Here is a 41992-nt window from a genome sequence, read left to right as displayed (position 1 = left end):
CACCTTGGGGGCCTGTTCCGGCCCCCAAACCCCGCCCCGAGGCTCCAAGGTAGCTTGCCTGAACCCCGAAGAAACACAAGCCGGGAACCCGCGAAAAATCAGGCTTTTTTCTCTCACAAACTATTGACGGTCAATAGTTTGACGGGTAGAATATAGGCATTGCTTCAGTGATGAGGCGATGCCCCGGCAGGGGTGACGGTGAGCAGACCAGACCCCAGCCGCTTAGACCATCTTCAACCCTCCGCATAAGGAAAACGACCATGCAAACGCTGACCGCCACCTATTCCCCCGAAGACAACAAGCTGCGCCTTTACCCGTCCTCACGACTGGACAGCGCGACTTATGAGCGCGTGAAGGCGGCCGGCTTCAAGTGGGCACCCCGTCAAGAGCTTTTCGTGGCCCCCATGTGGACGCCGGCCCGCGAAGACCTCCTGATGGAACTGTGCGGCGAGATTGGCGACGAGGACACGGGCCTAGTTGAGCGCGCCGAGGAACGCGCCGACCGCTTCGAGGACTACAGCGACAAGCGCGCCCATGACGCCAGCGCAGCGCGCAACGCCGTGCAGGCCATCGGGCAGCGGTTCGAGTTCGGGCAACCCATCCTTGTGGGCCATCACAGCGAACGCAAGGCCCGCAAGGACGCCGAGCGCATGGAAAATGGGATGCGCCGCGCCGTGCAGATGTGGGAAACCTCCGAATACTGGAAGCAGCGCGCAGCCGGTGCCCTGCGTCATGCGAAATACAAGGAGCTGCCCGCCGTCCGTCATCGCCGCATCAAGGGGCTGGAGGCCGACAAGCGCAAACAGGAGCGCAGCAAGCAAGAGGCCGAAATGTGGCTGAAGCTGTGGCTTGAATGCGAGGCCGAGCAAGACGCCGAGCTGCAAAAGGCCGTGGCCCTGCGCATCGCTGGCATGTGCTGGCTGCACTTGCCGCGCAAGGAAGGCGACCGCGAAGACTGGAGCCACACCCCGACCGCTTACGACGCCTTGAACGGCTCGCATCCGAACCTCTACGCGCCGCGCACCCTGGCCGAAGTGATCGAGGCCGCCAAGAAGACCTACCCGGCCACGGTTGCCCACTGTGACCGCTGGATTGCCCACTATGAAAACCGGATTGCCTACGAGCGCGCCATGCTGGACGAGCAAGGCGGTTTGAAGGCCGAGGGTTTCGACATCCAGCCGGGCGGCCGTGTCCTGGTTGATGGTGAATGGCTGGTGGTGATGCGCGTCAATAAGAAGGGCGGCCAGATCAACAGCGTGACCACGAACGCCCGTTATGTGCGCGTGCGTGGCATTGAGGAAATCAAGGACTACCGCGCGCCGACCGAGGAAGACGCCGCCAAGGTCAAGAAGGCCGCCAAGCTGCCGCCGCTGGTGAATTTCCCCGGTGAAGGCTTCATCGAAATGACCGCCGAGGAATACAAGCGCAAGCCCACCGATTACAAGGGCACCCGCACCGCGCAAGCCACGGCCGAGCATGGCGCGTACCGCTACCGCACCGCCTTTTTGGCCAATAGCGGCTATCGGATCGTGCAGGTTTACATCACCGACGCCAAGCGCGTGGACAAGCCCGCGCCCGAGGCGGCCGAGCCGGTGAAATTCGAGCGCGAACCCGTGGCCCCGGCCCCGGTGACGGCCGAGCAGGCCCCGGCCAGCACCGAGAGCACCGACAACCGCGCCGCGATGGCCGAGGACTTCCAAGCCATGCGCGACCAGCTCAAAGCCGGCGTGCAGGTTGTGAGCGTCCCGCAACTTTTCCCGACCCCGGCCGATCTGGCCGCGCGCATGGTTGAGCTGGCCGACATCGAGCCGGGAATGCGCGTGCTGGAGCCGAGCGCCGGCACCGGCCGGATTCTGGAGCAGTTGCCCGAGGGCTGCGAAGTGGTGGCCGTGGAGATTAACGCGGCCTTGGGCGGCCGCCTCGATGCAGACCGCCGCGCCGTGGTGATCGGTGATTTCCTGCAATGCACGCCCGAAACCCTGTGGGGATCGTTCGACCGCATTCTGATGAATCCCCCCTTTGCCAACGCCGACGACATCAAGCACATCCGCCACGCGCTGCGCTTCCTGAAGCCGGGCGGCAAGCTGGTGGCGATCTGCGCCAACGGCCCCCGCCAGAATGACCAGCTCCGCCCGCTGGTGGAGCAGCACGGCGGCGAATGGGAGAACCTGCCCCCCGATACCTTCGCGGAATCCGGCACCGCCGTAAATACCGCCCTTTTCACCCTGACCGCCTAACCCACCAACGCACGCGCCCCGGCTTCGCCGGGGCCTCTCAAGGAGTACGAGCCATGCAACCGAAATTCATGCCTTGGGTTGACCTGCTGCCGGAAGTGGGCGACCCGATCCGCAACGAGCGCAACAAGCTGGCCGCCAAGCTGGCCAGCGCCGAGGAACTGGAAAAACAAGCGGCCGCGCTGCGCGCGGGAGTCCGTGAGGGCCGCGCCGCCCTGCTGGATCGAATCATGAAGCAATGGACACTGCACGACATCGAGCAGGCCGCGACCGCAGCCGCCGACCGTGGCCAGCCGTTCCCGCCTGGCTTCGTGAAAGACGGCGAGCTGCGCGAGGCGCTGCGCGCCCTCGATGGTGCCCCGTCCCCGCTGGAGGTGCTGCAAGCCTTCCACGCTGGCCGCGTGATCCGGCAGCACAACCTTTTCAGCACCGCGACCGAGGAAGAACAGCGCGCCACGCTGCACCGGGTTTTCGACTGGTGGAATTACGGCGCTGTCCCGCTGCTGACCCGCTTGGAAGGCTAGGGGAGGGCGGCCGATGTCTATACAGGAGCAGGCCGCCGCACTGGTGGCCGCCGTCGATCCGGCCGCTGTCGCGGCCCTGATCGCGGAATTCCCCGAGGCCGAGAAGGTGGGCATCCGCGCCAACTGGCAAAGCCTCGATCCCCATCTAGGGCACCGCGTCCCGAAGGCCCCGGCCGACCGGGCCGAGTACCTGGCCCTGAAAATCGAGCAGTACGAGGCCGAGCTACAGCGCGACATCGCCACATATACGCGCTACCGCGAGCAGGGCCTAGCGGCCCTGTCCGCTTACGACGTGTGCATTTCCAGCGGTAACAACCCGCTGGGCGCGCTGCGCACGGCGCTGCGCCTGAAGGACGCCCACATTTCCTATGACCTGTCCATTCTGGTCAAGCTGACGCTTGAGCTGGAGGACGTGAAAACCGAGCTGGCCGAGGCGGAACCCCCGCAACTGGCCCTTTTTTGAAACGCGCGGCCGCCCGGTGGCGGCCGCAACTGGAGCACCTACTATGCCCCGCGCCCATGTCCCGACTATTGACGAAGTTTTAGCCGATCCCGCCGCCTCCCACTGGATGAAAGACGCGCTGCGCTCCGCGCTGACCCGTGACCCGGTGGACGTGGCCAACGATGCCGCCTTCCTGTGCGCCCTGCTGGACAAGCGGGCCGATGCTGCTATGGAGGCGGGCAGGGCGGCCGTAGCCGCGACCGCTCCCCAGGTGGAGCGGTAGGCCGGCGACAAGCCCGGCTGCGCCGGGCTGGAAGGGCAGGGCTTCGCCCTGCTGGCTGGGCCGGCAAGCCTGCGCGCTGCGCGCGCCGTCCTGCCGGCGTCCTTCCTTGTGTCGCTGCTGCTGGCTGGGTCGATCTTCTCCTTCCCCGTGTTCCTCTCTCTCCCTGGCTTCCTCTAACCCCTGAAATCCTGCCGGGCGAATCGTCCCGCGTTGCGGGCCGACCGGGCTGCTCCAGGTTCGCGCATTCGCGCTCATCCCCTTCGGGGACTGCTGCGCAGCCTTGCACATCCCTTTCGCTTGCGCCCTCCGGGCGCTGGCCTGTCGGCCTGAAGTGAGCTTTCGCGCGCGAAAGCTAGACAACTGCACAAAGGCGTCCGTGGTGTGCAGAGGGTGGGGTTGCCTGTCACTTCCAAGGGTATCAGTTCGTTCTCGCCGTCAAGGGCTGCGCGCCCTGGCGGGCGCTTGCGGCCGCTGGCCGTTTCACCCTTGACCGCTGCGCTGCGAACCGATCCAGAGGAAGTAGGCAATCCCGCCCACTTCCTGGAGTCCATGACATGACTGCTTCGCACATCGACCTTTTCACCATTGACGACAACGGCCAGTTTCAACTGGCCAGCGCCGGCCAAGTCATCGAGGCCGCCTTGGCCATCCTTGACGAAAAGGTGATGCGCAACGGCCTGATTTCCGCGCCGGCTGACGCCAGCGCCTTCTTCTCGCTGCGCCTTGGGAGCTTGGAGCATGAAGTGTTCGCGGCCATCTTCCTGGACGCACAGAACCGCGTCATCGAGTACATCGAGCTGTTCCGGGGCACGCTGACGCAGACCAGCGTGTACCCGCGCGAGGTGGTGAAGACCTCGCTGCGCCTGAACGCCGCCGCCGTCATCTTCGCGCACAACCACCCCTCCGGGGTGCCCGAGCCGTCACGCGCCGATGAGAACCTGACCAAAGTGCTGAAGGATGCGCTCGCCCTGGTGGACGTGCGCGTGCTGGATCACGTCATCGTCGCCGGCGGGGCGTCCGTGTCCTTCGCTCAACGCGGCCTGCTGTAGCCGCTGCCAGCCGGGTGAAAAACCCGGCAAACGCCCCTCCGGGGCGTTTTGCCCGGTAGTTTTAACGACCGTTTTTCCTGCCGGAAAAAGCGGCATTAAAACGTTGTCATTTTCAGAAGACGACTGCACCAGTTCATTGGGCTAGCCGCCGTGTGTGCATAGGACTCCTGAACGTGACGTGTCAGGAGTCCTATGCACGAAATGCCGCGAGAGGCCGGGAGTGCTCAGAAGTCACATGCACGGCGCGACGAAGCTGGAACCGCCGAAAATTCCGACGATCAACCGGCAAGCTGCTTGATGCGCTCGGCCATGAGGCCGAACGCATCGTTCACGTATTCCAGCACCTTGGGTTCTGCGCCCTGCGCACGTAGGGAGTTTTTGAAGCTGTCCAGATCGGACAGCCATTGCCGATGCAGCCGGCCCAGCTCCTTGAGGTGTGGCTGGAAGGCTTGCAGGTTGCCGCCTGCACGAAGCGCCTGATAGCCGCGCTCAAGTGTGTTTGCCGTTGCCAGCAGTTGCGCCCCCATTTCTTTGTGCTGTTCGGAGAACTCGGCCATGCCGTCATAGGGCCGCGATGCCTTGTTGCGCTCGGCGTCGGATGCCTCTTCCATGATGCGGGCGTAGCGGTAGAAGCCTGGGAATTCGCGGGACAGTGCCATGAGCTGCTGGTCGGAAGTGTTGACCCAAATTCGATGCAGGTCGGGCACATACCCCATCATGCGATTGATGACGGCATGGGCATCGCTGACGCCTTCGGCGGCAAGCTGTTGCATCTGCTGATCCATCCTCGTCGCTAGTCGGCGAAATTCGCTCATGCTCATGCTTTGCTCACTCAAAGAGAGTGGCGACTTTCGCCAGCACTTCATCCATGAGCGGCGCTGGTAGTGTGTCTACCTTGCGGGCGTGACGTGCGGCCAGGTCGATTACTCGCGGCTGGTCACAACGCACGACGCCGGTAGTCTTGATACCAGTCACAGGTACGGCGAAACCAAGGCGGCGGGCAAACTCGCCGCCGTTGGTGATGGGTAGGATCACCGGCAACTTGGTGGCCTCGTTGAACTCGGCGGGCGACACGACCAGGACGGGACGGCTACCGCTTTGCTCGTGTCCGGCAGTCGGATCGAGCGACACGAGATAAATGTCGCCCCGCTTCATAGCAGTTCACCGCCCACGGCGGGTGCATCAACCCATTCGCGTTCATCGGCTGGTTGCGGCTGCGAATAGTCCGACACGGCCAGCAACTCCGCGAGCGTGTAGCGCGGGCGTGGATTGGGGTTGACCACCAGGCAGCCATGATCGACTGCGAGGCCGACCGTTGCGCCGGCTTGCAGGTGCAGTTGATCGAGGAAGGCCGGCGGCACGGCCAACATGATCGAGCCGCCGACCTTGCGCAGATTGGTTGTGTGCATGATGCACCTCCTACGAATAATGTTATATAAAAGTATAACTGTCTGTGCTTTCGGCTGCAAGCAGCTTGTCCGTCAAACGATCATTAGCCGGTCAAGCCGGACATTGTCCGGCAACATGCTTGTTTAATGGGTTGTCGGACATTAAGATAGGCGGACGGAAATGCGGACAAAAGGGGCGGCAATGGCACTGATCGGCTATGCGCGGGTATCGACGGAGAGTCAGCACGTCGATTTACAGAAAGACGCGCTGCGCAAGGCGGGCTGCGAGCGGGTATTTGAGGACATCATCAGCGGCGCGAAAAAAGAGCGGCAAGGTCTGGATGCAGCGCTGGCCTATTTGCGCGAAGGTGATGCCCTCGTCGTGTGGAAACTCGACCGCTTAGGCCGCTCGATGGTTCACTTGGTCAATACCGTGCAAGGCTTGGCCGCACGCGGTGTCGGCCTCAAGGTGCTAACGGGACAAGGCGCAGCTATCGACACCACCACGGCCCCCGGCAAGCTGGTCTTCGGGATTTTTGCGGCCCTCGCCGAGTTTGAGCGCGACCTGATCCGCGAGCGCACCAAAGCTGGGTTGACCGCTGCTGCCGCACGCGGTCGCAAGGGCGGGCGCAAGCCGGTCGTCACCGCAGACAAGCTACAGCGGGCGCGGGAGCACATCGCAAACGGGCTGAACGTCCGCGAGGCCGCCACGCGGCTTAAGGTGAGCAAGACGGCTCTATACGCTGCGCTGCAAAGCGGGAGCGAGCAACGATGAGCCGCAAGCCAAGCAGCGCCTTCGTCAAGACCAGAAAAGGCTTTTGCTACCTCACGGTCAAGGTCGGCAGAAGCAATTACAACATCATGCGCATTCGCAATTACACGCTTGAGCCGCAGGATAAGCGCGACATGCGCCGGTTGTATCCCGACTATCTCTTCGACTGGAAGAAGATCGGCCAGCAGCTTGCCGAAAAGAGGGAGGTATGCCGAGCCTACCGCTCCAAGCGTCAAGCGCCCCGGAGTGCCGAACGCACACCAGAGCCGTTCGTCATGGTGTCCTATGACCCAAGGACGCGCACGGTCTACGCTTCTGACGCTTGCGATTCAATGGCATTGCTTGACGCCGTTCTGCACATGGAACGCGCCCGCAAGAAGTAGTCCCGACAGGCAGTGCAGCCGACTCCTGATATTCCGTGCAGTCGCCTTCAGAAAATGACAAACGTACCTTTTAATTACCGTCGAATCCGGTAAAATTCGCCCTTTCTGGACAAATAACTACCGTGAGGCCCTTATGAGCGAGCATCGCCCGATCTACGGCGCGAATACAGCCGTTTTGAGCGACTTTCCCGAGCCGGTGAGGGCAACCCTTCACCTGATCGAAAAAAACCCGTCTAACGAGGCCGCGCTGATCCTGCTCCAGTGCGCCGCTTCCGCCGCGCACCCGGACTACCTTTTCAGTCTGGCCATGCTCAGTGCTCTCCCCATCGAGTACAAGGAGGCCGCACTGGAGCTGATCGAGCACAGCCTGACCAGCGGTTTCACCGTGGACGAGCAAAGCGCATTGCTGCGCTTTGTGGAGCCATTGATGGCCACCGCGCTGCGCGCTCCGCGCGCCCGCTGACGCGCCGGCCCATCATGGCGCTCGACATCTTCGCGCTGCTGACTTCGGACGGCGACCACGCCCAAGCCGACCACATGTTCACCGGCAAAGCCGGCGACATGGTGGCCGTGGCCGACGTGCTCGATGCCGTGCATTGCGAGAATCGCCGGCTGCGCGCCGTGCCGGCGCTGGCCAGTCGATTCCGCAATGGCGCTACCTATCCCATTCCCTGCGTGCGACTGACCAAAGCCGAGTGCCGCGTCCTGGTGGACGCGATCACCGACTTTGGCCAATCCATGCCCAAGACCACCAAAGCCCGCAAACTCGCTGACCTGCTGGCCAGCTCCGTTTGCGTCTACTGATCGGAGCCCTTCATGGATGACAAAACCGCCGACCGAGTGATGTCCGCATCCCTCGACTATTTCAGCCGCAACACCTTCTTTGCGCTCCTGGTGCTTGTCGCCGGCTGGGGCCTTGGCTGGCTGCTGGGCTTCGCTCTCGCTCGCAGCATCCAGTCCAAGACCGGCGCGGCATTCTGCCGCCGCCTGTGCCCGATTGTGGGCGTCCTGGCCGCTTTCCCTCTCGCCTACAAACTCATGTTCTCCGCGTGAATCTGCCGTGCCTCGTTACTTCGCATACTTGCGAGTCTCGCGCGACTCGCAAGACGTGGCGAACCAGCGGCTTGGCCTGCTGGATTTCGCCAACTCGCGCGGCTACGCCCCGCTCGTTGTCGTTGAAGAAACGGCAAGTCGCTCTGTTCCCTGGCGGGAACGCGCGCTGGGCTCGCTCCTAACGGAGCAGGCCCAGCGTGGTGACTTGCTTTTAACTTCCGAATTCACCCGCTTGGGCGGGTCTCCCGGACAAGTCTTTTCGATTCTGGAGACTGCCGCCGAGCGCGGCGTCACCATCATCATCACGAAGAACGGCACCGTCATGGACGGTAGCCTGAATGCTCAAATTCAGGCCGCCGCTTTCGCTATGGCCTCCATGATCGAGGTGGAATTCACCCGTGCGCGCACCCGTGAAGGCTTGCAGCGTGCTCGCCTTGAGGGCCGAATCGGCGGCCGGCGCAAAGGCAGCACCGGCCGCCTCAAGCTCGACCCTCAACGCGACAAAGTAGGGGAGCTGCACGCCCTCGGTTTGACGACGCCGAAGCTCGCCAAATACTTTGGCGTCACCGAGAAAACCATGCGCAAGTTCCTTGCGCGGCACTTCCCCAAAAAAGCGCCGGATTGACACGGCTGGCCCTTCGGCCCAACCGTGCCAATCCGGTTTTCCCGCTCCGCTTCCTTGCCGGTCTTTCGTTCCAGCTTCGCCGGAACTCAGGCCGCAACCTCTCCGCTTGCACTGGCTCGATGGTGGCCAGCCTTCGGCCGACCACCATCCTTGCCGTATGCCTTTCTCGCGGCTCTTGATCTGGATCGCCGCGAAAGACGCAGGCCACGCAATGCGCGGCCTGGCTCGCAGTTGGTGATCGCCTATTCGCTATCGCTTCTAGGCTTTCCACTTCTCGCCCCGTAGGCTGCTACCGTTGCCATTCTGCTTCGTGTCGCCGGGCCGTCTCGGTTCCCGCTGCCGCCATTCGGCGGCCGTCCCGGCCCGTCCGCTCCGCTGCCGGTTTTGTACAACTTTCGCACGCGAAAGTCGGGGAGGCGCAATACGGCTTCCCTTGCTTCGCAGCGGTTCGCCTTGCGCCTTCTCCCGCTTTCCGTCCTGCTGTTTCGTTCCGCGCTTGTGCCGCGTCACGCAGGGCCGGAAAGTGCGAAAGGCGAGGGCGACTTCCTTCGTCCGTCGCCTTCGCCTTTCCTTGTCACGCAACCGCGCCCGTTCCGTGGCGTGTGTCGGTTGCCTTGAATTCTGAATGGCTGCACTACAGCGTGCCCCATTCCCTTTCGTGATCGTCAGTTGAAATGCGCTCCAGGATGCCGGCGCATCCTTCCGCGTTGTTTGCGTAGAACCCCACGTCGATGCCGTAGGGGTTCGTGAGCCAAATTTCCGCACCGTCCGCGTTAATCGCCCAGCCGTCAATTTCCGCGCGTCCGTGGGTCTTCAGGTGCTGGTATAGCTCCTGGCTCCCGATGCTTTGCTCCATCGTCTTCACCGTCCGTTGTTGGGCGAATCGTCCCGCTTTGCGGGCCGACCGGGCTGCTCCAGGTTCGCGCATTCGCGCTCATCCCCGCGTTGCGGGGACTGCTGCGCAGCCTTGCACATCCCTTTCGCTTGCGCCCTCCGGGCGCTAGACCGTGCCACTATCAACCGCCGCGTTTCCCACAAGCTCCACAGGCCCTCGCGCTGATCCGCTTTCCCACAAGAGGTTTCTTGTGGAAAAGCGGGCGCGACCGTTGCCTCTTGCGATATTGAGGTATCGCGGGCAACGGCTACGGGGCCTGTGGATTTGTGGAAAACGCTCGTCCGCTGCTTGCAGCCTTCTGCCCCTGGGTGAGTCAAAAACCAACCCCACCCGTTTCGTCTCCCCGTGAGGGGAGCCGACCAAAGGCGCGCCTCTGGACTCCGGGCCGTCTCTCCTGCAACCGCCGCGTTTCCCACAAGCCCCACAGGCCCTCGCGCTTTTCCAGTTTTCCACAAGAAGTCTCTTGTGGAAAACCGGGCGCGACCCTCTCCCTTTGGGATATTTGGGTATCCCCGGTCGAGGGCACCGGGGCCTGTGGATTTGTGGAAAACGCTCACTGGCTGGCCTCGGCCGTCGCTGCTACTTCAGGCGCAGTCTGAACAGGCGTCACCGGCTCTGCCGGTTTCGCTGCATCGACTACCAGAAGGGCCTTGATCTTTGGCATCGCTTCGCGCCAAAGATCAGATGGAACCGCATCAAGCCGTTCCGTCTTGATGAGTTCCATCACTGCCTTCTGGTTGCGCTCGCGTTCCTTGCGCTGCTGCTCTCGCTGTCGTTCCTCCAGCTTCCGCAGCTTCTCGCGTTGTGCTGCGATTTCTTCATCCAGCGTCTTGGCCTTGCGGCCTGACTTCGGATTCGTCGTTTCACTACTCATGGCTCTTACCTCGCGTTGTGGGTTCTAGTGGAAAACCTGCCTGATCTGGCGGGACGTGCTGCGTCCCTGATCGGCTGCATTTTACCAAATGCGCGGTTTTCTTCCACTAGGGCCTGGGGGAGAGAACGGCACCGTTCTTCCAGCTCGCAGGGCAAGCCCCGCGCCCCGGAAGAACGGTCACACACCACGCAACATGGTTGCCGGTGCTAAAAGCCGCGCTGTGGCGCGCCTTTTAGCGTGGCGACACCGAAAAGACAACGCGGCGACACCGAAAATGCTATAATGGCCTAAACCCTTATGGAGTAAAGGAAAATGCCGAGAGCGAAAGGAACAGGGAAAGGCCCAACCGAGCGGTTCAACATCCGACTCGATGAGGACACGGCGGGGTTCTATCGAACCAAGGCAAACGAGCACGGAATCAGCATTTCCGAGTTTTTGCGCCAAACGCTGGTGCAGGGCGTGATCGCAGAAAACGTGCAAGACATCGAGCAGCGGCTGCGCCGCCTTCTCGATGAAATCCGCGCTGGCGGGCAGGGTGGCGGAAAGGTCGAGATTCCCGATGAACTGTGGCTTTCGGTCTTCACTGCGGAGTACATGCTGGCGGCGATTGTTGAGGCGCGTGACGTGCAGCAGTTGTACGAAGCGCAGAACAAGGCGAAGGCAAAGCTCAAGCGAGTGAAAGGAGGCTGAAATGGCAAAGAGAGAGGAAAAGGGAAGCGCCGGTAGCTTCTCCCGTGGGGCCGAGTTGTGGATGCACCAAGCCAGGCTGTTCGTGGTGGCCATCTGGACGGTTGTGCTGATTTCCATCTTGGCCGGTCTGGCAGTCACGACGGCGTACTTCTGGAATGCGACTACCGCAGACGAAAAGTACGCGCTGGAGCGGAACGTCTTGGCGCACACGCGGGATGCGCTCTACATGACGGCCGGAAAGATGGAGCTGAACGTCAACGGCGAGCTGCGCAAGATGGAAGTTTCCGAGGTTGCCTTGCTGACCGACGACATGGCCGAAGATGCTTGGCGAAAGCTGCGCAACGGCGGCATGTTCGGCTTGCTGACTTCCATCGGTGTGGTGTTTCTGATCTCTTTGTACTGGTGGGGCTATGGCCGTGAACGGATGCAGGACAACCAACTGCGCGGGGCCAAGCTGGTGGAAGGAAAGGAGCTTGCGCGACTGATCCGACACCGCGACGAGGCAAGCCCTTATGAGATTGCGGGCGTGCCCATGCGCGTGAAGTCAGAGACGCTGCATACGCTGTTTGCCGGCGCGCAGGGTACGGGTAAGTCACAGCAGTTTTTCGCACTCATGAAACAGGTGCGGGCGCGTGGCAAGCGGATGATCGTGTATGACCCGACCGGCGAGTTCACCCAGGCGTTCTACCGTGAAGGCAAAGACATCCTGATGAACCCGCTGGACTCCAGAAGCCCGAACTGGAACATCTGGAACGAAATCGCCAAGGACTACCACTTCGACAACATGGCGAACGGCCTGATCCCCGATCCGGCCGAGTCCGATCCATTTTGGGCGCTTGCGGGCCGGATGGTGCTAAAGGACGTGATTGCAGTATTGGGGCGCGAGGGCCGCCGCACGAACCGCGACCTCTACAACGCTATCGCCAAGAGCAACCTGGACGCCATGCACGCATTGTTGCAGGGGACAGCGGGCGCAACCTATGTTGATCCCACGACCGAGCGCACGGGGATGTCACTCAAGATGACTGTTCAGAACCAGCTTGAAGCCTTCCGGTTTTTGCCAGATGAGGGCGAATCGTTCTCCATCCGAAAATGGGTACATGAAGAAGGCGATTCATGGATGTTCATCACAGCACGGGAAGCGATGCGCGAGGCATTGAAGCCCGTTCTGTCGTTGTGGATCGACACGGCAATCAAGGCCGTGCTTGACTTGGAGCCGATCCACCGCGAGCGGCTTTGGTTTTGCATTGACGAGCTGCCGACACTCCAAAAACTCGACATCCTGAAGCTGGCTCTGACGAACACACGGAAGTACGGTTTGTGCATGGTGCTGGGCGTGCAGGACTTCAGCCAGCTCTACGAAATCTACGGGCACGATCTGGCCAAGACGATCATTTCCGGGTGCCAAACGAAGCTGCTGCTGCGTGTGACGGATGGAGCTGCGGCGAAGCTGTTGGCCGAATTGATGGGACAGGCCGAGGTGGATGAAAAGGATGAAACATTGAGCTACGGCCTCAGCTCGCAGCGTGACGGCGTGAGCGTGATGGCGCGCCGACAGATGCGCGACCTTGTGCTGACATCGGAGATTTTGACGTTGCCCGATATGACCGGCTATCTGCTGGTTCCGGGCGACTATCCCATTGCCCGCGTCAAGTATGGTTACGTGCCGACAGAGAAACAGGCCAACGGCTTCATCGAGCGCGACGGCTTTGCGATCAGCTTCAAGCCGACCACGGCGGCCGCAGCGCCGGCACCCGCTCCGTCCGCCGCTGAAGTTCAGCAGCCGGCCGCGCCGGAGCAAGGCGACATGTTGGATGACGACGATATGGACGCGCCGGCTACGGTGGAGGTTATGCGCAACGAAAATGGCGATGTGATCGACAAGGCAACCGGCGAAATCATCAAGCCAGCCGAGAAGGTTTCGCGCGCGAAAGATGATGCAGATGCGAAATCAGCCGGCCAGGGCAAGAAGCCCAACCCGCTGGCGGATGCGCTATAGGAGGATACCGAATGAAAACTCAGAGACGGGCATTTCTACATTCCGTCGCGGCCGCCTGCTTGGCGGCTTTTTGCGTTTCCGTGCAGGCCGAGCCGGACTTGCTGCAACCTGATGAAGCCTTCCGGGTGTCGGCTCGCCGGGTGGATGCGCGAGTGGTGGAGCTGGAGTACATCATCGCACCGGGCTATCACCTGTACCGCGACCGTTTCAGCTTCAAAACGGACAACCCAGCCGTGACGGTGGCCGGCGTTGAGCTGCCGCCACCGCTTGAAAAGTTCGACAAGGCGATGGGCCAGAACATGCGCTACTACACCGAGCGGGTGGCGGTGCGCGTGCGCTTGGCTGGGGGCAATCAGGCCGTCAAACTGGTGGCTACGGCACAGGGCTGCGCGGCGATTGTGGGGGTGTGCTATGCACCGATCACCAAGGCTTTCAGCGTGCCGGCAATGGGAGGAAGACAGGGATGATTAGCATGAACAACGTGGGCAGCGCCGGGCAGGCACTGCACTACTTTTCCGCTGACAACTACTACACCCAGGACGAGGGCTTGGAGCATTCCGAGTGGTTCGGCAAGGGGGCCGAACACCTTGGGCTTTCCGGCAAGATTGATCGTCAAGCCTTCTTCGAGGTGTTGAACGGAAAGGTGGATGGCCAAGAGCTGGGCAAGTGGGTCAAGAACGAGGAAACCGGCGAGAAGGAACGCGAGCACCGGCCGGGCACCGACATGACGTTTTCCGCGCCCAAGAGTGTTTCTCTCATGGCCGAGGTGTACGGCAAGCGGGACGTGCGGGAGGCGCATGAGGCGGCCGTCAAGAAGGCACTCAGCCACATCGAAACCGAGCTGGCCAGGACGCGGCAAACCGTGGACGGGAAGACCGAAGCGGTACAGACCGGCAACGTGACTGTGGCCATGTTCCGGCATAACACAAGCCGCGACCTCGACCCGCAGACGCATACGCACGCCGTCATCATGAACGCCACCAAGCGGGAGGATGGGCAGTGGCGCTCCCTGACGAATGAAGAAATCTACAACGCCCAGCGCGTTATCGGGGCCATCTACACGTCCGAGCTGGCCGACCGGCTCCAGGCGCTGGGCTACGACATTCGCCGCACCGACGAGAAAGGCAACTTCGAGATTGCCGGTATCACCCGCGAGCAGATCGAGCACTTCAGCCAGCGCCGGGCAGAAATAGAGGCGGCGCTGAAAGCCAAGGGCGTGGACATCGACGATGCCAGCGCGCAGCAGAAGGAAGACGCCACGCTGAAGACCAGAGCGCGCAAGGTGGACGTGGATCATGAAGCCTTGATCGGGAGCTGGAAGGAACGAGCCAAAGACATCGGGATCGACTTCGACGCCATCCAGGCCAAGGCCGACGCGCAACGGGCGCAAGGTGGTGTGGTGCGCGCTGACAAGCTCACCGGGCGCGAGGCGATGTCCTTTGCGGCCGCACACCTGATCGAGCGCGAGGCCGTGGTATCCAAGAACGACCTCATGGCGGCGGCCATCGAGCACGGGGCAGGGCGCGTATCGGCATCGGAGGTGAAGCGGGCCTTCGACAAGCTGGAGAAGGATGGTGACCTTGCCGTGGGCGACCGCGTGACGATCCAGTACGACAAGGCGCGCAGCCAAGTCTATGAGCAGGGCAAGGAGCCGGCGCGGGATCGTGGCGGCAAGGACATGCAGATGGAGCGCGAGCGCGTGCCGACGCCGCGCTGACTTTCGCGCGCGAAAGACCAAAGGAGAAGAACATGAATCGAGAAACGCTTGAGCTGCTGGTTTTTGTGGGGATGTGCTTTGCCGCGTCCTACCTGTTGATGCGCGAGTTTCGTGCCTACCTGGATGCCGTCTTCAGCCGTTCCCCCGGAGAGCTGTGGGCCGATGTCTGGAAGCGCGCTCATGCCGAGCACGACCTGAACCGTAAGGCCCAGCTCGAAATGTTCGGCTCCAAGTGGGCGACCGTAGGGGGCCGCTTGCTTGTGGTGGGGCTTGTCATAGCTGGGGTGTGGTTTCTGGCTTTTGTCCCGGCTGCTGCCGTGCTGCTGGCCGTCTATCTGGCTTGGGGGTTGTACGCCACCCGCAGCCTTGGGCTGACGGCCAACGACGTGTATGCGCGCCTGCTGAAGCGCGACCGCATCACCTACCGCCTGCTGCACGCGGCCCTGTGGCCGCTCCATGCAAACCAAGCCAAGAACCAATCCGGTAATCAGTGAGGAATCCAGACCATGACCAATCAACTTTTCAGCCGTGCCGGCGTCCGCTACGAGGTGGCGCTGGATGTCCTGGGGGCCATCATCGCCCACCACTCCGAAGCCATTGCCGCCGAGCGCGAAAAAGCTACCCCTGACGAGGCCGTGATTGCGGCCGCTCAGAAAGCGAAGGACGAGCTGCGCACGATCCGCGAAGACCTCGATCCGAATGCTGACGAGGCCATCGAGCGCGTCATCACTCAGTACGGCCAGCAGGCCCGCGACCTTTACCAATAAGGCAGGAGGGCAGACAAATGGCTGGGGAGGTTTCCAAGTACGCAATGGAGAGCGCCTACAAAGACGTAGAGCGCGATGCACTGGCAAGAACGACGGCGCAGGAGAATCCGAAGGCGATCCTGTTGGGTGGCCAACCGGGATCGGGTAAATCGGCGCTGGCGGCCGAGGCGATCCGCGAGCTGCGCGCCAACGGTGGCGCTGTGGTGATCGACGCCGACCGGATGCGCGAGGAAAACCCGCGCTACAAGCAGCTTTCGCGCGAAGACCCCCAGCACGCCGCCGACCGAACGCAGAAAGAGGCCGGCGAATGGGCTACCCGCCTCACGCTGGCCGCCGTGGAGAACCGCCGCAATCTGGTGGTGGACGGCACGATGCGCAGCCCGGAGAACATCCGGGACTTGACCACTCGCCTGAAGGAACAGGGTTACGAGGTGGAGGCCAGAGTGTTGGCCGTCAACCCGGAAACCTCAGTGACCCGCGCACGGCTGCGCTTCGAGGAACAGGTGGCCGAGCGCGGCACCGGGCGGTTCGTCAACAAGGAACAGCACGACAACGCCTACAACGGCATGGTGGAGTCCGTGCGCGCCTTGGAGCGCGACAAGCTCACCGACTCGGTGCGCGTCTATGACGCCAACCAACGGCAAATCTACGAGAACAGCCAAGAGCGCGGAGAGTGGAAACGGCGAGCAGCAGCGGTTGATGTGTTGGAGCAGGAGCGCGGGCGCGCCTGGACGCACGCCGAGCGGCGCGATTACGTGTCCGCCCTGGACGACATCAATACGCTGGCCAAGCAGCGGGAAGGTGTGCGCGACAACGTGACCTACACCGTGGGCACCGTGGCCAAGAACGATGCGAAGGACTACAGCAACGTCAATGAAGCCGCCAGGGCCTTCCGGGATGCCAAGGCTGAAGACCAGCCCTATGTGATCCGCACCGAGCGCCTTCCCAATGGCCGGGAGTCGGCCTCGACGCCGGGGCAGACCACGTACACCGAGAAGGAGGGTGTGCGGGAGTATGGCAAGTACATCGGGGGCAACGACGAGGCCCTGAAGCGGGCCTACGCTGATGCCTTGCGGCCGGAACAGGAGCGCACCGCGCGGCCGGTGCTGGCCGACCGTGACGAGCTGGCGGCCAAGCTCGAAGCGGCTCGAAACGACTTGGCCCATTTCGAGCAGACCCCGGCCTATCAGCGCGCCCAGGCATTCGACCAGCTCACCAAGCGGGAGGCGCTGGAGCGCCACCCGGAGCTGGACGGGGCCTACAAGCAGCTTCACGACATCAAGCAGAGCTGGACACCTCAGACCAGTCAAGACCAGCGGGAAACCAGCTACTTCAATGCGCGTGCCGAGCTGTCCGAGCAGCTTCATCGGGGCCGCGTCCCGGAGGGAAGTGTCACCGTGGATGAATCGCGGCGCGTGATCGACATGGCCGCCAGTCATCGGGGCTTGGTGGTGCTGGATGCGCAAGAACTCAAGCAGGACGTGAAGGGCGAAGTGGTGGCCACCTCATCGCATCACGCCCTGGTGAAGATGTCCGACATGGTGGCTGTGCGCTACGAGAAGGAAGGGCTGGATCGGGATGTCCGGGTAGGCGAGAAAGTGACGATCCAGCACGGCAACGAAAAGAGTCAGGTGTACGAGCAGGGCAAAGAGCCTGCGCGGGAGAACGCGCGGGACGTGGGCCGGGACATGGGCCGGTAAGCAAGGGAGAAAAACATGGCGATCTACCAGATTGGCGGGCAATCCATTCATTCAGACGACCCAGCCTTGTCCGAGCTGCTGGCCAATATCTACAGCTCGCGGGAGCGGCCGCTGTGCCTGTGCCGTACCCCTGGCATTGAAATGTACGTGGCCAAGGTCGATGACAAGTACCTCATCAAACGGATGCCCAATTCTGGTAGCGGCCACGCCCCGGCCTGCGATTCCTACGAGCCGCCGCCCGAGCTGTCCGGGCTTGGCCAAGTCATTGGCTCCGCGATCCAGGAGAACCCCGACGAAGGCACCACGGCGCTGAAGTTCGACTTCGCGCTGTCCAAGGGGGCCAGCCGATCCGCGCCGGCACCGAGCGGAAAGGAGACGGATAGCGTCAAGACCGATGGCAACAAACTGACCCTGCGCGGCACCCTGCATTACCTGTGGGAAGAAGCGGGCTTCAACCGATGGGCACCGACGATGGCCGGCAAGCGCAGTTGGTACGTGATCCGCAAGTATCTGCTGCAAGCAGCCGAGGACAAGACTGCAAAAGGCGCGAGCTTGGCCGGAATGCTCTACATGCCCGAATCGTTCAACGCCGAGAAGAAGAACGAAATCACCCAGCGGCGACTCGCGCAGATGATGCGAATCGCCACGCCCGAGAAGGGCACCCGGCGCTTGATGCTGGTGGTGGGGGAGGTGAAGGAACTGGCTCAGTCGCGCTACGGGCACAAGATCGTCCTCAAGCACCTGCCCGATTGCCACTTCATGATGAACGACGACATCTACAAGAGGCTGCTCAAGAGATTCGAGGTGGAGCTGGGCCTGTGGGATGCCTTGGAGGGCACCCACCTGATGATGATCGGCACTTTCAGCATCGGCGCTACCGGCGTGGCCTCGCTGGAGGAAGTCGCGCTGATGTGCGTGACCGAGAACTGGATTCCGTTTGAAAGCACCTTCGAGAAGATGGCGCTCGATGCTCTGACGCAGCAGAACCGGCGCTTCATGAAAGGGATGCGGTACAACCTGCCTTCCACGCGGCCACTGGCCTGCGCGGTGGCTTCGGATACCGAGCCGGAGCCGACCGCCATGTACGTGGTTCCGCCTGGGGCCAGTGAAGACTATGCGGCCGCCGTCGATGAATTGATTGCGGAAAGCAAGCTCCCTTCATGGAAGTGGGTGGCTGGCGAGGCTCCTATGCCGGCGCTGCCGGCGCTGCCGGAGCACGGCCGATGATGAGCGCCCTACTCCGCTTCGTCGGCATTCGCCCGACCGTCGCCCCGACTTTCGCGCGCGAAAGTCTGCCGGCGACTCAACGCGCAACACGATGGGCGCTTCAGCGTGCTCCCCGTGGCCCCGTCCTGATGCTGGACATCGACGGGGTTCTACACCCTGGCCAGTCTGGCACGCTGATTTACCTGCCCCTGCTGGAAACATGGCTGCGAACGCATCCCGATGTTGATGTGGTGATTTCGTCCAACTGGCGCGAGACGCACACGCTGGATGAGCTGCGCAACTTCTTCTCCATCGAGCTGCGCGAGCGCGTTATCGGCTGCACGCCCGTTTTGCCTGATTGCACCAGGCTGGACGAGATCCTTTGCGTTGTCCGCGAGTACGGCGTCACCCAGTGGGCTGCCCTCGATGACCGCGTGCAGGAATTTCCAGATACACGCCGGCTGGTGGCCACCGAGTATCTGGACGGACTTACCGGGGAGTCGCTGCTTCAGCTCACCCGCGTGATGTGGGCCGCACCGTGAAGGTGTGGAACGCCCTGCTTTGCCTGTTTGGCATCCATTCGCCGCTGTCCACGCCCATCTATTCGAGCTGGGACGGAACCCAAGTACATGAACGGCGCTGCGCCCGTTGCGGCAAGGTGCTGGGTCATATTCTCAACTGACACACGGAGATTTCCATGAACCGACAAGACCTGATCGACGCCATTGCTGAAGACACCGAAGCATCCAAGGCGGCCACCACGCGCTTTCTCGATAGCCTCATCACCATCGTACAAAACGAGGTGGCCAAGGGCGGCGCGGTGAAGCTCACCGGCTTTGGCACTTTCGAGAAAGCAGCCGTCGCGGCGCGCACCGGGCGCAACCCGAAGACCGGCGCGCCGATCAAGATTCCCTCGACCCACAAGCCGAAGTTCACGCCTGGGGCCACGTTCAAGGACTTGGTGAAGGACTGAACCATGAGCAAACATCCCGACTTGAACGGAACCGCGCTTGCGCTGCTGCGTGCGCTCGACCGTGGCGAAGTGCGGGGCATTCGGGTGCTTTCGGAACGCGCGGCGGGCCGCCCATTGTGCGGTGCTGTCGATCTGGCCGTGATGCGCGAGTACCTGGGTGAAACCCGCCACCTTATCGACCGCGGCTATCTGTCGCGCAAGCCTGCCGGCACATCCATCCGACTGTCTCTGACGCGCAAGGGCCGGCGCGCACTCCATCCTGGCACGCCGTTCTGGCCAGCGCCTGTGACTTGGGCGCTAGGGGCGTCCATGCTTGCCGCTGGCGTAACCGGATGCGCGCCGATGCCTCCCGAGCAACCCCGTGTGCTCCTGATGGGCGCGCCCGTGCTCACCGGGCTGGCCCAAGTGCGCGATCCACAAACCGGCACCGACTACTTTGTGCCATGCAATCCGTGTGCGGCACCAACGCCCAAGACTCCGATGCTGGGCAGCACCGATGCTGCACCAGAGGCGACTGGCAAGGCGGCTGCACGGCCGCAGCCTTCGGTCTTGGCCAAGCTAGACGCCCATACTGTCGCCACACTCGCCATCCCGGCCGAAGCGGATGCCATCCCGGCCGGCTCCGCCCAGCTCACCGACGACGTGCGCCCCGTGACGGTAGTTGCAGTCGGCCCGGCCACGGCCGCGCCAGTCGCGGCTACTGCCTCCAGTTCGTTGCGCTCGCTCCCGTTTTCTAGCTCCGTGGCAAATCTGAACGATGAGGCCAAGCGTAGCTTGTCCGAGCTGCTGCCACTGGCCATGACGGCCGAGCGCGTCTTGATCCGTGGCCGCACTGATTCGACCGGCACCGTGGCCGGCAATCGCGCCTTGGCCATCGCAAGAGCTGCGACTGTGCGCGCCGCGTTTGCCCGTGGTGGCGTTGACCCCCGAAAGCTGAAAGTCTCCTACTGCGTGACCTGCTTTGTCGCCTCGAATGACACCGAGGCTGGGCGCAGCGCAAACCGGCGCGTAGAGGTTGAGCTGGTGATGCCAGTGCCGGCCGTGGTCTTCAGTAAGTGAAAGCTGGCCATGAGCGCAGATGACCGGGATTGGTATCGAGAGCGGGCCGCGAAAACCATGCAGGATCATTACTATGACCCGAAGGTGTTTCGCGGTTCGCGCGAGGTTCGCGCAGACCAACCCCGTATCACCTTTTTGCAGTTCGTCATCGCCAATGCGCTGCCCTACGCCTTTCTGATTGTCGCGGGCGCGATCTGGCAAATAGCGCATGGGGCGACTCCACACGACGCCCTCTTGATGACGACCCAATGGCTCAAAGGTTTCGTGTTGAGCCATCCGGTCTTGTGCCTCCTGATGGTGGCCGGTGCGGCCTTCTACATGGCAAGGCCGCGCCTCGCCGGCATCGCCTATGTCTGGATCGGGATCGGGTTCCTGTGCTTTGTTGCCTTCGATTACTTCGGCAAAAAGCCTGCCGCCACGGCCGCACAACGAGCGGGCGAGCCGCCGCGCGTGGCCACCATGAGCGTGCCAAAGAATCAGCGCGGGCACTATGAGACGCCGGGCAGCATCAACGGCCAGCCTGTCACCTTCATTGTGGATACCGGCGCGGGCGTGACATCCGTTCCTGGCTCGCTGGCCAAACCCTTGGGCATCACATCATGCGAACCTCGCCAGTTCAGCACGGCGGCCGGCGAGGTCTTCGGATGCGTCGCCACGGTAGCAGAAGTGGTTTTCGGTTCCTTCCGTGCCCATAACGTCCAGGTTGCCGTCATGCCCACCATGAACGGCCCTGCATTGCTGGGCATGAACATCCTGGGGATGGTGCAGATCGAGCAACGCGGATCGGCGCTGCTGTTCTCCACCACCCATTTCCGAGAAGACGATTGAACATCAAGAACAACAAGGAGGAAAACATGCGTCACCTTCCGCTTTACCTGCTTCTGACCGCTGCGGCCGGCTGCACCCTACCTGCGCTGGCCAGTTCTGAAGCGGTGCCCGACGATGCTCCGGCTGCTGTAGCGGCCGCCACGGCCGCCGAGGTCAAGGTGGCCATCACCGGGCGCATCGACCTGACTGCTGATCGAGGGCGCAAAGTCTTCATCGAATTCCTGGCCAGCCCAAAGCTGACGGCCGCCGCGCGGGCTTCGCTGGCCTCCAGCGGCTTCGAGCTGGTGGACACCCGCGAACAGGCTGACGTGGTGTACGAGCTGGATGGTGCCTTCCAGGCGCTGCGCCCCGCGACCCGGCGTACCGCCGAGGTTCGCGTGGGCGACTATGCCGAGAACCCCGCACCCTTGGCCACCAAAAGCGGCCGGGGCGGCTCCGTGATGCTGTCGCTGAACCCGCTGGCCATGCTGATCGGCACGATTGCATCCAATGTCGGGAATGCAACCGGCGCGCAGGACTCGGTGAACGCGGCCACGGCCGGCGACCCGGACGGCAAATGCCTGTCGCGCTGCGAGACGTGGCGCTACCGTCAGCGCAATGTCGTCAACCTGACGCGCAAGGAAGGCAGCACGGAACAGAAGTGCTCCGTGCTAGCCACGGCCGAGGATGCCGAGCTGGTGCCGGCGCGACTCATCCAGTCGTCCCTTGCGGGCTTGCAGGAGGCTGCCGGCTTGATTGTGGCCCTGGGCCTCTCCGCTGATCCTGCTTTGGCGAAATGAACGCGCCGGGCCTGTCACTGGCGGATCGCTTTTGGATCGCCCATCGCTGGGCCGCTTTTGCGCTGGGCACGGTGTTCCTTGGGGGCGTAATTGTCGCCAGCATCGCCGGGCGTATCCGGCCTCACTACGCTTGGGCCTATGCGCTCATGAGCAACTTGGCCTTTCTGGCCTACGGCCTCGACAAATCAGCGGCCGTCGCTGACCGTTGGCGCTGGTCTGAAAAGTCTTTGCACTGGATCGCGCTGCTATGCGGCTGGCCCGGTGCCTTGATTGGTCAACATGCCTTCCGCCACAAGTCGCGGAAGGCTTCCTTTCTGTTTTTCACCTGGCTGGCCAGTGCCGCGAACGCCGCTATTTTCGCGCACTTGACTGGCTTCTATCGCTGGAGTTGGCAATGAACGCTACTCGCGCCCTTGTGGCACTGATGGCCTGCCTTGCCATTGGAACATCGCACGCGCAGCAGCGCGAATACATCGTCTATGACGGCCAGAGCTACCCCGGCGACCAGCTAGACGTTGCGGCGGCCTCTCCCGTGATGGTCAAGCCGGCGCAGCGCCTGGGCAATGGGGACTACTCCATCCCGCGCGCTGCGGACGGCCACTACTACATCGCCGGGGCCGTCAACGGCTTTCCCGTGGTCTTCATGGTGGACACCGGAGCGCGCTTCACGACGCTGCCGGTCAAGCTCGCCCGCAATGCTGGCATCCGCGCTGGCCGCGCAACATCCTTTGACACGGCCGCAGGCCGTGAACGTGGTGGCATCACTGCGGCCAACACGGTGATCGTCGGCCCCTTCGCCGTTGAGGGTGCGGCTATCGCCGTCCTGGAGCGCCTTTCCGCTCCGCTGCTGGGGATGGACGTGCTCAACCGCTTCCAGATCGCCTATTCGGGCGGCTTCATGATCTTGCGAGGCGGCCGATGACGCAGGCAAAGGCGCGCGCGTGGGTTCGGCTTCCTTCTGGCCGTCGCCTCGACCTCATCAATCCCGATCCCGGCGCGTGGCTCGACAGTGACCTTGCCTTGCGTTTGGCGAGGACGTACCGCTGGGGTGGGGAATCATCATGGCCCCTGCCCCTCTCTGTGGCCCAGCATTCGCTCCTGGTGCTCGCTTTGCGCCGGCTGTGGAGCGACACCCCTTTGCCGGCCTCTGACGCGCTCCTGGAGCTTCTACACGACGCCGAGGAAGGTTTCCTTGGGTTCGATTGCATTTCTCCGTTGAAGGACGTGCTGGGCCTTTCCTTCCGTGCTGTTTCGTCTCGCCTGATGGCTGCGGTTTCGGAACGGTACGAGCTGCGCGCTTGGTCGCCGGCAGCGCACGCCGTCCACAAGCGGGCCGACTCGGTGGCGGCCGCTTCCGAGGCTGTGCATTGCATTGGCTGGGCAGCTCATGAAGTGCGTGATGTCCTGGGCATCGTGCATCCGGTGCTTGATGTCGATCCGCTGGCTGAAATCTACGGTTGTCGGCCGTGGGAGCCGTGGGCGGCTGACGTTGCGGCCGAGCGGTTCCTGGATGCGCTGGAGTCGTTGCGTGCTGCTGTGCATGGGCAGATCGAGGCGCAAGCGTGACCCCTGGGCGTCTCCCCTGCGGGGCCGGGCTTTCGTGCTGCGCATCGAGCCGCCTGCGGCGTCTCGCCCCTTCGGGCGTCAATCCCTGACGCCTCCGCGCCGTGCCGGCGCTGCGCGCTCCGCTTGCCCGGCCTGAAGGCCGCATCGAGGAACTTTCGCGCGCGAAAGTTCAGGCTGTGGATCTGATCCGTGGTGTGCCGGCGCTGGTGCGCTGAATCCGCTACGCGCGGGGCCGCACCCCACCACTACCTCGCGCCTTTATTCGTCGTCATGGTGCCCTCCGGCCGGGCTTCTCCGGTCAAGGGCCGGGCTGCGCCCTGAAATCCTCACCCGTTCGGTGCTCGCCCTTCGGGCTGCGCTCCGCGTGCGGCCTCCGGTTTCTCCCTTGACCGCGCCCGTCCTGCGTGCCCCTGGACGCCGAGGCGACGAGGTAGATGGTGGGATGCAAAAGCCGGCCCCGCGCTCCGCTGGCCATGTGGGTAATCGACGGGGAGCAGGGGAGCTTGTGCCCCTGCGGGGCAAGAGCAACTGCAACACCTTGGGGGCCTGTTCCGGCCCCCAAACCCCGCCCCGAGGCTCCAAGGTAGCTTGCCTGAACCCCGAAGAAACACAAGCCGGGAACCCGCGAAAAATCAGGCTTTTTTCTCTCACAAACTATTGATGGTCAATAGTTTGACGGGTAGAATGTAGGCATTGGTTGAGTAGGAGTTTCAGCATGGCAGATCAAGGCGCTTTCGACTTTGGCCCGGATGTTCCTCGGAGCGGCGTGGCTCTGAAGCGGGACTTCCACGGGTTCGCTCAGTTCCGCGAGGACGAGCACAGCCCTTGGGTGTTCTACGTGTGCGGCTTCGACTCTACCGTGACCGGCGAGGCTGGCCAATGCACCGTGTTGCGGGCCGATGGCGGCCGCGAGTGCGTGCCCATCGACGCCGAAGATCGCATCACCATCGCCGGCCGAAAGTACGGCCGGAAGCACTGGAACCATTGAGGGCCTGCCATGCGTTTCCATCGCTTCGGCAAGTACGAGTTCCGTGACACCGAGCGCAAGCGTGCCGCTTTCGCGCGCAAGCAGAAGGCCGAGCGCGAGGCCCTTCCTCTGTTCGCTGACCAAGTGGCGGCCGAGCAGATCGACGTGGACGAGGAAATGACGGCTCGCCGGCTGCAATGGGAGCGTCAGCAAGCCACTGACCGCAAGCGCCGAGCCGACAAGTGGCGCGAGGCACGGCGGCGCCTCAATGGCTACCAAGAGCCGGTGCGCGGGGCCTTGCTGGCGTACTGGCAGGGATGCAAGTGGCCTGCCGATCCGAGCTACTTCCTCTCCATGCTGCACATGTACGACACCGGCCGCCTCTCTCTCAACATCCCGAAGGCTTGAACTATGTCCCACATCTTGATCGACCACCTGACACAAGCCGCATCGTTTTACCGTGGCCAGCTCCGCGCCGCTCATCGTGCGGTTGCATACCTGAAGGCGCGCGGCCTGCGCGGCGACATCGCGGCCCGTTATGGCTTGGGCTATGCCCCGGCCGGCTTCCAGGCGCTGCGCGAGGCATTCCCGAACTACAACGACCGGGCCTTGGAGAAGGCCGGGCTGGTTGCGGTCAATGACGGCGGCCGCCGCTATGACCGCTTCCGCGACCGAATCATGTTCCCCATCCTCGATGACGCCGGCAGCGTGATCGGCTTCGGTGGCCGCGTGCTCGAAGGCGACGGGCCGAAGTATCTCAACTCACCGGAAACCGAAGTTTTCCAGAAGGGGCGCGTGCTGTTCGGTCTGACCCAGGCGGCCGAGGCCATTGCCGCGACCGGCACCGCCTATGTGGTGGAGGGATACCTGGATGTCGTCAGTCTGGCCCAACATGGTGTGCAGAACGCTGTGGCCACGCTGGGCACGGCTACAACAGGCCAGCATGTGGAGCGGCTGCTGGGCTTGGCCAAGCGCGTGATCTTCTGCTTTGACGGGGACGACGCCGGCAGACGGGCGGCTGTGCGCGCCCTGGACGTGTGCCTGCCTCATGTCACCGACGCAGCCGACGTGAGTTTCCTTTTCCTTCCGCGCGACCACGACCCGGACAGCTACGTGCGCGCCAAGGGTGGGGATGCCTTCAACGACTTGGCCTTGGAGGCTTCAAGCCTCGAAGGCTTCTTCCTGGCCAGCGCGATGCAGGGTTGCCAGTTGGAGTACGCCGAGGGCCGGGCGCGGCTGGTTGCCACGGCTGCGCCGCGTCTCCAGCAGATCAATGCACCGGCAATGCTGTGCCGGATTCTGACCGCCATTGCTGGGCCGTCCAAGTTTTCCGTGGGCGAGCTGATCGACTTATGCGGCTTGGAAAAAAACATGCTTTCAACTATTGACCGTCAATAGTTTTATGGTAGAATTCAACTCATCGGCAGCGGATGGACGGCCGATGAACCCCGGAAACAACTGTGAGCAGACAGTGGGGCGCTGAACCGATCTTTCGCACGCGAAAGGGACGATCCACCGAAGACCATCATCAACATGACTTAGGAGCTTTGACCATGCGTACTACCGTTTATGCCCGCCTCTTTGACCGACTGGCCGACCTGATCCCCAGCCTGCAATCCGCCCGCGCTGGTGCGGTTTTCTGCGCCCCTCCGCGAATCCCTGACGACATGGCCGTGTATTGCCACATTGCGGCCGCCGAGGGTGACATGCGCCTGATCGAGCTGGCCGACGACAACCAGAAGAAGGGCACGGTAATGCCTGCGCCGTGGCTCAAGCTGCGTGTGGATATGGCCAACAAGCTGGCCGAGGTGCTGGAGATGGAAGACACCTTCGGTTATCAGGTGATCTACACGGGCGGCAGTGCGGTGAATCCGCGCCGCGCCCAAATCAACATGTTCGCTATGAACTGGCTGCAAGTCATGGTGAATTTTGAGCTGTGCTTCCAGCCTGCCGACGTGTCGGTGGCGGCCTGATCGACAACCAGGGAAAGGACGAACGATCATGAAAACCATCGCTATCGCCAACCAGAAGGGCGGAGTCGGCAAGACCACTGTTGCCCGAAACCTGGCTTTCTTCGCCATCGAGCGCGGCTTGCGCGTCCTGTGCGTTGACCTCGATCCGCAAAAGAACTTCAGCAAGACCCTCCGGGCACTGCGCGAGCGTACCGTGGGCGACCAGGGCGACGAGCTGCAATCGCTGACGGGTAGCGCCTTGTTCGACGGAGAGGCCATCGAACTGCAACCGCTTCCGTGCGGGGAGTCCGCTGCGCTGGTGGCTGCTGACCGCGAGCTGGTGGACGTGGCCAGCCGCCCGCTGGAAGACCTGCACGCCCCGCGCGCTGCGCTTGCCAAGCTGGCCAAAGACTTCGACGTGTGCATCATCGACACGGCCCCGACGCTGGGGAATCCGCTGTATGCCGCGCTGATCGCCGCTGACTTCGTGGTGTGCCCCTGCACGATGGATCAAGACGCCATCGACGGCCTGGGCGACCTGTTTGAAGACATTGCGCGCGTGCAGCAACTGGAATGGAACGCCGACCTTGTGACGCTGGGCCTGCTGGCCAACCGCGTCAATACCCGCCGCGCCTTCGACCGCAACGCCCTGGAGCAACTGCGCGACGAGCTGGGCGAGGTGGTGATGGAAGGGGTGCTTTACGACCGCGCAGCCACGCAGTACGCCAAGGATCGGCCGGTGTGGCGCGTGCAAAGCGGCGAAAGCCAAATCCTGGCCGCCCGCGAAATGAAAGCGGTGTGCAACCAGATTTTCGACAAAGCCGCGATCTAAAAGGACAAGGACATGACCGCAACCGCAACCAACAAAAAGCCCGGCCTCAACCTGGGCAAGCTGTCCGCCGTGGCTCAGATCGCCGTCAAGCCGGTGCAGCCGGCCGACGCCGAAATCGAACTGGCGCGCATCTACAGCGTCAAGCAGGTTCGCAAGACGTTCCGCAACCTGGAGGAACTGGCCGAGAGCTTCAAGCTGAACGGCATCATCGAGCCGCTGGTGGTGCATGAAGAAGCGGACGGCCGCTACCGCATCATCGTCGGGGAGCGCCGCTACCGCGCCGCGCCGCTGGCTGGGCTGGTCAAGGTGCCCGTCATCATCAAGAAGGGGTTGACCGAGCTGCAAATCCGCCGTTTGCAAGTCACGGAGAACAACGACCGCGACGACCTGACCGCCTACGAGGAAGCAATGGGCGTGATCGAAGACGTGGAGCTGTACGGCACCAAGGAAGCCATGACGATCTGGAACCGTGGCGAGGCATGGGTTAGCAAGCGCATGGCTGTGCGCCGCTATGCAGACCCGGTGCGCGAGCTGCTGGAGAACGATCTGTGCGGCGACTTCGAGGTGCTTCACTGCCTCAACCAGATTTACGACATCGAGGACACGCACACCGAGTTTTCGCGCCTCTCTCACCGCATGAACGAGGGCTTGCCCTTGTCGCGCGACGAAGCCCGCAACACGCTGGCCAGAATGAAGGCATGGAAGCAGCAGCAAGACGATCTGGCCCAGCGCCGCATCGAGCTGGACAACGCCAAGAAGGCCGGCGACAAGGCCCCGGAGAAGACGCCTGCATGGCTGGAAGAACAGCGCAAGCGGGATGCCGAGCGTGCGGCTGCTGGAGCTGATGCCGGCGACCAGGACGAGGACGGCGGCCAAGACCCCGCACCGGCCCCGGCCGTCGCCTCGGGACGCGGCCAGCAAGCCCTCCCGACGATGGAGCTGACCCCGGAGCAGAAGGCCGCCGCCGAGAAGGAGCGAGCCAACGAAAAGCTGCTGTCGCTGCGGGAAGAAACCTTCGAGTGGGGCGAAGCCAATCAGGCGCAGTTCTTCAGCATGAAAACCCACATGACCACGCTGGGCCACAACATGCACGAAACCGAGTGGGTGCTGTGGCAAGGGTTCCTGTCCATGACCTTGCCGATGCTGGAAGGCATCGGCCCGGAGCGGGCTGTCATGTACCTGAAGAAGCTCCAGGGCGAGCTGAAGGACAAGACGCCGGCGCAGTTGTGGGAAGAACTGCATCCCGACATCGAGGGCGCTGGCCGGAATGCCTCTCCCGACATGCCGGAAGGCTGGCGTTTCTGACCTCTCTATGAGGGCGGCCGCTGGCCGCCTCTCTTTCAACTTTCGCGCGCGAAACCGCGCTGATGCACCGGACGGCCCCAATGAGACTGAAACGCCTTACCCCGCAAGCCTTTGACCGCGCTGCCGCCGACACCCGCATGGGCGACCAAGCCCGTGAAATGGCGCGCGCCGTGTTGGTGGATGGACGCGCCCAAGTGGACGTGGCCACCGAGTACGGTATGAGCAAGCAACGTGTCAGCGGAGCCGTGGCCACTATCGAGCGGGCATACAAGAAAACTACGACGCCGGGCGTGAGTTCCATTCGCGTGGAGCTGGATCTTCCTGAAACCTTGGCCTTGGAGCTGGCCGCCTTGGCCGAGGCAATGAAAGGGTGCGACGACGCGGCCAGATGCGCCGAGGCGCTGGATAAGGCCACGAACGCCGTGCGCAAGGCCGCCAAGTTATTGGTGGCCGCGCCATGACCTACGCGATCAACCAAGACGAGGCGCAGGGTGCTCCCTTGCGCCTTTGTCGTTTATAAACGATAATATGGACATGTTCACCGTTCGGCACTACATCACCGAGGACGAGCACGACCCGTTTCAAGAGTGGCTGAAGAAGCTGCGCGACCCGATTGCAAAAGGCCAGGTGGTCAGGCGCGTGGGCCGCATTGAGGCGGGGAACTTTGGCGATCACAAGCCCTGCCGCGAAGGTGTGTGGGAGCTGCGAATCGACCAAGGCCCCGGCTACCGCGTCTATTACGCGATGGCGGGCGCGGTGGTAGTTCTACTGCTATGCGGCGGTGACAAAGGCACCCAGGACGCCGACATCGAGCGCGCGATTGGGTTTTGGAAAGACTGGCAACGGAGGTCAGCATGAAGGATCGAAGCCACGACGAAGCAATGGCCGAACTGTTCAAGGAAGACCCGGCTTTTGCGGCCGAGTACCTAAACCAGCTTCTCCTGGATGGAGAACCGGCCGATCTACTGGTGGCGCTGCGCCAGATGGCTCAAGCGCGCGGTGGCGTGCGCGCTATCGCCAAAGAAACCGAGCTGAATGCCAACCAGCTCTACCGCACGCTGTCGCCCCAGGGCAACCCGGAGCTGCGCAGCCTGTCTGCCGTGCTCAAGGCGCTGGGCCTGCGCTTGGCGGTGCAGCCAGTCGGCCAGCACCATGCCACGGCATGAATCGGAACGCACAAAAGAAAATGCCCGGCGAGCAGGCCGGGCACTTCAAAGACCATCATCAACCCCTAACGGATCAACCCGCTTGGCAGCAAGAGACACATAAGGAGCAATGAATGTCCCATCATAACACAGACAGCGAAAGCGCAACACTTTTTCCACTTGGGCGAGGCGATGAGCCGGCAAGTGGGAACATCCTGGCCAGCGCCGTGCAACCTGACCTGTTTGTGGTGCTTGAGGCGATCCATGATTGGCCCGTTAAAGATGATGTGTCCTCAATGGAGTACCCCATCTTCTCCCTGTCAAAGAACCGCGACACGCGCATCCGCGTCTATTCGCGTGCAGGCCGGAGCATTCGCATCATCCCGTCCGCTGTGGGCGCGGCTACAGTCTTCGACAAAGACATCCTGATCTACTGCATCAGCCAGATCGTGCGAGGGCACGATGCTGGCATCAAGGTTTCGCGCCGTGTCCGCGTGGACGTGTACCCGTTTCTGCTGGGAACGCGCCGCAGCACCGGAGGCGCGGCCTACGAGCGCGTGGTGGACATGTGCCGGCGCTTGAAGGGCACCACCATTGAAACGAACGTCAAGACGAACGAGAAGGAACAGCTCGAAGGCTTCGGCTTGATCGAAGACTACCGCGTGACGACCTGGACGAAGAACGGCAAGGGCGCGCTGGAGTTGGAACTGACAATTTCTGAATGGCTCTACCGGGCCGCAATGGACTTCGACATCCTCACGCTACACCCCGACTACTTCAGCCTTGGCCAAGCCCTGGAACGCCGCTTGTACGAGCTGGCCCGCAAGCACTGCGGCGATAAGGCATGGTGGGAAATCAGCTTGCCGTTGCTGCTGGAGAAAACGGGCAGCTCGCAGACCTTGCGCCGCTTCAAGCAGGAGATCAAGGAAATCGTGGAGCGCGACCCATTGCCCGACTACCGGATGTTCCTCGACGAGTCCGTGAAGCCCAACAAGCTGGTCATCATGACCCGCGATAACGCCAAACTGGTATGCGAGGCCAACAAGGCCGGCAAGCTGTCCTGGGTGTCCTACTTCTTGCAAAAAAAGCTGGCCTGACGCCCATGCAGAGGCTCGCCGCACTGCCCCAGCTTGACCACCGGCAGAGCCTCAACCGCCCATCGTGGCCCCCTGGCCAGCGCCGGCCCGGACTCGTCTATCGGCGTACATTTCGCCTTCTTGCCAAACTGCGCGAATTCGTCTATCGCGGTACGGTTTACTCGTCTATCACCGCACACCCCTGTGCGACAAAACTACCGAAAAACCCGCGTCAGCATTGGATTTTTAGCCCGGAAGCATCCGAAAACGCCTTTTTTGCTGCCACGCTGAAAGCATCCGATACTGCCAAAAACACTCGTCTATCGGCGTACATTTGGCTACTTATCCACAGAAAAACCGGCCGTTTCGTCTATCGACGTACAAACACTCGTCTATCGCGGTACGTTTTTCTCGTCTATCGGCGTACAGCTTTCTCGTCTATCGGCGTACATGCCACTTGGAAAAAGTCTTACGCGACAAGGACTTACGACAGCTTATCCACAGCGTAACACGCGCGCGCGTTTTAACGCCTTCTTATTTAACGTTTTAACGCCGCCGAAGGGGGGTGCCCCCCCTTCTCGAACCCTCCCGGCCGGCTTCGCCGTCCTCCCATCCCCCCAGGGGCTTTGCCCCTCGGCCTTCGGCCTCACCCCAAGTCGTGCGCGCCCTTGGCGCGAGTGCTTACAAAGCCCGGCTGCGCCGGGCGGGGGTGCTCCACCGCCCTGCAACCACGGTCTAAGCGGCTCAGGCCGTCCGCAAGCGGCCGTCCTGACCTGCCCCGCAAGCGGGGCACCCTACGGGCGCTAAGACACCGGATAAATCACGCCCGCCGCGTCCTACGGCCGCGCCGGCCGCTCAACCGGGCGCGCTGCGCGCCGTGGAAGACCGTCCCTGCTACACAACCGTCAAAAAGTCTTCAAAAGGGAGGGGCGAAGCCTTCCGCGATGGGCATGAAGGCTTAAAAGGGCTGAAATGGCCGCGCAGGAGGCCCGCTACGGCGTTTTCTGACCATTGGCCAGCCCTGACCCCTCGGACACCCGGAAAAATCGCTTGTAGCGCGTTCTGTGCGGTCGATTTTTTTGCTGAACAGGGGTCGATTCAGAAAACGGAATTTAAAGCACGCTAAGGAATGCTCGATCCAGCAACGGCGCGGCTTTGCGTGTGGCGTCTGCCGCTGGAAGCGGCGTTTCGGCTGTTCTCGAAACTCGGCAGTCTCGGCGGCTCGATTCGAGAGCGGTTTTCGAGAACGGGACGGACAAGGCCAGCACTGGCGCGGCCCGCATTCTCACGGTGGCTTCTTGAAAATGATCGTTTGCGAGAGCGGTGGCCATGCCAATGGCTTAACGTACTTTATTTTCCGTTTTCTGAGACGTCCCCCTCAAGAGCGCGCGGGCGTGGCGGCTGAAGATGGCGCTGCGCGCGGTGTACGCACGGGCCACAGCGCACAACAGCATCGAACAGGCCGCATCCGACCTCAGGGCCTGGCTGAGCTGGGCGCGGCGCTGTCGGCTCGAGCCGTTCAAGAAGCTACCCACCGCCCTCCTTAGGGGTCTCCTCGTTTTCAGTGCAATAAGTGACGGTACGAAAAGCTAGCACTGGCGCGGAGGTGGTGTTGGTAGATCGTTGATTTCATTGACTTTCCTGTTCACTTTCAAATCTGCGATTCGTGGCGTCAAACCGTGGTCGGTTTCATCCATTGGTGCCAGTTATCGATGCATTTGGCCGCGAAGGCAGGATTTGGTCAGCATAGCGGTCAACCGGGAAGCGAAACACACCCCGCAAGTTGATGCTCTCCAGCCTGGTGGGCGCAATCTTCCCGATCAGTTCCGGTGGAATGACCTGGCGGCGGTTCGACCAGCGATCCAGGACCGCCTGCATGGGGTCGTCTCAGAAAACGGAAAATAAAGCACGCTAAGCCGGATGCAGTGGCCGTAGCGGCCTGAACTTGCCCGCGCCGATCTTGGCGTTGCTGCGCCAGAGGTAATCGCCAGTCAGGTTGATGTGCTCCCAACCCAGCGGCGACAGATACTGCAATAGAGAGTCATCAACGGGCTTGCCGTGGCCACGCAGGGCATTCGCGGCCCGTTCCAGATAAACCGTATTCCAGAGCACGATGGCCGCCGTCACCAGGTTGAGGCCGCTGGCTCTGTAGCGCTGCTGCTCGAAGCTGCGGTCGCGGATTTCGCCCAGGCGGTTGAAGAACACGGCGCGGGCTAACGCGTTGCGGGCTTCCCCCTTGTTCAGCCCAGCATGGACGCGGCGGCGTAGCTCGACGCTTTGCAGCCAGTCCAGAATGAACAGCGTGCGTTCGATGCGGCCCAACTCGCGCAGGGCGACGGCCAAGCCGTTCTGGCGCGGGTAGCTGCCGAGTTTCCTGAGCATCAGCGAGGCCGTCACCGTGCCTTGCTTGATCGACGTGGCCAGCCGGAGGATTTCATCCCAATGGGCGCGGACGTGCTTGATATTGAGCGTGCCGCCGATCATCGGCTTGAGCGCGTCATAGGCGGTTTCACCCTTGGGAATATAGAGCTTGGTGTCGCCCAGGTCGCGGATGCGCGGCGCGAAGCGGAAGCCTAGTAGGTGCATCAGCGCGAAGACGTGATCGGTGAAGCCCGCCGTGTCGGTGTAGTGCTCCTCGATGCGCAGATCGGACTCGTGGTACAGCAGGCCGTCGAGCACGTAGGTCGAGTCGCGCACGCCGACGTTCACGACCTTCGTGTGGAACGGCGCGTACTGGTCGGAGATGTGGGTGTAGAACGTCCGTCCTGGGCTGCTGCCGTATTTCGGGTTGATGTGGCCGGTGCTCTCGGCCTTGCTGCCAGTGCGGAAGTTTTGGCCGTCCGACGATGACGTGGTGCCGTCGCCCCAGTGCTCGGCGAAGGGATGCCGGAACTGCGCGTTGACCAGCTCGGCCAGCGCCGCCCCATAGGTTTCGTCACGGACGTGCCAGGCTTGCAGCCACGCCAGCTTAGCGTAGGTCATGCCAGGGCACGACTCGGCCATCTTGGTCAGGCCCAGGTTGATCGCGTCGGCCAGGATCGTGGTCAGCAACAGGTTCTTGTCCTTGGCCAGGTCGCCCGATTTCAGGTGCGCGAAGTGACGGGTAAAGCCTGTCCACTCGTCCACTTCCAGCAGCAGTTCGGTGATCTTGACGTGCGGCAGGATCATGGCCGTCTGGTCGATCAACGCCTGCGCAGTGTCGGGTACCGCCGCATCCAGCGGCGTGATCTTCAGGCCCGACTCGGTGATGATGGCATCAGGCAGGTTGTTTGCCGCCGCCATGCGGTTGACGATGGCAAGCTGCGTTTCCAGCAGCGTCAGCCGCTCGTGCAGGTACTGGTCGCAATCGGTGGCCACGGCCAGCGGCAACTCGCTGGACTGTTTGAGCCTGGCGAACTTCGCCGGTGGCACCAGGTAATCCTCGAAGTCCTTGAACTGGCGTGACCCTTGCACCCAGATGTCGCCCGAGCGCAGGGAGTTCTTCAACTCGGACAGCGCGCACAGTTCATAGTAGCGCCGGTCGATTCCGGTGTCGGTCATCACCAGCTTCTGCCAGCGCGGCTTGATGAAGCCGGTCGGCGCATCGGCGGGCACCTTGCGGGCGTTGTCGCTGTTCATGTTGCGCAGCACTTCGATGGCGTCGAACACGTCCTTGGCGGCGGGCGCGGCCCGCAGCTTGAGCACGGCAAGGAATTCCGGCGCGTAGCGGCGCAGCGTGGCGTAGCTTTCGCCGACGCGGTGCAGGAAATCGAAGTCCTCGGGCTGTGCGAGTTTCTGCGCCTCGGTGACGCTCTCGGCGAAGGCGTCCCAGGACATGACGGCCTCGATGGCAGCGAACGGGTCGCGGCCCAATTGCTTGGCGTCGATCAGCGCCTGGCCGATGCGCCCGTACAGGCGCACCTTGGCATTGATGGCTTTGCCCGATGCCTGGAACTGCTGCTGATGCTTGTTCTTGGCGGCGTTGAACAGCTTGCCCAGGATACGGTCATGCAGGTCGATAATTTCGTCGGTGACGGTGGCCATGCCCTCGATGGCCAGCGCAACGAGGGTGGCGTAACGCCGCTGCGGCTCGAACTTGGCCAGGTCAGCGGGTGTCATCTGGCCGCCTTCGCGGGCGATCTTGAGCAGGCGGTTCTGGTGAACCAGCCGCTCGATGCCGGAAGGCAGGTCGAGTGCCTGCCACGCCTTGAGGCGTTCGATGTGCTCCAGCATGTGGCGCGAATTCGGCTTGGCCGGTGACTGGCGCAGCCAGGCCAACCAGGTCGCCTTGCCGTTGTCCCGGCGCTTGAGCAAGTCATCAAGGCGACGGCGATGCACGTCCGCCAATGGTTCGGCCAAGGCGTCGTAGATGCGCCGGTTGGCGCGGGTGATCGCCTCGGCACTCGCCCGCTCGACGGCGTTGAGCGCGGGCAGAATGACCGACTGCCGCCGCAGGTGCTCGATCAAGGCGCTGGCCAGCACGATGCCCTTGTCGGTTTGCATCGCCAGCTCGGTCAGCATCTGGACGGCCTGCCGGTAATGGCTCATGGTGAAGGGCCGGAAATCGAACACGGTTTGCAGCTCGACCAGGTGCTCGCGCCGGGTCTGCTCCCGCTGGCCGTACTCGTCCCAGCTTTCGACGCCGACCTTGAGCTGCTCGGCGACCAGCTTCAACAAGGGCGGGAACGGCGGTTCATCGACGCCCAGGATGACGCCTGGAAAGCGCAGGTAGCAGAGCTGCACCGCGAAGCCCAGCCGATTGGCTGGCCCGCGCCGCTGTCGGATGATCGAGAGGTCGGTATCGCTGAATGTGTAATGTCGGATCAGGTCGTCCTTGGAGTCCGGCAACGCCAGCAGGTTTTCCCGCTCGGCGGCGGACAGGATTGAACGACGTGGCATATTTACTGATCCGTTCTCAAGTATTGATACAGGGTTTCGCGACTGATTCCGAATTCACGAGCCAGCTTGGTCTTTTGCTCGCCAGCCTCGACACGTTGGCGCAGTTCGGCAATACGCTCAGACGACAGGGATTTCTTCCTGCCACGGTAAGCTCCGCGTTGCTTGGCGAGCGCAATACCCTCGCGCTGACGCTCGCGGATCAGAGCGCGCTCGAACTCGGCGAACGCGCCCATCACCGAGAGCATCAGGTTCGCCATCGGCGAGTCCTCGCCGGTGAAGGTCAAATGCTCTTTCACGAATTCGATGCGCACGCCGCGCCGGGTGAGGCTCTGCACCAGGCGGCGCAGGTCGTCGAGGTTGCGTGCCAGACGATCCATGCTGTGCACCACCACCGTGTCGCCTTCGCGCACGAAGGCGAGCAGCCGTTCCAGTTCGGGCCGCCGGGTATCCTTGCCCGACGCCTTGTCGGTGAACACCTTGTCCACCGGAATCTGTTCCAGTTGCCGTTCCGGGTTCTGGTCGAAGGTGCTGACGCGGACGTAACCGATGCGCTGACCGTGCAAGGTATCCTCCTGAGGGAAATGTGTCAGGAAGAAATCTATGACCTTTGACGGGCTGTGTCAAACAATTCGCGAGGCGGCTCTATTCTGACGCTTCCGCGCCGGACGATCTGACGCCAGGTTAGGGTATGCCTGAGTCTGACGGCAGCGAGCCGCAGGTGTTCGGATCAGCACCGGTTTCGTTCTCTGCCTTGGCCCGCGCCTGGAAGCGCTGATAGCACTCCAGCCCGCAGAAGTGCTCGACATACTCCACGCCTTCCGGGGTAAAGGCGGCATCGAGCGGGATTTCCTTGCAGCACACGCAGCAACTGGTGGCAGTCGGATCATTTGCATTCATGGTGGCACCCCTCCATTGACTGACAAAGGCGGCGAATGCCGCCGCCGGCATTGGCTTGGCGAACAGGAAGCCTTGTCCCGTATCGCACTCCGCTTGCCGCAACAGTGCGAGACTGGTCGGCGTTTCCACGCCCTCGGCCACCACGTCCATGCCCAGCCCGTGCGCAAGCTGAATCACGGAGCGCACGATGGTTCGGTCGCGGTGATCGGCGACGAGTCCGGCGACGAAGGACTGGTCGATCTTGAGCGTAGTAATCGGGCAGCACTTCAGGTGTTGCAGGCAGGAATAGCCGGTGCCGAAGTCATCGGCGGCGAAGCGCACACCGATCTGTCGCAAGGCTTCCAGGGCGGGGAAGATCGCCGGATTACCGAATGCGACCGATTCGGTCAGCTCGATTTCAAGAGACTCGGCGGGCAACTCGGCATCAGCCAGCATGTCCTTTACCCACCCGTCGAAACCCGGTCTCACTTGGCTCGCCGAAACATTGACGGCCAGCCGGAACGGTTGCCACGCCAGCTTCCGCCACTCGCGCATCTGGCGGCAGGCTGCGCCCAGCACCCAGGCACCGATTTCCGGCATCAGGCCGGACGATTCGACCACAGGCAGGAACTGGCCGGGCGGCAGCAGCCCGAGCGTCGGATGACGCCAGCGCAACAGGGCTTCCGCACCGACAATCTGGTCACTGCGCAGATCGACTATCGGCTGGTAATGCAGCTCAAGTTGCCCGCGCACAACCGCCTGCGCCAACTCGGTCGCCGTCCATCCGGCGGGGTGCGAGGTCGTCATGATCCGCCCCGGAAGGCCCGCAGTAGCCGCGTCACGGACAGCACGAACAAGCCGGTCAGCGTGAGGGCTGCAATACCCCAATGCTCCCCGATGAATGCGCCGGCGGTCGTTCCGGCCAGCACAACGGCGAGAATCGGCAAATGGCAGGGACAGGTGAGCACGGCCAGCGCGCCCCACAGGTAGCCGGTGAACGGCTTGCGTGTCTTGGTCGGCAGGCGTTCCGGGCCGTTCATGGCAGACTCTCCGCGTGCTGTGCCGGCTCGGTCGGCAGGGTGGCCAACTGCGCTTCCAGATCGGCCAACGCTTCGCGCCGGCGTTCGACGAACTGGCGCAGCACGGCAAGCTGCGTGGCCGCTTCGCCACCGTCCGCTGCATCCAGCGCCCGGAACAGCCGCGCCAGCGCATCGAGGCCGATGCCCGCTTCGAAGGCGGACCGCACGAAGCACAGCCGCTGCAAGGCAGCCTCGTCGAACAGGCCGTAGCCGCCTGGCGTGCACGCCACCGGCCGCAGCAGTCCGCGCAGCAGGTAGTCGCGCACGATATGCACGCTCACCCCGGCATCAAGGGCCAGCCGGGACACCGTGTAGGCGTTCATCGAACACCTCCTTTTTCTCACCCGGCGCAGCAGGAAAGCTGCTTCACATCCTTGTTGAAGGTCTGCGCCGCGAGCTTCAAGCCCTCGACCATCGTCAGGTAGGGAAACAACTGGTCGGCCAGTTCCTGCACCGTCATGCGGTTGCGAATCGCCAGCGCAGCGGTCTGGATCAGCTCGCCCGCTTCCGGCGCGACCGCCTGCACGCCGATCAGTCGTCCGCTGCCTTCTTCAACGACCAGCTTGATGAAGCCGCGTGTGTCGAAGTTGGCGAGTGCGCGCGGCACGTTGTCCAAGGTCAAGGTGCGACTGTCGGTCTCGATCCCGTCGTGCTGGGCCTCTGCCTCGCTGTAGCCCACGGTGGCGACTTGCGGATCGGTGAACACCACGGCAGGCATGGCGGCAAGGTTAAGCGCCGCGTCACCGCCCGTCATGTTGATCGCCGCACGGGTGCCGGCCGCTGCCGCCACATAGACGAACTGAGGCTGGTCGGTGCAGTCGCCGGCCGCGTAGATGTCCGGCGTGCTGGTCCGCATGCCGACGTCGATGACGATAGCGCCTTGCAGGTTGAGCGCGACACCTGCCGCGTCCAGTGCCAGGCTGCGCGTGTTGGGCGAGCGACCGGTGGCGACCAGCAGTTTGTCGGCGCGCAGCTCGCCGTGCGCCGTGGTGAGCACGAATTCGCCGCCCTCGTGCGCGACCTGGCTGGCCTGGGTGTGCTCCAGCACCTCGATCCCTTCGGCGCGGAACGCCGCCGTGATTGCCTCACCGATGGCCGGGTCTTCGCGGAAGAACAGGGTGCTGCGTGCAAGAATCGTTACTTTGCTGCCCAGTCGGGCGAACGCCTGCGCCAGTTCCAGCGCTACCACCGACGAACCAATCACGGCCAGCCGCTCAGGAATGGTGTCGCTGACCAGTGCTTCGGTGGAAGTCCAGTACGGCGTGTCCTTCAGGCCGGGAATCGGCGGCACGGCCGGACTCGCGCCGGTGGCAATCAGGCAACGGTCGAACGCCAGCACACGTTCGCCACCACCGTTGAGTTGCACGGTCAGGCTGTGCGCGTCCTTGAAACGGGCTTCGCCGTGCAGCACGGAGATGGCGGGATTGTCATCCAGGATGCCTTCGTATTTGGCGTGGCGCAGTTCATCGACGCGCGCCTGCTGCTGGGCCAGCAGCCGCTCGCGCAAGATCGTCGGCGGTGTGGGCGGCATGCCGCCATCGAACGGGCTTTCTCGACGCAAGTGGGCGATGTGAGCAGCGCGGATCATGATCTTGGACGGCACGCAGCCGATATTGACGCAGGTGCCGCCAATAGTGCCGCGCTCGATCAGGGTGACGTGCGCGCCTTGCTCGACGGCCTTCAGCGCCGCCGCCATCGCCGCGCCGCCGCTGCCGATAACGGCAATATGCAATCCGCCACCATCATCACCAGCCTTGTCGCCGCTACCTAGCCATTCGCGCATCTTGACGAGCAAGCCGCCGCCCACCGGAGGCACGAGCGCGTCGGCGAGCGTGGCCCGATAACCGAGTCCGGCCACGGCGGCAGTCAACGCGTCCGGCGATGTGCCGGTCTCGACGGCGAGCTTGGCGCTGCCCTTGGTATATGAGACATTCGCCGACTGCACGCCTGGCACTTTCTCCAGGGCTTCCTTGACATGCACTGCGCACGAGTCGCAAGTCATGCCGGTGATTTTGAGGGTGGTCATTCATCGTTCCTTTTCTGTGTTGGCCGCTGGCTCACGCCGTCAGCCGTGTTTTGCTGGGAGTTCGCAGCCATCCGGCCCGCAGCGGCGATTTGCCGGTGAAACCAAGTCCCAGATCGACACGCCGATCATCAGGGCCAGGCCGGTGTATACGAGGCGCGCTGTCCACCAGTTGCCAAGCAACCAGACGGTTCCGGCGAACACGATGGCTGGCCCGATCATGCCGAGCAGGCTGCGGTGCCATTGCCGATGACTGAGCCAGCCCAGTGCATTCGCCAGCAAAGCGACGACGGCGAACAGCGGCAGCAGCGTGAAAATGAACAAGCCTTCGTATTCCTGTAGAAAGCCCAGCCCGATGGCCGCGCCCAAGCTGGCGATGGCCGGAAAACAGGCGGCGCAGCCCATCGCGGAAACCACACTGCCAAGCGCGCCGGCCTTGTCGGCAATGCGTGTGATCAGTCCCATGATCGCCCCAGGGTCGGGTTCAGTGGCTCACTGCTTGACGCTGGAGGGATAGCCCGCGTCCCCGGTTGCCTTGGTCAGCTTCTGCACACTGGTCTTGGCATCATCGAAGGTGACCACCGCTTCGCGGGTCTCGAAGGTCACGGCAACTTTACTGACGCCATCGACCTTGGAAATCGCCTTCTTGACGGTGATCGGACAGGCCGAGCACGTCATGCCCGGTACGGACAGCGTGACGGGCTGGGTAGCGGCCCACACGGGGGCAACAACGGCGGCGAGGGCGAGGGAGGCAAACAGTTTCTTCATGGTGAACTCCGATCAGTAGAAAAATGGCATGACATAGGGAAATCCGAGCGCGACCAGAACCAGTACGGCCACGACCCAGAAAATGAGCTTGTAGGTCGCTCGCACTTGGGGAATCGCGCAGACCTCACCCGGCCTACAGGCTTGCGCAGGGCGGTAGATGCGCCGCCAGGCGAAGAACAACGCCACCAGCGCTGCGCCGATGAAAATCGGGCGATACGGCTCCAGCACGGTCAGGTTGCCGATCCAAGCCCCGCTGAAGCCCAAGGCGATCAGAACCAGCGGCCCGAGGCAGCAAGCGGAGGCGAGGATGGCGGCCAGCCCGCCGGCGAAGAGCGCACCGCGCCCGTTTTGCGATTCAGACATACGTTGGCCTTTTGAATTTGGATTGGATAGCGTAACCTTACTTCCGTACTCATGTACGGAGTCAAGCGATATGGAAAATACTTTGGAGAACCTAACCATTGGCGTTTTTGCCAAGGCGGCCGGCGTCAATGTGGAGACGATCCGGTTCTATCAGCGCAAGGGCTTGCTGCCCGAGCCGGACAAGCCTTACGGCAGCATCCGCCGCTATGGGGAGGCGGATGTAACGCGGGTGCGGTTCGTGAAATCCGCTCAGCGGTTGGGCTTCAGCCTGGATGAAATCGCCGAGCTGCTGCGGCTCGACGATGGCACCCACTGCGAGGAAGCCAGCAGCGTGGCCGAGCACAAGCTCAAGGACGTGCGCGAGAAGATGGCCGACTTGGCGCGCATGGAAACCGTGCTGTCTGAACTCGTGTGCGCCTGCCATGCACGAAAGGGGAATGTTTCCTGCCCGTTGATCGCGTCACTACAGGGCGGGGCAAGCCTGGCAGGGGCGGCGACGCCTTAGCGTGCTTTATTTTCCGTTTTCTGAGACGACCCCGAACAGCTCATGCGAACCGCTGGCCAGCCACTGCCCTACGGCGGCCGCCTCGATGCGAGCCGGATGCCTGCCGGCGAAAGTGAACACGATAGACGAATCACTGCCCGCGAAGGCTCTGTTTCCGGGGCTTGGCGGTCGAATTCGAGTGCCAGCACGCATGAAATCGGCCTGATCCTGGCTAACTTGCCCATTTTTCCCGGCCTGGAGCCATTCGAGGCTCGGGCCGACGCGCCCGATTCGTCTATCGGGGGCTTTTCGGGGTCCCCTCGTTTTCAGTGCAATAAGTGACGGTACGAAAAGCTAGCACTGGCGCGGAGGTGGTGTTGGTAGATCGTTGATTTCATTGACTTTCCTGTTCACTTTCAAATCTGCGATTCGTGGCGT

General features: G+C 62.8%; 52 protein-coding genes and 2 pseudogenes. 39 read left to right on the top strand and 15 right to left on the bottom strand.

The genetic code is table 11. From position 1 onward, the window contains the following. The first annotated feature begins 260 nt into the window (after positions 1-260). The 5 genes from F7R11_RS26790 to radC all read left to right on the top strand — a co-directional run bounded on the left by F7R11_RS26790 (position 261) and on the right by radC (position 4532). Positions 261-2237: a DUF3560 domain-containing protein gene (locus tag F7R11_RS26790; RefSeq protein WP_009242058.1), complete on the top strand. Its 1977-nt coding sequence runs from the start codon at positions 261-263 to the stop codon at positions 2235-2237. A 53-nt stretch (positions 2238-2290) separates the two neighbouring features. Beyond that, positions 2291-2758 (top strand): stable inheritance protein KleA, encoded by a 468-nt coding sequence (kleA, locus tag F7R11_RS26785; protein ID WP_009242059.1) that lies wholly within the window; start codon positions 2291-2293, stop codon positions 2756-2758. A 13-nt stretch (positions 2759-2771) separates the two neighbouring features. Then, positions 2772-3221 (top strand): hypothetical protein, encoded by a 450-nt coding sequence (locus F7R11_RS26780; protein WP_009242060.1) that lies wholly within the window; start codon positions 2772-2774, stop codon positions 3219-3221. Between the two features lie 43 nt (positions 3222-3264). Continuing rightward, entirely contained in the window at positions 3265-3483 is a 219-nt protein-coding gene (locus F7R11_RS26775) for a hypothetical protein (RefSeq protein WP_009242061.1), read from the top strand. 554 nt (positions 3484-4037) lie between these two features. Continuing rightward, the gene (radC, locus tag F7R11_RS26770) at positions 4038-4532 is read left to right on the top strand and encodes a RadC family protein (protein WP_009242062.1); all 495 of its coding nucleotides are present in this window, start codon (positions 4038-4040) and stop codon (positions 4530-4532) included. A 278-nt stretch (positions 4533-4810) separates the two neighbouring features. On the opposite strand, the gene F7R11_RS26765 is transcribed toward radC, so the two are convergent. From F7R11_RS26765 to F7R11_RS26755, 3 genes are read right to left on the bottom strand one after another with little or no spacing between them, the layout of a single operon-like run. Further along, positions 4811-5347 (bottom strand): hypothetical protein, encoded by a 537-nt coding sequence (locus tag F7R11_RS26765; protein WP_037031213.1) that lies wholly within the window; start codon positions 5345-5347, stop codon positions 4811-4813. Positions 5348-5360: 13 nt separating this feature from the next. Continuing rightward, a complete protein-coding gene (locus F7R11_RS26760; protein WP_009238012.1) occupies positions 5361-5687 on the bottom strand; it encodes a type II toxin-antitoxin system PemK/MazF family toxin in 327 nt (108 codons plus the stop codon). Continuing rightward, positions 5684-5941, bottom strand: a complete 258-nt coding sequence (locus F7R11_RS26755) for an AbrB/MazE/SpoVT family DNA-binding domain-containing protein (RefSeq protein WP_009238013.1) — start codon at positions 5939-5941, stop codon at positions 5684-5686. The genes F7R11_RS26760 and F7R11_RS26755 overlap by 4 nt, the downstream gene beginning before the upstream one ends. A 181-nt stretch (positions 5942-6122) precedes the next feature. Between F7R11_RS26755 and F7R11_RS26750 the strand changes: the two genes are divergently transcribed. The 6 genes from F7R11_RS26750 (at position 6123) to F7R11_RS26725 (ending at position 8753) form a co-directional block, all read left to right on the top strand. Further along, positions 6123-6695, top strand: a complete 573-nt coding sequence (locus F7R11_RS26750) for a recombinase family protein (protein ID WP_009277700.1) — start codon at positions 6123-6125, stop codon at positions 6693-6695. Then, positions 6692-7075, top strand: coding sequence for a hypothetical protein (locus F7R11_RS26745; RefSeq protein ID WP_009238015.1), 384 nt, complete (start codon positions 6692-6694; stop codon positions 7073-7075). Before F7R11_RS26750 ends, F7R11_RS26745 begins: the two co-directional genes overlap by 4 nt. Before the next feature lie 133 nt (positions 7076-7208). Next, a complete protein-coding gene (locus tag F7R11_RS26740) occupies positions 7209-7538 on the top strand; it encodes a hypothetical protein (RefSeq protein ID WP_009242063.1) in 330 nt (109 codons plus the stop codon). Between the two features lie 14 nt (positions 7539-7552). Further along, complete coding sequence (locus F7R11_RS26735; RefSeq protein WP_009242064.1) at positions 7553-7879, top strand: ParB N-terminal domain-containing protein; 327 nt, start codon at positions 7553-7555, stop codon at positions 7877-7879. A 12-nt stretch (positions 7880-7891) separates the two neighbouring features. Beyond that, the gene (locus F7R11_RS26730) at positions 7892-8128 is read left to right on the top strand and encodes a hypothetical protein (RefSeq protein ID WP_009242065.1); all 237 of its coding nucleotides are present in this window, start codon (positions 7892-7894) and stop codon (positions 8126-8128) included. A 7-nt stretch (positions 8129-8135) separates the two neighbouring features. Further along, the gene (locus F7R11_RS26725) at positions 8136-8753 is read left to right on the top strand and encodes a recombinase family protein (protein ID WP_009242066.1); all 618 of its coding nucleotides are present in this window, start codon (positions 8136-8138) and stop codon (positions 8751-8753) included. 634 nt (positions 8754-9387) lie between these two features. On the opposite strand, the gene F7R11_RS26720 is transcribed toward F7R11_RS26725, so the two are convergent. Together F7R11_RS26720 and F7R11_RS26710 are read right to left on the bottom strand one after the other, a co-directional pair. Further along, positions 9388-9609, bottom strand: a complete 222-nt coding sequence (locus tag F7R11_RS26720; RefSeq protein WP_009242067.1) for a hypothetical protein — start codon at positions 9607-9609, stop codon at positions 9388-9390. Positions 9610-10201: 592 nt separating this feature from the next. After that, on the bottom strand, positions 10202-10522 hold the full coding sequence (locus F7R11_RS26710) for a hypothetical protein (RefSeq protein WP_009242069.1): 321 nt from the start codon (positions 10520-10522) through the stop codon (positions 10202-10204). 312 nt (positions 10523-10834) lie between these two features. Between F7R11_RS26710 and F7R11_RS26705 the strand changes: the two genes are divergently transcribed. From F7R11_RS26705 to F7R11_RS26570, 27 genes and pseudogenes are all read left to right on the top strand, one after another. After that, on the top strand, positions 10835-11212 hold the full coding sequence (locus tag F7R11_RS26705; RefSeq protein WP_009242070.1) for a plasmid mobilization protein: 378 nt from the start codon (positions 10835-10837) through the stop codon (positions 11210-11212). Position 11213: 1 nt separating this feature from the next. Continuing rightward, positions 11214-13211: a type IV secretion system DNA-binding domain-containing protein gene (locus tag F7R11_RS26700; protein ID WP_009242071.1), complete on the top strand. Its 1998-nt coding sequence runs from the start codon at positions 11214-11216 to the stop codon at positions 13209-13211. Between the two features lie 98 nt (positions 13212-13309). Further along, on the top strand, positions 13310-13678 hold the full coding sequence (locus F7R11_RS26695; RefSeq protein ID WP_244199223.1) for a protein-disulfide reductase DsbD N-terminal domain-containing protein: 369 nt from the start codon (positions 13310-13312) through the stop codon (positions 13676-13678). 14 nt (positions 13679-13692) lie between these two features. Further along, positions 13693-14928, top strand: a complete 1236-nt coding sequence (gene mobF, locus F7R11_RS26690) for a MobF family relaxase (protein WP_249042865.1) — start codon at positions 13693-13695, stop codon at positions 14926-14928. Between the two features lie 32 nt (positions 14929-14960). Continuing rightward, positions 14961-15422 carry a hypothetical protein gene (locus tag F7R11_RS26685; RefSeq protein ID WP_009242130.1) on the top strand — a complete coding sequence of 154 codons (462 nt, stop codon included), beginning with the start codon at positions 14961-14963 and terminating at the stop codon, positions 15420-15422. A gap of 12 nt (positions 15423-15434) precedes the next feature. Next, positions 15435-15695: a hypothetical protein gene (locus F7R11_RS26680; RefSeq protein ID WP_009242129.1), complete on the top strand. Its 261-nt coding sequence runs from the start codon at positions 15435-15437 to the stop codon at positions 15693-15695. A gap of 44 nt (positions 15696-15739) precedes the next feature. Next, the gene (locus F7R11_RS26675; RefSeq protein ID WP_232295881.1) at positions 15740-17395 is read left to right on the top strand and encodes a zeta toxin family protein; all 1656 of its coding nucleotides are present in this window, start codon (positions 15740-15742) and stop codon (positions 17393-17395) included. 15 nt (positions 17396-17410) lie between these two features. Then, positions 17411-18622, top strand: a complete 1212-nt coding sequence (locus F7R11_RS26670) for a DUF1173 domain-containing protein (RefSeq protein ID WP_009242127.1) — start codon at positions 17411-17413, stop codon at positions 18620-18622. A gap of 128 nt (positions 18623-18750) precedes the next feature. After that, positions 18751-19143, top strand: a complete 393-nt coding sequence (locus tag F7R11_RS26665) for an HAD domain-containing protein (RefSeq protein ID WP_232295880.1) — start codon at positions 18751-18753, stop codon at positions 19141-19143. A 155-nt stretch (positions 19144-19298) separates the two neighbouring features. Beyond that, on the top strand, positions 19299-19574 hold the full coding sequence (locus F7R11_RS26660) for an HU family DNA-binding protein (RefSeq protein ID WP_009242125.1): 276 nt from the start codon (positions 19299-19301) through the stop codon (positions 19572-19574). A gap of 3 nt (positions 19575-19577) precedes the next feature. Next, the gene (locus F7R11_RS26655; protein ID WP_009242124.1) at positions 19578-20633 is read left to right on the top strand and encodes an OmpA family protein; all 1056 of its coding nucleotides are present in this window, start codon (positions 19578-19580) and stop codon (positions 20631-20633) included. Positions 20634-20642: 9 nt separating this feature from the next. Continuing rightward, a complete protein-coding gene (locus F7R11_RS26650) occupies positions 20643-21461 on the top strand; it encodes a retropepsin-like aspartic protease family protein (RefSeq protein ID WP_232295879.1) in 819 nt (272 codons plus the stop codon). Continuing rightward, positions 21458-22240, top strand: a complete 783-nt coding sequence (locus F7R11_RS26645; RefSeq protein WP_009277738.1) for a hypothetical protein — start codon at positions 21458-21460, stop codon at positions 22238-22240. The genes F7R11_RS26650 and F7R11_RS26645 overlap by 4 nt, the downstream gene beginning before the upstream one ends. Next, the gene (locus F7R11_RS26640; RefSeq protein ID WP_009242121.1) at positions 22237-22638 is read left to right on the top strand and encodes a DUF1294 domain-containing protein; all 402 of its coding nucleotides are present in this window, start codon (positions 22237-22239) and stop codon (positions 22636-22638) included. Before F7R11_RS26645 ends, F7R11_RS26640 begins: the two co-directional genes overlap by 4 nt. After that, entirely contained in the window at positions 22635-23162 is a 528-nt protein-coding gene (locus tag F7R11_RS26635) for a retropepsin-like aspartic protease family protein (protein WP_009242120.1), read from the top strand. Before F7R11_RS26640 ends, F7R11_RS26635 begins: the two co-directional genes overlap by 4 nt. Further along, on the top strand, positions 23159-23806 hold the full coding sequence (locus tag F7R11_RS26630; protein WP_009242119.1) for a phosphohydrolase: 648 nt from the start codon (positions 23159-23161) through the stop codon (positions 23804-23806). Before F7R11_RS26635 ends, F7R11_RS26630 begins: the two co-directional genes overlap by 4 nt. A gap of 715 nt (positions 23807-24521) precedes the next feature. Next, a complete protein-coding gene (locus tag F7R11_RS26620) occupies positions 24522-24794 on the top strand; it encodes a hypothetical protein (RefSeq protein WP_009242148.1) in 273 nt (90 codons plus the stop codon). A 9-nt stretch (positions 24795-24803) separates the two neighbouring features. Next, entirely contained in the window at positions 24804-25181 is a 378-nt protein-coding gene (locus F7R11_RS26615; RefSeq protein WP_009242147.1) for a hypothetical protein, read from the top strand. Between the two features lie 15 nt (positions 25182-25196). After that, entirely contained in the window at positions 25197-26171 is a 975-nt protein-coding gene (locus F7R11_RS26610; protein ID WP_232295886.1) for a DNA primase, read from the top strand. Between the two features lie 155 nt (positions 26172-26326). Beyond that, positions 26327-26746 carry a hypothetical protein gene (locus F7R11_RS26605; protein WP_009242145.1) on the top strand — a complete coding sequence of 140 codons (420 nt, stop codon included), beginning with the start codon at positions 26327-26329 and terminating at the stop codon, positions 26744-26746. Positions 26747-26774: 28 nt separating this feature from the next. Continuing rightward, positions 26775-27557 carry a ParA family protein gene (locus F7R11_RS26600; protein ID WP_009242144.1) on the top strand — a complete coding sequence of 261 codons (783 nt, stop codon included), beginning with the start codon at positions 26775-26777 and terminating at the stop codon, positions 27555-27557. A gap of 12 nt (positions 27558-27569) precedes the next feature. Further along, entirely contained in the window at positions 27570-28862 is a 1293-nt protein-coding gene (locus tag F7R11_RS26595) for a ParB/RepB/Spo0J family partition protein (protein WP_009242143.1), read from the top strand. 80 nt (positions 28863-28942) lie between these two features. Next, positions 28943-29323 carry a TrfB-related DNA-binding protein gene (locus F7R11_RS26590; RefSeq protein ID WP_004637276.1) on the top strand — a complete coding sequence of 127 codons (381 nt, stop codon included), beginning with the start codon at positions 28943-28945 and terminating at the stop codon, positions 29321-29323. 67 nt (positions 29324-29390) lie between these two features. Then, a complete protein-coding gene (locus F7R11_RS26585; protein ID WP_009277737.1) occupies positions 29391-29720 on the top strand; it encodes a type II toxin-antitoxin system RelE/ParE family toxin in 330 nt (109 codons plus the stop codon). Beyond that, complete coding sequence (locus F7R11_RS26580; RefSeq protein WP_004637272.1) at positions 29717-30028, top strand: addiction module antidote protein; 312 nt, start codon at positions 29717-29719, stop codon at positions 30026-30028. Before F7R11_RS26585 ends, F7R11_RS26580 begins: the two co-directional genes overlap by 4 nt. Positions 30029-30252: 224 nt before the next feature. Then, on the top strand, positions 30253-31104 hold the full coding sequence (locus F7R11_RS26575; protein ID WP_234710890.1) for a replication initiator protein A: 852 nt from the start codon (positions 30253-30255) through the stop codon (positions 31102-31104). A 1356-nt stretch (positions 31105-32460) separates the two neighbouring features. Continuing rightward, positions 32461-32625: pseudogene (locus tag F7R11_RS26570) on the top strand (transposase); the annotation flags it as partial. Positions 32626-32772: 147 nt separating this feature from the next. Here the strand turns inward: F7R11_RS26570 and F7R11_RS27550 are convergent. The 10 genes and pseudogenes from F7R11_RS27550 to merT all read right to left on the bottom strand — a co-directional run. Next, positions 32773-32961: pseudogene (locus F7R11_RS27550) on the bottom strand (Tn3 family transposase); the annotation flags it as partial. 33 nt (positions 32962-32994) lie between these two features. After that, a complete protein-coding gene (locus tag F7R11_RS26565; RefSeq protein ID WP_009242142.1) occupies positions 32995-35961 on the bottom strand; it encodes a Tn3 family transposase in 2967 nt (988 codons plus the stop codon). A gap of 2 nt (positions 35962-35963) precedes the next feature. Next, on the bottom strand, positions 35964-36524 hold the full coding sequence (locus F7R11_RS26560) for a recombinase family protein (RefSeq protein WP_004636773.1): 561 nt from the start codon (positions 36522-36524) through the stop codon (positions 35964-35966). A gap of 118 nt (positions 36525-36642) precedes the next feature. Beyond that, complete coding sequence (locus F7R11_RS27375) at positions 36643-37644, bottom strand: DUF3330 domain-containing protein (RefSeq protein WP_004636771.1); 1002 nt, start codon at positions 37642-37644, stop codon at positions 36643-36645. Beyond that, the gene (merE, locus tag F7R11_RS26550) at positions 37641-37877 is read right to left on the bottom strand and encodes a broad-spectrum mercury transporter MerE (protein WP_004099015.1); all 237 of its coding nucleotides are present in this window, start codon (positions 37875-37877) and stop codon (positions 37641-37643) included. Before merE ends, F7R11_RS27375 begins: the two co-directional genes overlap by 4 nt. Then, a complete protein-coding gene (gene merD / locus F7R11_RS26545) occupies positions 37874-38239 on the bottom strand; it encodes a mercury resistance co-regulator MerD (protein WP_004636761.1) in 366 nt (121 codons plus the stop codon). Before merD ends, merE begins: the two co-directional genes overlap by 4 nt. A gap of 17 nt (positions 38240-38256) precedes the next feature. Then, on the bottom strand, positions 38257-39942 hold the full coding sequence (merA, locus tag F7R11_RS26540) for a mercury(II) reductase (protein ID WP_004636758.1): 1686 nt from the start codon (positions 39940-39942) through the stop codon (positions 38257-38259). Between the two features lie 39 nt (positions 39943-39981). Continuing rightward, positions 39982-40404: an organomercurial transporter MerC gene (gene merC, locus F7R11_RS26535; RefSeq protein WP_004636756.1), complete on the bottom strand. Its 423-nt coding sequence runs from the start codon at positions 40402-40404 to the stop codon at positions 39982-39984. Positions 40405-40431: 27 nt separating this feature from the next. Next, positions 40432-40707: a mercury resistance system periplasmic binding protein MerP gene (gene merP / locus F7R11_RS26530; RefSeq protein ID WP_004636750.1), complete on the bottom strand. Its 276-nt coding sequence runs from the start codon at positions 40705-40707 to the stop codon at positions 40432-40434. A gap of 12 nt (positions 40708-40719) precedes the next feature. Further along, positions 40720-41070 (bottom strand): mercuric ion transporter MerT, encoded by a 351-nt coding sequence (gene merT, locus F7R11_RS26525; protein WP_004636748.1) that lies wholly within the window; start codon positions 41068-41070, stop codon positions 40720-40722. Positions 41071-41140: 70 nt separating this feature from the next. Between merT and merR the strand changes: the two genes are divergently transcribed. Then, entirely contained in the window at positions 41141-41575 is a 435-nt protein-coding gene (gene merR, locus F7R11_RS26520; protein WP_004636746.1) for a mercury resistance transcriptional regulator MerR, read from the top strand. The last annotated feature ends 417 nt before the right edge of the window (positions 41576-41992 follow it).

It is taken from the genome of Ralstonia insidiosa, assembly GCF_008801405.1.
GTDB lineage: Bacteria > Pseudomonadota > Gammaproteobacteria > Burkholderiales > Burkholderiaceae > Ralstonia > Ralstonia insidiosa.
The sequence above is the reverse complement of the archived record's forward strand: the minus strand, read 5'-3'. Positions and strand labels throughout refer to the sequence as shown.

What these genes read in the sequence shown, in the direction of transcription:
- kleA (WP_009242059.1), top strand. Translation starts at nt 2,291, where the DNA reads ATGCAACCGAAATTCATGCCTTGGGTTGACCTGCTGCCGGAAGTGGGC.
- F7R11_RS26665 (WP_232295880.1), top strand. Translation starts at nt 18,751, where the DNA reads ATGCTGGACATCGACGGGGTTCTACACCCTGGCCAGTCTGGCACGCTG.
- F7R11_RS26675 (WP_232295881.1), top strand. Translation starts at nt 15,740, where the DNA reads ATGGAGAGCGCCTACAAAGACGTAGAGCGCGATGCACTGGCAAGAACG.
- F7R11_RS26790 (WP_009242058.1), top strand. Translation starts at nt 261, where the DNA reads ATGCAAACGCTGACCGCCACCTATTCCCCCGAAGACAACAAGCTGCGC.
- F7R11_RS26700 (WP_009242071.1), top strand. Translation starts at nt 11,214, where the DNA reads ATGGCAAAGAGAGAGGAAAAGGGAAGCGCCGGTAGCTTCTCCCGTGGG.
- F7R11_RS26710 (WP_009242069.1), bottom strand. Translation starts at nt 10,522, where the DNA reads ATGAGTAGTGAAACGACGAATCCGAAGTCAGGCCGCAAGGCCAAGACG.
- F7R11_RS26580 (WP_004637272.1), top strand. Translation starts at nt 29,717, where the DNA reads ATGAAGGATCGAAGCCACGACGAAGCAATGGCCGAACTGTTCAAGGAA.
- F7R11_RS26680 (WP_009242129.1), top strand. Translation starts at nt 15,435, where the DNA reads ATGACCAATCAACTTTTCAGCCGTGCCGGCGTCCGCTACGAGGTGGCG.
- F7R11_RS26600 (WP_009242144.1), top strand. Translation starts at nt 26,775, where the DNA reads ATGAAAACCATCGCTATCGCCAACCAGAAGGGCGGAGTCGGCAAGACC.
- F7R11_RS26660 (WP_009242125.1), top strand. Translation starts at nt 19,299, where the DNA reads ATGAACCGACAAGACCTGATCGACGCCATTGCTGAAGACACCGAAGCA.
- F7R11_RS26650 (WP_232295879.1), top strand. Translation starts at nt 20,643, where the DNA reads ATGAGCGCAGATGACCGGGATTGGTATCGAGAGCGGGCCGCGAAAACC.
- merR (WP_004636746.1), top strand. Translation starts at nt 41,141, where the DNA reads ATGGAAAATACTTTGGAGAACCTAACCATTGGCGTTTTTGCCAAGGCG.
- F7R11_RS26595 (WP_009242143.1), top strand. Translation starts at nt 27,570, where the DNA reads ATGACCGCAACCGCAACCAACAAAAAGCCCGGCCTCAACCTGGGCAAG.
- radC (WP_009242062.1), top strand. Translation starts at nt 4,038, where the DNA reads ATGACTGCTTCGCACATCGACCTTTTCACCATTGACGACAACGGCCAG.
- F7R11_RS26640 (WP_009242121.1), top strand. Translation starts at nt 22,237, where the DNA reads ATGAACGCGCCGGGCCTGTCACTGGCGGATCGCTTTTGGATCGCCCAT.
- merD (WP_004636761.1), bottom strand. Translation starts at nt 38,239, where the DNA reads ATGAACGCCTACACGGTGTCCCGGCTGGCCCTTGATGCCGGGGTGAGC.
- F7R11_RS26755 (WP_009238013.1), bottom strand. Translation starts at nt 5,941, where the DNA reads ATGCACACAACCAATCTGCGCAAGGTCGGCGGCTCGATCATGTTGGCC.
- F7R11_RS26620 (WP_009242148.1), top strand. Translation starts at nt 24,522, where the DNA reads ATGGCAGATCAAGGCGCTTTCGACTTTGGCCCGGATGTTCCTCGGAGC.
- merC (WP_004636756.1), bottom strand. Translation starts at nt 40,404, where the DNA reads ATGGGACTGATCACACGCATTGCCGACAAGGCCGGCGCGCTTGGCAGT.
- merE (WP_004099015.1), bottom strand. Translation starts at nt 37,877, where the DNA reads ATGAACGGCCCGGAACGCCTGCCGACCAAGACACGCAAGCCGTTCACC.
- F7R11_RS26615 (WP_009242147.1), top strand. Translation starts at nt 24,804, where the DNA reads ATGCGTTTCCATCGCTTCGGCAAGTACGAGTTCCGTGACACCGAGCGC.
- F7R11_RS26760 (WP_009238012.1), bottom strand. Translation starts at nt 5,687, where the DNA reads ATGAAGCGGGGCGACATTTATCTCGTGTCGCTCGATCCGACTGCCGGA.
- F7R11_RS26585 (WP_009277737.1), top strand. Translation starts at nt 29,391, where the DNA reads ATGGACATGTTCACCGTTCGGCACTACATCACCGAGGACGAGCACGAC.
- F7R11_RS26735 (WP_009242064.1), top strand. Translation starts at nt 7,553, where the DNA reads ATGGCGCTCGACATCTTCGCGCTGCTGACTTCGGACGGCGACCACGCC.
- F7R11_RS26780 (WP_009242060.1), top strand. Translation starts at nt 2,772, where the DNA reads ATGTCTATACAGGAGCAGGCCGCCGCACTGGTGGCCGCCGTCGATCCG.
- F7R11_RS26705 (WP_009242070.1), top strand. Translation starts at nt 10,835, where the DNA reads ATGCCGAGAGCGAAAGGAACAGGGAAAGGCCCAACCGAGCGGTTCAAC.
- F7R11_RS27375 (WP_004636771.1), bottom strand. Translation starts at nt 37,644, where the DNA reads ATGACGACCTCGCACCCCGCCGGATGGACGGCGACCGAGTTGGCGCAG.
- F7R11_RS26655 (WP_009242124.1), top strand. Translation starts at nt 19,578, where the DNA reads ATGAGCAAACATCCCGACTTGAACGGAACCGCGCTTGCGCTGCTGCGT.
- F7R11_RS26635 (WP_009242120.1), top strand. Translation starts at nt 22,635, where the DNA reads ATGAACGCTACTCGCGCCCTTGTGGCACTGATGGCCTGCCTTGCCATT.
- F7R11_RS26685 (WP_009242130.1), top strand. Translation starts at nt 14,961, where the DNA reads ATGAATCGAGAAACGCTTGAGCTGCTGGTTTTTGTGGGGATGTGCTTT.
- F7R11_RS26765 (WP_037031213.1), bottom strand. Translation starts at nt 5,347, where the DNA reads ATGAGCGAATTTCGCCGACTAGCGACGAGGATGGATCAGCAGATGCAA.
- F7R11_RS26775 (WP_009242061.1), top strand. Translation starts at nt 3,265, where the DNA reads ATGCCCCGCGCCCATGTCCCGACTATTGACGAAGTTTTAGCCGATCCC.
- F7R11_RS26745 (WP_009238015.1), top strand. Translation starts at nt 6,692, where the DNA reads ATGAGCCGCAAGCCAAGCAGCGCCTTCGTCAAGACCAGAAAAGGCTTT.
- merA (WP_004636758.1), bottom strand. Translation starts at nt 39,942, where the DNA reads ATGACCACCCTCAAAATCACCGGCATGACTTGCGACTCGTGCGCAGTG.
- F7R11_RS26605 (WP_009242145.1), top strand. Translation starts at nt 26,327, where the DNA reads ATGCGTACTACCGTTTATGCCCGCCTCTTTGACCGACTGGCCGACCTG.
- F7R11_RS26590 (WP_004637276.1), top strand. Translation starts at nt 28,943, where the DNA reads ATGAGACTGAAACGCCTTACCCCGCAAGCCTTTGACCGCGCTGCCGCC.
- merP (WP_004636750.1), bottom strand. Translation starts at nt 40,707, where the DNA reads ATGAAGAAACTGTTTGCCTCCCTCGCCCTCGCCGCCGTTGTTGCCCCC.
- F7R11_RS26730 (WP_009242065.1), top strand. Translation starts at nt 7,892, where the DNA reads ATGGATGACAAAACCGCCGACCGAGTGATGTCCGCATCCCTCGACTAT.
- F7R11_RS26670 (WP_009242127.1), top strand. Translation starts at nt 17,411, where the DNA reads ATGGCGATCTACCAGATTGGCGGGCAATCCATTCATTCAGACGACCCA.
- F7R11_RS26740 (WP_009242063.1), top strand. Translation starts at nt 7,209, where the DNA reads ATGAGCGAGCATCGCCCGATCTACGGCGCGAATACAGCCGTTTTGAGC.
- F7R11_RS26720 (WP_009242067.1), bottom strand. Translation starts at nt 9,609, where the DNA reads ATGGAGCAAAGCATCGGGAGCCAGGAGCTATACCAGCACCTGAAGACC.
- merT (WP_004636748.1), bottom strand. Translation starts at nt 41,070, where the DNA reads ATGTCTGAATCGCAAAACGGGCGCGGTGCGCTCTTCGCCGGCGGGCTG.
- F7R11_RS26565 (WP_009242142.1), bottom strand. Translation starts at nt 35,961, where the DNA reads ATGCCACGTCGTTCAATCCTGTCCGCCGCCGAGCGGGAAAACCTGCTG.
- F7R11_RS26750 (WP_009277700.1), top strand. Translation starts at nt 6,123, where the DNA reads ATGGCACTGATCGGCTATGCGCGGGTATCGACGGAGAGTCAGCACGTC.
- F7R11_RS26630 (WP_009242119.1), top strand. Translation starts at nt 23,159, where the DNA reads ATGACGCAGGCAAAGGCGCGCGCGTGGGTTCGGCTTCCTTCTGGCCGT.